The sequence below is a fragment of the Prosthecodimorpha hirschii genome, from assembly GCF_001305515.1.
Classification (GTDB): domain Bacteria; phylum Pseudomonadota; class Alphaproteobacteria; order Rhizobiales; family Ancalomicrobiaceae; genus Prosthecodimorpha; species Prosthecodimorpha hirschii.
Genome location: NZ_LJYW01000001.1, coordinates 1,781,915 through 1,838,154, shown reverse-complemented (window position 1 = coordinate 1,838,154; position 56,240 = coordinate 1,781,915). Strand labels below are relative to the sequence as shown.

At 68.7% G+C, this 56,240-nt stretch carries 51 protein-coding genes, 1 tRNA gene, 1 other RNA gene, 1 pseudogene and 1 riboswitch (2 of these 55 running past the window's edge); of the genes and pseudogenes, 33 read left to right on the top strand and 21 right to left on the bottom strand.

The window, feature by feature from the left end:
• Positions 1-869, bottom strand: the 5' portion of a protein-coding gene (locus ABB55_RS08010; protein ID WP_054358344.1) for a phosphoglycerate kinase. 325 nt of this gene lie to the left of the window's left edge; 869 of the gene's 1,194 nt are visible here — the first part of the coding sequence; it begins with the start codon at positions 867-869; its stop codon lies beyond the left edge, outside the window.
• A gap of 136 nt (positions 870-1,005) precedes the next feature.
• On the bottom strand, positions 1,006-2,013 hold the full coding sequence (gene gap / locus ABB55_RS08005) for a type I glyceraldehyde-3-phosphate dehydrogenase (protein ID WP_054358343.1): 1,008 nt from the start codon (positions 2,011-2,013) through the stop codon (positions 1,006-1,008).
• A gap of 311 nt (positions 2,014-2,324) precedes the next feature.
• On the opposite strand from gap, the gene ABB55_RS08000 reads away from it, so the two are divergent.
• From ABB55_RS08000 to ABB55_RS07985, 5 genes are all read left to right on the top strand, one after another.
• Positions 2,325-2,606 carry a DUF4164 domain-containing protein gene (locus ABB55_RS08000; protein ID WP_054358342.1) on the top strand — a complete coding sequence of 94 codons (282 nt, stop codon included), beginning with the start codon at positions 2,325-2,327 and terminating at the stop codon, positions 2,604-2,606.
• 151 nt (positions 2,607-2,757) lie between these two features.
• The gene (locus ABB55_RS07995) at positions 2,758-3,129 is read left to right on the top strand and encodes a cell division protein ZapA (protein ID WP_054358341.1); all 372 of its coding nucleotides are present in this window, start codon (positions 2,758-2,760) and stop codon (positions 3,127-3,129) included.
• Positions 3,130-3,199: 70 nt separating this feature from the next.
• A non-coding RNA gene (gene ssrS / locus ABB55_RS28810) (6S RNA) lies at positions 3,200-3,356 on the top strand.
• Positions 3,357-3,495: 139 nt separating this feature from the next.
• On the top strand, positions 3,496-4,083 hold the full coding sequence (locus ABB55_RS07990; RefSeq protein WP_054358340.1) for a 5-formyltetrahydrofolate cyclo-ligase: 588 nt from the start codon (positions 3,496-3,498) through the stop codon (positions 4,081-4,083).
• Positions 4,080-4,898 carry a TIGR00282 family metallophosphoesterase gene (locus ABB55_RS07985; RefSeq protein ID WP_054358339.1) on the top strand — a complete coding sequence of 273 codons (819 nt, stop codon included), beginning with the start codon at positions 4,080-4,082 and terminating at the stop codon, positions 4,896-4,898. Before ABB55_RS07990 ends, ABB55_RS07985 begins: the two co-directional genes overlap by 4 nt.
• Before the next feature lie 531 nt (positions 4,899-5,429).
• Here the strand turns inward: ABB55_RS07985 and ABB55_RS07980 are convergent.
• Positions 5,430-5,846 (bottom strand): hypothetical protein, encoded by a 417-nt coding sequence (locus ABB55_RS07980; RefSeq protein WP_054358338.1) that lies wholly within the window; start codon positions 5,844-5,846, stop codon positions 5,430-5,432.
• A gap of 177 nt (positions 5,847-6,023) precedes the next feature.
• Here ABB55_RS07980 and ABB55_RS07975 point away from each other — a divergent pair, with 177 nt between their 5' ends.
• Entirely contained in the window at positions 6,024-6,773 is a 750-nt protein-coding gene (locus tag ABB55_RS07975; protein ID WP_054358337.1) for a YebC/PmpR family DNA-binding transcriptional regulator, read from the top strand.
• A gap of 111 nt (positions 6,774-6,884) precedes the next feature.
• Here the strand turns inward: ABB55_RS07975 and ABB55_RS07970 are convergent, their stop codons facing one another.
• Both ABB55_RS07970 and ABB55_RS07965 read right to left on the bottom strand, forming a co-directional pair.
• The gene (locus ABB55_RS07970) at positions 6,885-7,703 is read right to left on the bottom strand and encodes a site-2 protease family protein (RefSeq protein WP_054358336.1); all 819 of its coding nucleotides are present in this window, start codon (positions 7,701-7,703) and stop codon (positions 6,885-6,887) included.
• Between the two features lie 82 nt (positions 7,704-7,785).
• Positions 7,786-8,559: a sulfite exporter TauE/SafE family protein gene (locus ABB55_RS07965; RefSeq protein WP_054358335.1), complete on the bottom strand. Its 774-nt coding sequence runs from the start codon at positions 8,557-8,559 to the stop codon at positions 7,786-7,788.
• 184 nt (positions 8,560-8,743) lie between these two features.
• On the opposite strand from ABB55_RS07965, the gene ruvC reads away from it, so the two are divergent.
• The 4 genes from ruvC (at position 8,744) to ABB55_RS07945 (ending at position 11,093) form a co-directional block, all read left to right on the top strand.
• The gene (ruvC, locus tag ABB55_RS07960) at positions 8,744-9,262 is read left to right on the top strand and encodes a crossover junction endodeoxyribonuclease RuvC (RefSeq protein WP_054358334.1); all 519 of its coding nucleotides are present in this window, start codon (positions 8,744-8,746) and stop codon (positions 9,260-9,262) included.
• Entirely contained in the window at positions 9,259-9,879 is a 621-nt protein-coding gene (gene ruvA, locus ABB55_RS07955; protein ID WP_054358333.1) for a Holliday junction branch migration protein RuvA, read from the top strand. Before ruvC ends, ruvA begins: the two co-directional genes overlap by 4 nt.
• A gap of 90 nt (positions 9,880-9,969) precedes the next feature.
• Entirely contained in the window at positions 9,970-10,464 is a 495-nt protein-coding gene (locus tag ABB55_RS07950; RefSeq protein WP_054358332.1) for a hypothetical protein, read from the top strand.
• Between the two features lie 20 nt (positions 10,465-10,484).
• Positions 10,485-11,093 carry a hypothetical protein gene (locus ABB55_RS07945; RefSeq protein ID WP_054358331.1) on the top strand — a complete coding sequence of 203 codons (609 nt, stop codon included), beginning with the start codon at positions 10,485-10,487 and terminating at the stop codon, positions 11,091-11,093.
• Here ABB55_RS07945 and ABB55_RS07940 read toward each other — a convergent pair.
• Positions 11,069-11,650: a Uma2 family endonuclease gene (locus ABB55_RS07940; protein ID WP_054358330.1), complete on the bottom strand. Its 582-nt coding sequence runs from the start codon at positions 11,648-11,650 to the stop codon at positions 11,069-11,071. The genes ABB55_RS07945 and ABB55_RS07940 overlap by 25 nt on opposite strands.
• Before the next feature lie 146 nt (positions 11,651-11,796).
• On the opposite strand from ABB55_RS07940, the gene ruvB reads away from it, so the two are divergent.
• The 7 genes from ruvB (at position 11,797) to pal (ending at position 18,083) form a co-directional block, all read left to right on the top strand.
• Positions 11,797-12,840: a Holliday junction branch migration DNA helicase RuvB gene (gene ruvB, locus ABB55_RS07935; protein WP_054358329.1), complete on the top strand. Its 1,044-nt coding sequence runs from the start codon at positions 11,797-11,799 to the stop codon at positions 12,838-12,840.
• A complete protein-coding gene (gene ybgC / locus ABB55_RS07930) occupies positions 12,837-13,301 on the top strand; it encodes a tol-pal system-associated acyl-CoA thioesterase (protein ID WP_054358328.1) in 465 nt (154 codons plus the stop codon). The genes ruvB and ybgC overlap by 4 nt, the downstream gene beginning before the upstream one ends.
• Before the next feature lie 365 nt (positions 13,302-13,666).
• Positions 13,667-14,389, top strand: a complete 723-nt coding sequence (gene tolQ, locus ABB55_RS07925) for a protein TolQ (RefSeq protein ID WP_083463448.1) — start codon at positions 13,667-13,669, stop codon at positions 14,387-14,389.
• A gap of 12 nt (positions 14,390-14,401) precedes the next feature.
• On the top strand, positions 14,402-14,857 hold the full coding sequence (gene tolR, locus ABB55_RS07920) for a protein TolR (RefSeq protein ID WP_054358327.1): 456 nt from the start codon (positions 14,402-14,404) through the stop codon (positions 14,855-14,857).
• A complete protein-coding gene (locus tag ABB55_RS30285; protein WP_054358326.1) occupies positions 14,854-15,927 on the top strand; it encodes a hypothetical protein in 1,074 nt (357 codons plus the stop codon). Before tolR ends, ABB55_RS30285 begins: the two co-directional genes overlap by 4 nt.
• Positions 15,928-15,997: 70 nt before the next feature.
• A complete protein-coding gene (gene tolB / locus ABB55_RS07910; protein ID WP_054358325.1) occupies positions 15,998-17,368 on the top strand; it encodes a Tol-Pal system beta propeller repeat protein TolB in 1,371 nt (456 codons plus the stop codon).
• Between the two features lie 205 nt (positions 17,369-17,573).
• On the top strand, positions 17,574-18,083 hold the full coding sequence (pal, locus tag ABB55_RS07905; RefSeq protein ID WP_054358324.1) for a peptidoglycan-associated lipoprotein Pal: 510 nt from the start codon (positions 17,574-17,576) through the stop codon (positions 18,081-18,083).
• Between the two features lie 110 nt (positions 18,084-18,193).
• Here the strand turns inward: pal and ABB55_RS07900 are convergent, their stop codons facing one another.
• The gene (locus tag ABB55_RS07900) at positions 18,194-18,739 is read right to left on the bottom strand and encodes a cytochrome b (protein ID WP_054358323.1); all 546 of its coding nucleotides are present in this window, start codon (positions 18,737-18,739) and stop codon (positions 18,194-18,196) included.
• Between the two features lie 294 nt (positions 18,740-19,033).
• Between ABB55_RS07900 and ybgF the strand changes: the two genes are divergently transcribed.
• The 3 genes from ybgF (at position 19,034) to ftsH (ending at position 23,682) form a co-directional block, all read left to right on the top strand.
• The gene (gene ybgF, locus ABB55_RS07895) at positions 19,034-20,224 is read left to right on the top strand and encodes a tol-pal system protein YbgF (RefSeq protein WP_054358322.1); all 1,191 of its coding nucleotides are present in this window, start codon (positions 19,034-19,036) and stop codon (positions 20,222-20,224) included.
• Entirely contained in the window at positions 20,211-21,677 is a 1,467-nt protein-coding gene (tilS, locus tag ABB55_RS07890; RefSeq protein WP_054358321.1) for a tRNA lysidine(34) synthetase TilS, read from the top strand. Before ybgF ends, tilS begins: the two co-directional genes overlap by 14 nt.
• Before the next feature lie 79 nt (positions 21,678-21,756).
• Positions 21,757-23,682 (top strand): ATP-dependent zinc metalloprotease FtsH, encoded by a 1,926-nt coding sequence (gene ftsH, locus ABB55_RS07885; RefSeq protein ID WP_054358320.1) that lies wholly within the window; start codon positions 21,757-21,759, stop codon positions 23,680-23,682.
• A gap of 68 nt (positions 23,683-23,750) precedes the next feature.
• Here the strand turns inward: ftsH and ABB55_RS07880 are convergent, their stop codons facing one another.
• Positions 23,751-24,233, bottom strand: coding sequence for a DUF2314 domain-containing protein (locus ABB55_RS07880; protein ID WP_054358319.1), 483 nt, complete (start codon positions 24,231-24,233; stop codon positions 23,751-23,753).
• Positions 24,234-24,515: 282 nt separating this feature from the next.
• Between ABB55_RS07880 and glmM the strand changes: the two genes are divergently transcribed.
• The 5 genes from glmM to serA all read left to right on the top strand — a co-directional run bounded on the left by glmM (position 24,516) and on the right by serA (position 31,090).
• Positions 24,516-25,862, top strand: a complete 1,347-nt coding sequence (gene glmM / locus ABB55_RS07875; RefSeq protein WP_054358318.1) for a phosphoglucosamine mutase — start codon at positions 24,516-24,518, stop codon at positions 25,860-25,862.
• A gap of 214 nt (positions 25,863-26,076) precedes the next feature.
• Positions 26,077-26,826 carry an outer membrane protein gene (locus ABB55_RS07870; protein WP_054358317.1) on the top strand — a complete coding sequence of 250 codons (750 nt, stop codon included), beginning with the start codon at positions 26,077-26,079 and terminating at the stop codon, positions 26,824-26,826.
• A gap of 180 nt (positions 26,827-27,006) precedes the next feature.
• Entirely contained in the window at positions 27,007-27,870 is an 864-nt protein-coding gene (locus ABB55_RS07865) for an outer membrane protein (protein ID WP_054358316.1), read from the top strand.
• Positions 27,871-28,100: 230 nt separating this feature from the next.
• The gene (locus ABB55_RS07860; protein ID WP_054358315.1) at positions 28,101-29,279 is read left to right on the top strand and encodes a phosphoserine transaminase; all 1,179 of its coding nucleotides are present in this window, start codon (positions 28,101-28,103) and stop codon (positions 29,277-29,279) included.
• A 224-nt stretch (positions 29,280-29,503) separates the two neighbouring features.
• The gene (serA, locus tag ABB55_RS07855; protein ID WP_054358314.1) at positions 29,504-31,090 is read left to right on the top strand and encodes a phosphoglycerate dehydrogenase; all 1,587 of its coding nucleotides are present in this window, start codon (positions 29,504-29,506) and stop codon (positions 31,088-31,090) included.
• Positions 31,091-31,135: 45 nt separating this feature from the next.
• On the opposite strand, the gene ABB55_RS07850 is transcribed toward serA, so the two are convergent.
• Both ABB55_RS07850 and ABB55_RS07845 read right to left on the bottom strand, forming a co-directional pair.
• A complete protein-coding gene (locus ABB55_RS07850) occupies positions 31,136-32,035 on the bottom strand; it encodes a DMT family transporter (RefSeq protein ID WP_054358313.1) in 900 nt (299 codons plus the stop codon).
• Positions 32,036-32,163: 128 nt separating this feature from the next.
• Positions 32,164-33,102, bottom strand: coding sequence for a GGDEF domain-containing response regulator (locus tag ABB55_RS07845; protein ID WP_054358312.1), 939 nt, complete (start codon positions 33,100-33,102; stop codon positions 32,164-32,166).
• 386 nt (positions 33,103-33,488) lie between these two features.
• Here ABB55_RS07845 and ABB55_RS07840 point away from each other — a divergent pair, with 386 nt between their 5' ends.
• The 4 genes from ABB55_RS07840 (at position 33,489) to ABB55_RS07825 (ending at position 39,544) form a co-directional block, all read left to right on the top strand.
• The gene (locus ABB55_RS07840) at positions 33,489-34,781 is read left to right on the top strand and encodes an adenylosuccinate synthase (RefSeq protein ID WP_054358311.1); all 1,293 of its coding nucleotides are present in this window, start codon (positions 33,489-33,491) and stop codon (positions 34,779-34,781) included.
• 222 nt (positions 34,782-35,003) lie between these two features.
• A complete protein-coding gene (locus ABB55_RS07835; RefSeq protein ID WP_054358310.1) occupies positions 35,004-37,181 on the top strand; it encodes a hypothetical protein in 2,178 nt (725 codons plus the stop codon).
• A 239-nt stretch (positions 37,182-37,420) separates the two neighbouring features.
• Positions 37,421-37,527: riboswitch (TPP riboswitch) on the top strand.
• Between the two features lie 47 nt (positions 37,528-37,574).
• Complete coding sequence (locus ABB55_RS07830) at positions 37,575-38,555, top strand: ABC transporter permease (protein ID WP_244471994.1); 981 nt, start codon at positions 37,575-37,577, stop codon at positions 38,553-38,555.
• Between the two features lie 35 nt (positions 38,556-38,590).
• The gene (locus ABB55_RS07825) at positions 38,591-39,544 is read left to right on the top strand and encodes an ABC transporter substrate-binding protein (RefSeq protein ID WP_054358309.1); all 954 of its coding nucleotides are present in this window, start codon (positions 38,591-38,593) and stop codon (positions 39,542-39,544) included.
• Positions 39,545-39,591: 47 nt separating this feature from the next.
• On the opposite strand, the gene lysA is transcribed toward ABB55_RS07825, so the two are convergent.
• Positions 39,592-40,908, bottom strand: coding sequence for a diaminopimelate decarboxylase (gene lysA, locus ABB55_RS07820; RefSeq protein WP_054358308.1), 1,317 nt, complete (start codon positions 40,906-40,908; stop codon positions 39,592-39,594).
• A gap of 195 nt (positions 40,909-41,103) precedes the next feature.
• On the opposite strand from lysA, the gene ABB55_RS07815 reads away from it, so the two are divergent.
• Positions 41,104-41,667 carry a hypothetical protein gene (locus ABB55_RS07815; RefSeq protein ID WP_054358307.1) on the top strand — a complete coding sequence of 188 codons (564 nt, stop codon included), beginning with the start codon at positions 41,104-41,106 and terminating at the stop codon, positions 41,665-41,667.
• 269 nt (positions 41,668-41,936) lie between these two features.
• On the opposite strand, the gene rpoH is transcribed toward ABB55_RS07815, so the two are convergent.
• Positions 41,937-42,821: an RNA polymerase sigma factor RpoH gene (gene rpoH / locus ABB55_RS07810; RefSeq protein ID WP_054358306.1), complete on the bottom strand. Its 885-nt coding sequence runs from the start codon at positions 42,819-42,821 to the stop codon at positions 41,937-41,939.
• A 283-nt stretch (positions 42,822-43,104) separates the two neighbouring features.
• Positions 43,105-44,103 (bottom strand): RluA family pseudouridine synthase, encoded by a 999-nt coding sequence (locus ABB55_RS07805; protein WP_054361906.1) that lies wholly within the window; start codon positions 44,101-44,103, stop codon positions 43,105-43,107.
• A 616-nt stretch (positions 44,104-44,719) separates the two neighbouring features.
• Here ABB55_RS07805 and ABB55_RS29615 point away from each other — a divergent pair.
• Positions 44,720-45,088, top strand: a complete 369-nt coding sequence (locus tag ABB55_RS29615; RefSeq protein WP_054358305.1) for a hypothetical protein — start codon at positions 44,720-44,722, stop codon at positions 45,086-45,088.
• A gap of 473 nt (positions 45,089-45,561) precedes the next feature.
• Positions 45,562-45,637: transfer RNA gene (locus tag ABB55_RS07795), tRNA-Glu, on the top strand.
• A gap of 239 nt (positions 45,638-45,876) precedes the next feature.
• On the opposite strand, the gene ABB55_RS07790 is transcribed toward ABB55_RS07795, so the two are convergent.
• Positions 45,877-46,188, bottom strand: a complete 312-nt coding sequence (locus ABB55_RS07790) for a 2Fe-2S iron-sulfur cluster-binding protein (RefSeq protein WP_054361905.1) — start codon at positions 46,186-46,188, stop codon at positions 45,877-45,879.
• Between the two features lie 226 nt (positions 46,189-46,414).
• Complete coding sequence (gene urtA / locus ABB55_RS07785) at positions 46,415-47,638, bottom strand: urea ABC transporter substrate-binding protein (RefSeq protein WP_054358304.1); 1,224 nt, start codon at positions 47,636-47,638, stop codon at positions 46,415-46,417.
• A 351-nt stretch (positions 47,639-47,989) separates the two neighbouring features.
• Here urtA and pdxR point away from each other — a divergent pair, with 351 nt between their 5' ends.
• Positions 47,990-50,674 (top strand): MocR-like pyridoxine biosynthesis transcription factor PdxR, encoded by a 2,685-nt coding sequence (pdxR, locus tag ABB55_RS07780; protein ID WP_160321191.1) that lies wholly within the window; start codon positions 47,990-47,992, stop codon positions 50,672-50,674.
• 158 nt (positions 50,675-50,832) lie between these two features.
• Here pdxR and ABB55_RS30845 read toward each other — a convergent pair.
• The 6 genes and pseudogenes from ABB55_RS30845 to ABB55_RS07755 all read right to left on the bottom strand — a co-directional run.
• Positions 50,833-51,015: pseudogene (locus tag ABB55_RS30845) on the bottom strand (IS256 family transposase); the annotation flags it as partial.
• Position 51,016: 1 nt separating this feature from the next.
• Positions 51,017-51,418, bottom strand: coding sequence for a hypothetical protein (locus tag ABB55_RS07775; RefSeq protein ID WP_152981966.1), 402 nt, complete (start codon positions 51,416-51,418; stop codon positions 51,017-51,019).
• A 32-nt stretch (positions 51,419-51,450) separates the two neighbouring features.
• Positions 51,451-53,880 carry a type II secretion system secretin GspD gene (gene gspD / locus ABB55_RS07770; RefSeq protein ID WP_054358301.1) on the bottom strand — a complete coding sequence of 810 codons (2,430 nt, stop codon included), beginning with the start codon at positions 53,878-53,880 and terminating at the stop codon, positions 51,451-51,453.
• A gap of 386 nt (positions 53,881-54,266) precedes the next feature.
• Complete coding sequence (locus tag ABB55_RS07765) at positions 54,267-54,644, bottom strand: type III secretion system chaperone family protein (RefSeq protein ID WP_054358300.1); 378 nt, start codon at positions 54,642-54,644, stop codon at positions 54,267-54,269.
• Positions 54,644-55,894, bottom strand: coding sequence for an HrpJ domain-containing protein (locus tag ABB55_RS07760; protein WP_054358299.1), 1,251 nt, complete (start codon positions 55,892-55,894; stop codon positions 54,644-54,646). Before ABB55_RS07760 ends, ABB55_RS07765 begins: the two co-directional genes overlap by 1 nt.
• A gap of 234 nt (positions 55,895-56,128) precedes the next feature.
• A protein-coding gene (locus tag ABB55_RS07755) for an EscF/YscF/HrpA family type III secretion system needle major subunit (RefSeq protein WP_083463442.1) crosses the window boundary here: on the bottom strand, positions 56,129-56,240 show its 3' end. Its footprint extends 206 nt past the window's final position; only the last 112 of its 318 coding nucleotides appear in the window; the start codon falls outside the window, past its right edge; the stop codon is at positions 56,129-56,131.

Sequence of the window (56,240 nt, the reverse complement as noted above, 5' to 3'; positions counted from 1 at the left end):
TCCGCCGGCACGGCGCCGACCGGCACGACCTCGTTGTCCGCGCCGGCCTTGAATTCGCGCGCCACGACGGCGTCGACCGGCAGCACGATGTCGCAGCGCGCGGCCTTGGCCTTGTCGAGGATGCGGCGTGCCGTCTCGGCGAGATCGTGCTCGCACAGCGACTTGCCGACGGCGATGCCCTGCGCGGCCAGGAAGGTGTTGGCCATGCCGCCGCCGATCACCAGGATGTCGACCTTGCCGACCAGATTCTCCAGGAGATCGATCTTGGAGGACACCTTGGCGCCGCCGACCACGGCCAGAACGGGACGTTCCGGGCTGCCCAGGGCCTTCTCCAGCGCCTCGATCTCACCCTGCATGCAGCGGCCCGCATAGGCCGGCAGCCGGTGCGCCAGACCCTCGGTCGAGGCATGGGCGCGATGCGCGGTGGCGAAGGCGTCGTTGACGTAGACATCGCCGAGCGCCGCCAGCGCCTCGACGAAGGCCGGATCGTTCTTCTCCTCGCCCTTGTGGAAGCGGGTGTTCTCCAGGAGCAGGATGTCGCCGTCCTTCAGCGCCGCGACCGCGTCCGCCGCGACCGGGCCGATGCAGTCGGCCGCGAAGGCGACCGGGCGGCCGACCCGCTCGGCGAGCGGCGCGACGATCTGGGCGAGCGAGAACTTCGCCTCCGGCCCGTCCTTCGGCCGTCCGAAATGGGCGAGCAGCACCACCCGCCCGCCCTTGTCGGCGATCTCGCGGATGGTCGGCACGACGGCGCGGATGCGCGTGTCGTCGGAGACGGCGCCGCCCTCCATGGGCACGTTGAGGTCGACGCGGACGAGAACGCACCTGGCCGAAAGCGAAGCGTCGTCGAGGGTCTTGAAGGCGTTCATGACTTGGCGAACCTGAGGCTGGTGAAAACGACCGCCGCCGCTTGCGCGGTCCCATCGGCCGCTCTCGCGGGAGCCGCGGCCTTCAAGCCTGCGCGCCGCTCGCTGGCCGCGCGCAGGCTTCGAGGTTCGGTACTGCTCAGATCAGCTTGCCCATCGCCACCGCGGTGTCGGACATGCGGTTCGAGAAGCCCCACTCGTTGTCGTACCAGGACATGACGCGCACCAGGGTGCCGTCCATGACCTTGGTCTGGTCCATGTGGAAGATGGACGAATGCGGGTCGTGGTTGAAGTCGATCGAGACGTTCGGGGCGTCGGTATAGCCCAGGACGCCCTTGAGCTTGCCGTCGGCGGCGGCGCGCACGGCTGCGTTGACCTCGGCGACCGTGACCGGGCGCTTGGCGACGAACTTGAGGTCGATGACCGACACGTTCGGGGTCGGCACGCGGACCGAGACGCCGTCGAGCTTGCCCTTCAGTTCCGGCAGCACCAGTCCGACCGCCTTGGCGGCGCCCGTCGAGGTCGGGATCATCGACATGGCGGCGGCGCGGGCCCGGTACAGGTCCTTGTGCATCGTGTCGAGGGTCGGCTGATCGCCGGTATAGGAGTGGATGGTCGTCATGAAGCCGTGCTCGATGCCGACCGCCTCGTTCAGCACCCAGGCGACCGGGGCGAGGCAGTTGGTCGTGCAGGAGGCATTCGAGACGACGACATGGTCGGCGGTCAGCTTGTCGTGATTGACGCCATAGACCACGGTCAGGTCGGCGCCGTCGGCCGGGGCCGAAACCAGCACGCGCTTGGCGCCGGCCGTCAGATGCGCCGAAGCCTTGTCCTTCGAGGTGAAGATGCCGGTGCATTCGAGCGCGATGTCGACGCCGAGATCCTTGTGCGGCAGGGTCGAGGGATCCTTGACCGCCGTCACCTTGATCGGGCCGCGGCCGACATCGATGATATCGCCGGAGACTTTCACTTCACCGGCGAACCGGCCATGCACGGAATCGTACCGGAAAAGATGAGCATTGGTCTCCACCGGGCCGAGATCGTTGACAGCAACGACCTCGATATCGGTGCGGCCGGATTCGACGATGGCGCGGAGAACGTTGCGACCGATGCGTCCGAACCCGTTGATGGCAACGCGAACTGCCATTTCTTTCTCTCCTGCTGCAAATTTCGGCCCGGTAACTGCCTGGGCGGCGAGGCTGCGGCACTGATAACAGGGGAAGGCCGCCTGTCAATGCGCATATCTCGATGGATGCCATCAGCAATCGTGAAGTAACCAGGGCGCGGCGCCGAACGGTGCGAACCGATCGGGCATTCTCGCGATTGACCCCGCGTTTCCATGACTAATAGAGTCACGCATGCGTCGGGCGGCGAGTCGAGCAGGATCGCCGGCGGACCCGCCGCACCGGAGCGGGGGCGCCACCGGACGGGTAGAGTGTCGTGGGACGTGATGACGTGATGGTCGAAGCCTCGCTCGTCGACGCGGCTTTGAAGCGGTTGGACATGTCGCTCGGCGCGCTCGAAGCGGCCGTCGAACGACGTCTCGAACATGAGCGTTCCGTGCTAGGCCTGGAGGACGAACTGTCCCGCACCGGCGAGGATCGGTCGCGCCTTGCCCAGGATCTGGACCAGGAACGGGCGCGCTCGGGGCGGCTCGAGGAGACCAACCGGGAGGTTTCGCGACGGCTGGTCGCCGCCATGGAGACGATCCGGTCCGTGCTCGAGGCCAATGGCGGATGAACCGAACCCTTCGGAACGAGGCCTGCAGGAACGGTCCGGCCGGCACCGGTTCGCCGGACCGCGACCGTAGCCGGTACGGAGCCGGCACGGCAGGGGGTGGCTTCGCCGCGGGCATCGATAGTCCGAGCGGGAACAAAATGGTCGGTGTGGCATGGCGCAGGTGAATGTCACGATCAGCGGCCGGGTCTACCGGATGGCCTGCGAGGACGGCCAGGAGGACCATCTGCAGGGCCTCGCGCACCGCCTCGACCAGACCATCTCGCACCTTCGCCAGACCTTCGGCGAGATCGGCGACCATCGGCTGACCGTGATGGCGGCGATCATGGCCATCGACGAACTGACCGAGACCCGGCGCAAGGCGCAGGCGCTCGAAGGCGAGAATCGCGCCCTGAAGGATGCCGGGGCGATCACCCGGGATCACCGCCACCGCATAGAAGGCGCGGTCGCGGAGCGCATCGACGGCGCGGCCCGGCGCATCGAGCAACTGGCCGCGGCACTGACGGCCACCAAGCCGGTCAATTGATCGGCGCCCAGGCGGCAAACCATCGATCGCCTCTGGCTTCGGCCGCCCGGCTCCCCTATATTCGCTGTCGACGAGGCTGCACGGTGCGACAGGATACTGAATCCCCGGGGCCTTAACGATCTTAACGGGAGCTGTCCCCGGTTGAACCCCTGGGTTCTTCCACACGGCGCCCACCTACTCTGTAGGTTCCCGGGATCGTTACATCCATCGGCTGCGGTGGCTTCGTCACTTCCCTTTCGCGTGCCGTCCGCGCCATTCGCCGCCGATGCGAAGCCGGGCCGCCTTCCCGCCGCCGCATTCGAGCCTGCCCGCCCTGTGACCACTTCGTCGAGGCCGCTCGCGGCGCCGTCCGATCCTGATGCCACCATGTCCGATGCCGCGCCGGCGTCGAAGGCCGACCTGCGCGCCGCCGCGCTCGCCCGCCGCGCCGCGGTCCCGGCCGAAGCGCGGGCCGCGGCCGCGGATCGGGTCGCCGCCCTCGTCGAGACGCTGGATCTGCCCGCCGGAGCGCTGGTGTCCGGCTTCCTGCCGATCCGTGGCGAGATCGACGCACAGCCGGCCATGGCGCGGCTGGCCGCGCGCGGGCATCGGCTCTGCCTGCCGGTCATCCTGGACGACCGGACCACCATGATCTTCCGCGCCTGGACGCCGGGCGACCCGCTCGAGCCGGCGCGCTTCGGCCTGTCCGTGCCGCCGGAGACCGCGCCGGTGGTCGATCCGGCCGTGATGCTGGTGCCGCTCGCCGCCTTCGACCGGCGCGGCTTCCGGATCGGCTACGGCAAGGGCCACTACGATCGCGCCATCGCCCGCATCGCCGCGGCCGGGCCGCTCCTGGAGATCGGCATCGCCTTCGCCTGCCAGGAGATCGAGCGGGTTCCCGACGAGCCCCACGACCGGCCGATGCGTGTCGTCCTGACCGAGGCCGGCCGGATCGATTGCGGAGCGGATCGATGAGGTTGATGTTTCTCGGCGACATCGTCGGCCGCTCGGGCCGCCAGGCGGTGATCCAGCGCCTGCCGGGCCTGGTCGAACGCTACCGGCTCGATTTCGTGGTCATCAACGGCGAGAATTCGGCCGGCGGCTTCGGCATCACCGAGGAGATCTGCCAGGACGTGCTCGATGCCGGCGCCGACGTGGTGACGCTCGGCAACCATTCCTGGGACCAGCGCGAGGCGCTGGTGTTCATCGAGCGGCAGCCGCGCCTGCTGCGCCCGGTCAACTATCCGGCTGGCACGCCGGGTCGCGGCGCCAATCTGTTCGTCGCCCGCAACGGCGCCCGCGTCCTGGTGATGAACGTCATGGGGCGCATCTACATGGATGCGCTCGACGATCCCTTCGCGGCGGTGGCCCGGCAGCTCGACGCCTGTCCGCTCGGCGAGCAGTGCGACGCCACCGTGATCGACATGCACGCCGAAGCCACAAGCGAGAAGCAGGCGCTCGGCCATTTCGTGGATGGCCGGGCGAGTCTCGTGGTCGGCACCCACACCCATGTCCCGACCGCCGACCACATGATCCTGCCCGGCGGCACCGCCTACATGTCGGATGCCGGCATGTGTGGCGACTACGACAGCGTGCTCGGCATGGACAAGGAGGAGCCCGTCCAGCGCTTCACCTCCAAGATCCCGCGCTCCCGTTTCGAACCCGCCAACGGCGAAGCCACGCTGTCCGGCCTCTGCGTCGAGATCGACGACATGACCGGCCTCGCCACCGACGTGGCCCCCCTCCGCCTCGGCGGCAAGCTGGCGCCGGCCGCGCCGGGGTTCTGGTGACGGCGAGGCCGTGGGGAATGGGCGGTCGGTGAGGGTGGTGCCTCCCGAAGGGCCGCATTCCCGGCCGCAGCGCAACGGAGAGCCGGGACCCACTCTGCTCACAACGCATTGATAGGGATTGGGTTTTCTGTGAGCGTAGCGGCAAGTTGCGCTGCGAGTAGGCCCCGGATCGGCGGCCCTGCGGGCCTTGTCCGGGGTTGCGGTTGTGGGATCGAAGGGTAACCCCGGATCTGGGGATGGATACGCCATCTCTCGACGTATTCCCGGCCGGAGCGCAGCGGAGAGCCGGGACCCACTCTGCTCGCAATGCATTGATAGATAACAAGTATTCTGTGAGCATAGCGGCAAGTTGCGATGCGAGTAGGCCCCGGATCGGCGGCCCTGCGGGCCTTGTCCGGGGATGCGGTTGTGAGAATGCGGAAGGGGTCACGACGAAAGGCGCCCGCGCGCGACTGCGAACTACCCGCTGCCCTTGTCCCCACTACCCACTACCCACTACCTACTACCCACTGCTCATTCCCCTCTCCCCAATCACCCTCCGATCCGCCGCTTGCCCCACCACGGCGCTCGGACTTTGGCGTCGCCCTCGGTCCACCAGAAACCGTCGAAGCGCTGCAGGTCTTCGGTGAAGGTGATGGCCAGCGAGCCCTGACCGAAGCGGTCTGTCCAGCGGCAGACAAGTGTGTTGCGCGCCGGGGTGCCGCAGGTGTCGAGACGGCCCTCGATGGTCTCGGCACCGGCTCGGAAGCGGTAGAGGCCGGTCAGGCCTTTCGGTCCGGCGGCGAATTCGGTCGTGCCGGCGACGAAGCTCTTGCCGGAAAAGAGTTCGCCTTCATAGGCATCGGGGACGAAGCGGGTCCATTCGATCTCTTCGGCCGAGATCGCCGACGGGCCGAAGAGGCAGCCGAGCATCAGGCCGATGAGAGGGCGGACAGGGTGCGACGGCATGGTTCGGCCGGCTCCTTCGCGGCTGCGGGAGGCACAGCATAGCGGCCCGTCTGGATTCTTGCAGCGGCGCGGCCTATAAGCCCAACCGCTTTCGATCGATCGCGGCGAGGCGGCGACCCGGACGTCCGGTCCGGGCGGAACGCCCCCGAATAGCGAAGTCACCTCAGCGAGGCGCGCATGGCCGGACATTCACAGTTCAAGAATATCATGCACCGGAAGGGCAAGCAGGACGCCGTCCGGTCGAAGCTCTTCTCGAAGCTCGCGCGCGAAATCACGGTCGCCGCCAAGGATGGCGTGCCGGACCCGACCATGAATTCCAAGCTCCGCCTCGCCATTCTGAATGCGCGCGCGGAGAACATGCCGAAGGACAATATCGAGCGCGCCATCAAGAAGGCGGCCGGCGCGGACGGCGCCAACTACGAGACGGTGCGCTACGAAGGCTACGGCCCGGCCGGCGTCGCCGTGATCGTCGAGACGCTGACCGACAACCGCAACCGCACCGGCGGCGCGGTCCGGGCGGCCTTCACCAAGCATGGCGGCGCGCTCGGCGAGACCGGTTCGGTCTCCTTCTCGTTCGATCATGTCGGCGAGATCGTCTATCCGGCCTCGGCGGGCACCGCCGACGGCATCCTGGACGCCGCCATCGAGGCCGGCGCCGACGATGTCGTGTCGGATGAAGAGACGCACGTCATCCTGTGCGGCTTCGAGGCGATCGGCGAGGTTTCCAAGACTCTGGAAGCCACGCTCGGCGCCGCCAAGTCGATCAAGGCGATCTGGAAGCCGCAGAATACGGTGCCGGTCGACGAAGAGAAGGCGCAGACGCTGATGAAGCTCGTCGACCAGCTCGAGGACGACGACGACGTGCAGAATGTCTACACCAATTTCGAAGTCTCCGACGAGATCATGGCCAAGCTCACCGCGGCTTGACGGGAGATCTGGAACGGTTCCGGCCGGCAATGCCGGCCGGGGCATGAACGGCACGGGACCACCGCGGCGGTCCGGCTCAAGGTTGCCGCGAACGGTCCGGGCGGCTCGGTTTCAAGCCGACGGAATGCGGTCGGACACGGTCCGGTCCTGGACGAAGCGCACGCTGCCGTCCAGAGCGCCGAGCCGCTTCCAGAAGCGGAAGCGGCCGAAACCTTCGTAGATGCGGAACGGCGGCACGCCGGCCGTCATGGTCATGGCGCCGGCCTTTTCGATGATCGCGCGCCCGAAATCCGGGATGGCGAGCAGTGCGACCAGCACGATCGCCGGCGCGACGAAGCGCCACGGATGGATGCGCTGCACGATCGAGTCGGGCAGGAACGGCTCGATGATGCCGTAGCCGTCGAAGCCCGGCACCGGCAGCAGATTGAACATGACCGAGGTCGCCTGCAGGAAGGCCAGCATGGCCAGCGCCGCCCAGAAGCGCGTGCCGCCGCCCCAGAGATCCAGCCCGAGCATGAAGGGCAGGGCGAGGACGACCAGCAGCGCCAGATTCATCAGCGGCCCGGCCGCGGCCGTGAAGGACAGCCACCACGCCGAACGGATGAAGCGGGTCTCGATATAGACCGCCGCGCCGGGCAGGCCGATGCCGCCGAGCGCGAGCACGACGACCGGCAACAGGATGCTGTTGACCGGATCGACATATTGGACCGGATCGAGATTGAGATAGCCCTTGTGGGCGACCGACCGGTCGCCGCCGTACCAGGCCGCAACGGCATGGCCGAATTCGTGCAGACAGACGCTCGCCACCCAGCCGGCCAGCACGAAGGTGAAGACGGCGAGATCGGATTGGATCAGGTCGAAGAAGCAGACCGTTGCCGAGACGCCGAGCACGACCAGGATGGTGATGAAATTCGGACTGATCCAGCCCATGCCGCCTCCGGACGCGGTGTCTGAACGCGTCAGCCTGTAGCAGCCCCGTTGCGGGATTGCCACCGCGCTCACGCTCAAGTCGTCAGCGCAGCCACGGATCGAGTGCCGGCAGGCTGCTGATCGCCGCCGCCGCCGCGACGAAGAGTGCGATCGGCCGATAGATGCCCTGGCCGCCACGCTGGAAGCCGGAGGTTCCGGCGAGCACGCCCGCCGTATAGGCGACGATCAGCGGCAGCGCGCTCAGGATCAGGCCCCCGGTGATGATGCCCTTGACGAAGAAGGCCGGGCCGATGGTGACGGTGGTCAGGCCGAAATAGGCGTTCAGGTTGCGCTTGACGGTCCCGGCATCGTCCGGCCCGCCGAGCCAGAACATGGCGATGAACGGGCCGCCGATGCCGATCAGCCCCGTGGTCAGCCCCGACAGCAGGCCGACCGAGCCGGTCATGCCCATGCCGGGGCGGCCGTGATAGCGCCAGCCGGACGCCATCGCGGCGACCGAGAGCAGGATGAAGACCGAGGTCGCCCAGCGCAGCGCGGTCGGGTCGAGCCCGGTCAGCAGCATCATGCCGACCGGCAGCCCGAGCAGGCATCCGAGCAGCAGCGGGCCGATATCGCGCCAGTTGCAGCCGCGCGTCGAGCCGGCCGCATAGTGCAGCGTGATCGGCACGTCGATGGTCCAGATCAGCCCGACCGCCGCCGCCGGGCCGACCACCGTGGCGGCCACCGGCACGAACACCATGCCGGCGCCGAAGCCGGCGAAGCCGCGCACCAGCCCGGCCAGGACCGCGATGGCGAGAAGAAGCGCGGCATCGTGACCGTCGGCGACGCGCAGCCAGGAGATGAGGATGTCGGACATGAAACGATCGGCTTGATCCGGCCCGAAGCAGGCCGGCGACGGACCCTAGCCCGCGGCCCGATGGCACGCCACCGTCTTGCCTGCATGATGGCCGACCGGAGGACGCACGGCACGGTCCGCGGCCGGGTCGGACCGCCAGCCAGCCTCTGGCGGCCGGTCGGCGGTCCGGCTACCACTCTCGGTCATGGCAGAGATCATCCGAATCATCGGCATCGACCCCGGCTTGCAGCGCACCGGCTGGGGCATCATCGACATGGCCGGCAACCGGCTGTCCTTCGTCGCCGCCGGCGTGATCCGGTCGAGCGCCGACGAGGGTCTCGCCGATCGGCTGGTCGAACTGCATGACGGGCTGGTCGCGGTGATCGGCAGCCACGCGCCCGACGAGGCGGCGGTGGAGCAGACCTTCGTCAACGTCAACCCGACATCGACGCTGAAGCTCGGCCAGGCGCGCGGCATCGCCATGCTGGTGCCCGCCAAGGCCGGCCTGCGCGTCGCCGAATATGCGCCGAATGCGATCAAGAAGGCGATCGTCGGCGCCGGCCATGCGGAGAAGCGGCAGATCCACCACATGGTCCGCATCCTGCTGCCCAAGGCCGTCTTCGAGGGCGACGATCCGGCCGACGCTCTGGCCATCGCCATCTGCCATGCCCACCACCGGCCGTCCCTGCAGACGGCCCTGCGCCTCGCCGGGAGGGCGTCATGATCGGCCGGCTCAAGGGCGTCGTCGACGGCATCGGCGAGGACACGGTGATCCTCGACGTGCACGGCGTCGGCTATGTCTGCCATTGCTCCGCGCGCACGCTGCAGACCCTGCCGCCGGTCGGCGAGGCCGCGGTATTGACCATCGAGACCTATGTCCGCGAGGACATGATCCGCCTGTTCGGCTTCGTCTCCGAGGAGGAGCGCGACTGGTTCCGCCTGCTCGGCACGGTGCAGGGCGTCGGCGTCAAGGTCGCGCTCGCCATCCTGTCGGTCCTGAAGCCGGTCGAACTGGCCACCGCCATCGCGCTCAAGGATGCGGCGGCCCTGGCGCGGGCCAACGGCGTCGGCAAGAAGCTCGCCGAGCGCATCTGCCAGGAGCTGAAGGACAAGGCACCGGCCTTCGGGGCGACCGATCCCGGCATGCCGCATCCGGCCGGTCCGGACGCATCCGCCCGGACCGCGCCGAAGCCGATGGCCGATGCGGTCTCGGCGCTGGTCAATCTCGGCTATCCGAGCCTGCAGGCGACGGCCGCGGTGGCGGCGGCATCGCGCAATCTCGGCGAGACGGCGACGACCGAACAGCTGATCCGCGTCGGCCTGCGCGAACTGGCGAAATAGCGGCGCCGCGGCACGGGTGCCGTCACGATCCGGCCGCCTTTTCGTCGGCTGATGGTTCCAGGGCGCGCGGGACAACCCGTCGGGGGCAGCATGGACGAACCGAACAGGGATGCGCGCGGCCGTTTCGCGCGGCTGACGACCGGCCTCGTCTACATGGCCGTCGGCCCTCTGGTCGGCGCCTGCTGGTTCCTGGCGCTCGCCATGCTGCTCGACCCGACGATCCTTCGGATGATCACGACGTCCTTCAGCGGCGAGATCGCGGTCCTGATGCTGGTGGCGAGCTATCTCTATGGCGCGGCCCCGGCCTTCGCGGCCGGTGCCCTGCTGTGGCGGCCGACCCGGGAGCCGGGCTTTCTGGAATGCCTCTGGATCGGCGCCGTCTCGTCCATGCTCTGGGCCGGCTCGCTCGGCCTGTTCGGGTTCGGCACCCTGCTTGGGCTGACCGCCAGCCCGTCGGCGATCCCGGTCTTCCTGATGGTCGGTTCCTGCGGCGCGGTCTCGGCCGTCGTCACCGCGGCGATCCTGCGCCGTTGGCGGGCCAGCCGCGCGGCGGTCCCGGTCGCGGGCGGCCACACGGGCGTCTGAGGGAGCGGGGCGGGACCGGCATGCGCAAACTCTCCGAAATTCTCGGCGTCACCGTCCTCTTCGCGCTGGCCGGTCCGGGGATCGGTGCGATCCTGGCCCTGGCGACTGTTGTCGGGCTCTGGCTCGTCCGGGGCGCTCCCGCAGCTGATTTCGAAACGGTCGCTGCCGTGCCGGTGATCGTCGTGATGACCGCCTATCGGATCTGGCTGGTCCCGGCCATGGCGACGGGCCTCGTCGTCGGCATCGCCCGCGCCGCCGGGGCAGGGCGCCGCCCTGTGCGGATCGCCGCCGCCGGGCTCGGCGCCGTGATCGGGGCCGGCACGTCGCCCGCCCTGTTCGGCATCGGCCAGCCGCTTCTGGTGGTTCCGTTCGCGATCGGCGGCGGCCTGGCCGGATGGCTGGCCGGGCGGATCGTGGCGCCGCGTGCACCGTCTTCGGCCGAAGCGGCTGCCGCACGCCGCAACGCCGCCATCGAGGCGTTGCGTTATCTCGACCATGACCGGACCGCGATCGCCGCGGCCGTCGATGCGGCCATCGGAGAGGCGGGTCCGGAGGCGACCCAGGACGATCTCGTCCGGCGCGCCGCCGAGCGTCTTGCGGCCGCTCAGCCGGCGAGCACGTCCTCGTAGACCGCGGCGAGCGGCATGCGGAAATCGAGCGCGGCGAGCGCGAACTCCGCGGCCGGGTCGTCGACGACCGTCGTGGTCCACTCGGTGCCCTGGCGCGTCTTGATCTCGACCAGGACGCGGTCGCGATGGACCAGGACGTAATGCTGCAGGCTCGGGATCTGGCGGTAGCCGTCCCACTTGTCGTAGCGGTCGCGCGGTTCGGTCCCGGGGGAGAGGACTTCGATCACCACCATGGGGTCGGGAACGGAGGCCGAGGCTGGTTCCATCGGGCCGCAGCGGACCATCACGTCCGGCAGGACGGCGAAATCCAGTTCGCGCCGCTTCAGGAAGAAGGTCTCCTGGAACACCCGGCAGGGGCGACCGGTCGCCTTGATGTGACTGCGCAGGGCGACCATCAGGTTCTGCGCGATGATGTGATGCTCCCAGCGCGCGCCGACCATGCCGCGGATGACCCGGCCGCCGATCAGCTCCCAGCGCTCGTTGTCCGGCTTGTCGAGCAGCAGCTCCTCGAAGTCGTCGAAGCTCATGGTCTCGTATTTGGGGATCGCGCTCGCCATCGCCCAGGCTCCGGTTCAGGTCCGTACCCGATGATACGCGATGGAATGGCGGCGGCCAAACGGTAGAGTGGCGCCAGACACGATTCGTTCCGCCGCGCGAGCCTTCGCGCAGCCGATGCCCGGAACCCGCCAGGACGCCCGATCCGATGACCACGCCCAAACGCCTCGTCTCCGGGGAGAAGCGCGAAGAGGACGTCGATGCCTCGCTGCGCCCGCAGACGCTCGGCGATTTCGTCGGCCAGGCGCAGGCGCGCGAGAACATGAAGGTGTTCATCGAGGCCGCCAAGGCGCGGCGCGAGGCGCTCGACCATGTCCTCTTCGTCGGCCCGCCCGGCCTCGGCAAGACGACGCTGGCGCAGATCGTCTCGCGCGAGCTGGGCGTCAATTTCCGCGCGACGTCCGGGCCGGTGATCGCCAAGGCCGGCGACCTGGCCGCGCTCCTGACCAATCTCGAAGAGCGCGACGTGCTGTTCATCGACGAGATCCACCGGCTCAACCCGGCGGTCGAGGAAATCCTCTATCCGGCCATGGAGGACTACCAGCTCGACCTGATCATCGGCGAAGGCCCGGCGGCGCGCTCGGTCCGGATCGATCTCGCCCGCTTCACGCTGGTCGGGGCGACTACCCGGCTGGGTCTCCTGACCACGCCGCTGCGCGACCGCTTCGGTATCCCGATCCGGCTCAATTTCTACACCGTCGACGAGTTGGAACTGATCGTCACCCGCGGCGCCCGGCTGATGGGCATCGGCATTACCCCGGAGGGCGCCAACGAGGTCGCCCGGCGCTCGCGCGGCACGCCGCGCATCGCCGGCCGGCTGCTGCGCCGGGTGCGCGACTTCACGGTCGTCGGCGGCAAGGACCGCATCGACCGCCAGTCCGCCGACAGCGCGCTGCGCCGGCTGGAGGTCGACGAGGCCGGGCTCGACCAGCTCGACCGGCGCTATCTGACCGTGATCGCGGTCTCCTTCTCGGGCGGGCCGGTCGGCATCGAGACCATTGCGGCGGCCCTGTCGGAACCGCGCGACGCGATCGAGGAGATCGTCGAGCCCTATCTGATCCAGCAGGGCTTCGTCATGCGCACGCCGCGCGGCCGCGTGCTGACCGCCGCCGCCTTCCGGCATATGGGACTGCCCGTGCCGTCGAGCCGGCCGGACCAGATGCCGCTCTTCACGGCGGGCGACGACGAATGAGCGCCGGACACCCCGATCACGCGCTCGCCGGGCGCATCGAGCAGGGCATCCACCGGCTCGACCTGCGCATCTACTGGGAGGATACCGACGCCGGCGGGATCGTCTATCACGCCGGCTATGTCCGCTTCATGGAACGCGGCCGGACGGATTTCCTGCGCCTGGCCGGCATCCGCCAGTCTGAGCTCGCCGCCGGCCCGGACGGCATCCTGTTCGCGGTCCGGCACATGGAACTCGATTTCCTGAAGCCCGCCCGGCTCGACGACCTCTTGCAGGTGACGACCGCCGTCGAGGAGATCGCCGGCGCGCGCCTGGTCATGCGTCAGGCGGTCCACCGCGGCGGCGAAACGCTGGTCGCCGCGCGGGTGACGGTTGCGGCGATTTCGCCGGAGGGCCGGCCCCGGCGCATTCCGATGCCGATCCGGGCGGCACTCGGCAGCGGGACCGCCGCCGCGGCGGATTGAGCACCGCGCCGTCCGGGTCGTCACGCCCGTCCCATCCCCGGCTGTTCGTCTGCCGCATGGCCGCCACGCCTTGTTGCATTGCGGTAGCGTAATGGTTCCTTAACCTTGACAAGGTCTTGCTGGGATCCACGAAACTGGCCGGGTCGTCGTTTGGCCATATTCGGCAGGCAGGAAGGCGGACAGATCAGGATTGCAATGCCCAGGGGCGGGCACGATCCGGTTCTCCCGCACTCGAACGCCTCCCGACCATTCGCGCCGGGATCGCTCACCACCGGGTCGCCCTTCGGGCGGGCCCGGGGATGGTGGCGCACAGACCGAGGCGGGGCGACAGCCCGCTGCGGCGGCGGCAGAGGAGACGGAACGAGATGGATCCCGCAAACGTCACGCAGGTCGCGCTTACGGCGCCGAGTGCCGCGACGATGTCTCTCCTGACCCTGTTCATCAACGCCCATCTGGTCGTGAAGATCGTCATGATCGGGCTGATCTCGGCCTCGATCTGGTGCTGGGCGATCGTGATCGACAAGGTCATCCTCTACACCCGCACGCGCAAGCAGATGGATCATTTCGAACAGGTCTTCTGGTCCGGCCAGAGCCTGGAAGACCTGTACCGGACGCTCTCCAACCGGACCAATTTCGGCATGCCGGCCCTGTTCGTGGCGGCCATGCGCGAATGGAAGCGGAGCCACGAGGGCGGCCGCGCCGCGATCGGCTCCCTGGAGACGCGCATCGACAAGGTCATGGACGTGACCATCGCGCGCGAACTGGAGCGGCTGCAGTCGAAGCTTCTGGTGCTCGCGACGATCGGCTCGGCCTCGCCCTTCATCGGCCTGTTCGGCACGGTCTGGGGCATCATGACGGCCTTCCAGGGCATCGCGGCGTCCAAGAACACCTCGCTGGCGGTCGTCGCGCCGGGCATCGCGGAGGCGCTGTTCGCGACCGCGATCGGCCTCGTCGCGGCCATCCCGGCGGTCATCGCCTACAACAAGCTGTCCTCGGATTCGAGCGCGCTCGGCGCCCGGCTGGAGACCTTCGCGGACGAATTCTCGGCGATCCTGTCGCGGCAGATCGACGAGCGGCAGGCGGCCTGAGGGGGATCCGACATGGGCATGGCTGTCGGGGGTGGCGAGAGTTCGGGCGGGCGCCGGCGTCGGCGCAGCTCCAAGCACGCCATCATGAATGAGATCAACATGACGCCGTTCATCGACGTCATGCTGGTGCTGCTGATCATCTTCATGGTCGCCGCGCCGCTGATGACCACGGGCGTGCCGATCGACCTGCCCGAATCCAAGGCCAAGCCGCTCGAGGGGCTGACCCAGCCGATTACCATTTCGGTCGACGCCAAGGGCAAGCTGTTCCTGCAGGACAAGGAACTGAAGATCGAGGATCTGATCCCGACCCTGCAGGCGATGGCCAAGAACGGCGCCGACGAGCGCATCTATGTGCGCGGCGACAAGGCGGCCGATTATGGCGCGGTGATCCGCGTCATGGGGCGCCTGAACCAGGCCGGCTTCAAGAAGATCGGCCTCGTCTCCACCGAGGAGGTTGCGGCGCGGTGAAGCTCGGGCTGCCGGCATCGATCGCGCTGCATTCGGCGCTTCTGGCCTGGGCGATCCTGTCGCTTCCCGGCTCGAAGACCGATTCCGTCACGGTGGTCGATGCGCTTCCGGTCGAGTTCGTGCCGATTGCCGAGGCGACGCAACTGCGCCTCGGCCAGAAGACCGCCAAGCCCGCCCAGGAGATCGTCCCGAAGGAGACCGTCAAGGCGCTCAAGGACACGACCGGCGAGCGTGCCGGCACCAGCAAGGCCGAGGAACTGCCGCCTCCGCCGCCGCCGGAGAAGAAGCAGGTCGCCGCCGTCAGCAAGGACGACCAGAAGCCGACCCCGCCGCGCCCGCCCGAGCACAAGCCCGAGCCGCCGAAGCCCGAGCCGAAGCCGGAACCGAAGCCCGTCGCCAAACCCGAGCCGAAGCCTGACGAGCCCAAGCCGGAGAAGCCGCGCGAGGCCGAGAAGGCGCGCGACAACGGCGAAGGCAAGCCGCCCGAGGTCAAGGAGCCGCCGAAGGACCAGAAGGCGCTCGACAAGATCCTGGAGAAGGCCGAGAAGAAACCCGAGCCGAAGCCAGAGGCGAAGCCCGTCGCCAAGCCGGTCGCCAAGCCGGAGCCGACCCGCACGGCCAGCGTCGCGACGCCGACGACCGCCTCGGACTCCAAGTCCTCGTTCAATGCCCGCGACATCTCGCAGATTCTGAGCCGCACGCCGACCGGGACCGCGGCCTCGACCGCGCCGCGCACCGCCTCGCTCGGCAGCGTGACCGGTCAGAACAGTGCCATCAAGATGACCCAGACCGAGGTCGACGCCTTGATCGGGCAGATCAAGAAGTGCTGGAATCCGCCGATCGGCTCTGCCGAAGCCAATATTCGGGTGGTCATGCGCTTCTCGCTCAATCAGGATGGCACGGTTAACGGACGACCCTCGGTGGTCAGCGGTCCGGCCCATGCGCTGGGCCCCGGCCTCGGTCGCAGCGCCGAGCGTGCGATCCTGCAGTGCGGCCCGTACCGGCTGCCTGCCGAGAAATTCCAGACCTGGTCCGACATCGAAGCCACTTTCGATCCGAAGGACCTATGACCAGCACCGCTCAAGGCCGACGGCGTTTCGGGTCCGGCCGAGACGCGTGGCCAAGACGACGAGGAAGACCATGACGACCTTGTTCCGGCGCCTGGCCGGATTTTCGGGCCGCGATCGGGCCATCCGTGGGATGGTGGCGGCGCTTGCCGCTCTGACGACGGTCGTCCTGGCGACTGCCGCAGCGGTCGCGCCTGCCGCCGCCCAGTTGAAGATCACCATCACCCCCGGCCAGCCGTTCACGCCGATGCCGATCGCGGTGCCGGGCTTCTCGGGCGATCCCCAGCTTGGCGCCGAGGTCTCGCGCATCGTCGCGCAGGACCTGAAGACCTCCGGCTATTTCGCCCCGGTCGATCCCGCCGCCTATCTCGACAAGGTGGTCGGCGCCGGCGAGATGCCGAACTGGAACAACTGGCGCCCGCTCAACGTGCAGGCCCTGGTCGCCGGGACGGTCTCCGACCAGGGCGGCCAGATCGTCGCCCAGGTCCGGGTCTGGGACGTGGCGACCGGCCAGCAGCTGGTCGGCCAGCAGTTCGCCACCTCGCGCGACAATATCCGCCGCCTCGCCCATATCGTCGCCGACGCCGCCTATTCGCAGCTGACCGGCTTCAAGGGCATGTTCGACAGCCGCGTCGCCTTCGTCGACGAGACGGGCCCGAAGAATGCCCGCGTCAAGCGTCTGGCCATCATGGATTGGGACGGGCAGGGCGTGCGCTACCTGACCCGCGGCCAGGAACTGGTGCTGACGCCGCGCTTCTCGCCGACCTCGCAGCAGGTCGCCTACATGTCCTACGGCCAGGGCGACCCCAAGGTCTTCATCCTCAACGTCAATAACGGTGCGCGCCAGCTGGTCGGCGACTTCCCGTCGATGACCTTCTCGCCGCGCTTCTCGCCCGACGGCGGGCGGCTGCTCTTCTCCCTGCAGAAGGAGGGCGACGCCAACATCTACGTGATGGATCTGGCCAGCCGGCAGGTGCGCCCGATGACCCAGGGCGCGGCGATCGACACCTCGCCGTCCTACTCGCCGGACGGATCGCAGATCGTGTTCGAGTCCGATCGCGGCGGCTCGCAGCAGCTCTATGTGATGGGCGCCGACGGCGCCAATCCGCGCCGAATCAGCTTCGGATCGGGTCGCTATTCGACGCCGGTCTGGTCGCCCGACCCGGACAACAACTACATCGCCTTCACCAAGCAGGACGGCGGGTCGTTCAAGATCGGGGTGATGCGTCCGGACGGCTCGGGCGAGCGCATCCTCACCGAGGGCTACCACAACGAAGGGCCGACCTGGTCGCCGAACGGCCGCTACGTCATGTTCTTCCGCGAATCGGGCGGCCCTTCCGGCGGCCCCGGGCTCTGGCTCGCCGATGTGACCGGCAACGTGCTGACGCAGATTCGGACGCCGGCCTTCGCGTCGGATCCGGCCTGGTCGTCGCTGCTCAAGTGATGCCCTGATGCAACAGTAAAGCGCCGGCACCGGAGTGCCGCCGGCGCGACACCTTTCGACCACACTCGGGGTCGACACAGAAATCCAGCAATTCAGCCGGTCCTGAAGCGCAGTAAACGTTTCGTTCACCATGCTTCTGTACCGCACCTTAACCAAGCCGCATTAGGGATACTAAAGAGTATCCATTCGAAGGAGCAAGCCGACCATGTCTCTCGTGCTGCGTCATGGGCGCGTCGTGAAGTTCGCCGCCGCGCTCGCGGCCACCCTGGCGCTCGGCGCCTGCGCCAGCCAGACGCCCTCGGAGATGGGGGCCGGTGGCGGCCTCGGCGGCGCTGGCGCCGCCACTCCGGGCAGCCAGCAGGATTTCGTCGTCAATGTCGGCGATCGCGTGTTCTTCACGATGGATTCGTCCGATCTGACCCCGGAAGCCCGCGGCACGCTCGACCGGCAATCCGCCTGGCTCGCCCGCTATGCCCGCTACACCGTCACGGTCGAAGGCCATGCCGACGAGCGCGGCACCCGCGAATACAACATTGCGCTCGGCGCCCGCCGCGCCGCCGCAGCCCGCGACTACCTGATCTCGCGCGGCGTGCCGCCGACCCGTCTCAAGACCATCTCCTACGGCAAGGAACGCCCGGTCGCGGTCTGCGACGCGGACACCTGCTGGAACCAGAACCGCCGCGCCGTGACGGTGCTGAACGGCGCCGGTTCCTGACCGAATCCCGCTGCCCGACGGCAGCCTGATACGAAGACGCGAATCGGCGGCCGCGAGGCCGCCGATCTGTTTTGGTCGGTTGATTCGGTCTGCTGATTCGGTCGGGGCCTTCAGCGCGCCGGCACCAGCATCCGCCGGATCAGGCCGTCGCGGTCGACGATGGCATGCTTCAGCGCGCCGAGCACATGCAGGCCGACCAGCACCAGGATCGCCTTCGAGGCGATGGCATGGACGACCTCGAGGCCCTCGTGCAGCCAATCGATCTTGGGCATCGGGCTCGGGATCGAGGCGATGTCGAACAGGTTGATCGGCCGTCCGCCGGCCCAGATCGACAGCGGCCCGGTCACGATCAAGACCGCGATCAGGGCCAGCAACGCGGCCTGGACGAAGACCGCGACGCGGTCGAGCGCCGGGCTCTTCGAGGCGACATGCGGCACCGGGCTGGCGAGGCGCCAGAGGATGCGGGCGGCCAGGAAGGCGAAGCCGATCACGCCGAGCCCGACATGCAGGTTGCGGGCGGCGATGAAATCCGGCCCCTTCGGAATATCCTCGAGACGATTGCCGAGAATGAAAAGCGCGATCACCAGCGCGGCGCCGATCCAATGCAGGGCGATCGACAGGCTGCCGTAGCCGGCGGTGGAATCCTTGACGGACATGGGTCTGTTCCCCGTTTCGAAATGCGTCCGCACCTTGAGCCTTGCCGCATGGCAGCAGGGATACCGGCACGTTACGGAATGGTAATCTTTGCGGCCGCCGCCCTGTGGCCGCCCTGCAACCCTCCCGCTTCCGCTTCAAATCAGTCAAACTTTGGCCGAATGCCTCGCGCCATGGTATCCGCGAGTTTCCGGAGGTGGCCGCCCGCCGGGCGGCAGGCGACCTCCGTGGACCGGGGCTTCTCCTCAATGGCAGGTATCGTCGTACCCACAGCGCCCCCTCCCGGCTTGCCCGGGTTGGTCTCGCGCATCTTCGGCGCCGGCGGGCGCCTCCTCGTCGGCGCCGTCCTGGCGCTCGGGCTGGCCGGTCCGGCCGCCGCGCAGAACCTGTTCGGTCTGGGCGGTGACAATGGCGCCGACATGGCCCAGCGGCGCCAGGCCGAACTCAATCTGAAGATCCAGCAGCTCGAAGGCCAGATCCGCAATCTGAACGGCCAGCTCGAGCAGATGGGCTTCCAGGTCCGCCAGTTGCAGGACGGCATGACCCGCATGCAGAAGGACTTCGAGTACCGCCTGCAGGAGATCGAGAACGGACAGGGCGGTCAGCAGCCGCAGCGCCGGCCGCAGCCGGGCCAGAAGAAGACCGAACTGGCCCCGCCGGCCGGTGCCGTCTACGCCGACGACGGGGCGGTGCCGGCCCCGCCGGCTCCGATCGGCGCTGCTCCGGGGCGCGCCGCCCAAGCCGGCGGCTATCCGGCCGCGCAGGGCGGGGTCTATCCGGCAGCGCCGGTCTACGGCAATGCGCCGGCCGGCCCGGTGCCGCGGCCCGGCCCGGGGGCGCCGCCCGCGCCGCTCGGGCAAACGTCCTCCAGCGGCGATCCGATCGGCGGCGTGATCGGCGGACAGGGGCCGCTCGATCTCGGCGCCCGCAACGGTGCCGCGGGGGCCAATGGCGGCGTCATCTATGCGCCGGCCCCGCAGGCGGTCCTCCAGGACAGCGACGCCCCTCCGGGCGTCAATCTGGGGCCGCCGCCGCCCCAGCCGCGGACCGCCGCCGTCACCACCGTCAATCCGCGCCTGCGCGGCGCCGAGCCGGGCGGCATGGCCAGTCCGGCCGACGAATATGACGCCGCCTACGGTTACATCCTGAACGGCGAGTACGAACTGGCGGAAACCAGCTTCCGCACCTTCCTCGCCAACCACCCGACCGACAAGCGGTCCGGCAGCGCGCTCTATTGGCTCGGCGAGAGCCTGCTGGCGCGCAACATGTTCCGCGAAGCCGGCGACGCCTTCCTGAAGAGCTACACGCAGTATCCCGACGGCCGCAACGCGCCCGACAGCCTGCTCAAGCTCGGCATCGCGCTGCAGGGCTACGGCGAGCGCAAGGCCGCCTGCACCAGCTACGACGAACTCCTGACCAAATATCCCAAGGCCTCCAAGCCGATCCGCGACCGCGCCCAGGCCGAGAAGATCCGTGCCAAGTGCTGACGGTCCGCTCGGCCGGACCGAAGCGGATCGGCTGTTCGCCCCGCTTGCCGGTTTTCGCCGACTGGCCGTCGCCGTCTCGGGCGGTGCCGATTCGACCGCGCTGGCGCTCCTCCTTGCGGAGTGGAGTGCGCGCCGTCCTGGCGCCGAGCCGCCCGTCGTCCTGACCGTCGACCACGGCCTGCGCGCAGACTCCGGCATCGAAGCGCTCGCCGTCCTGCGTCTCGCCGACCGTCTCTCCCTTCCGGCCCGTTCGCTCGTCTGGCGCGGCGACAAGCCCGCCGCCAACCTGCAGGACGCCGCCCGCCGGGCGCGCTATCGCCTTCTTCTCGCCGCCGCCCTCCGGGCCGGCTGCGACGGCCTCGTCACCGCCCACACGCTCGACGACCAGGCCGAGACGCTGCTGCTCAATCTCGCTCGCGGCAGCGGGGTCCACGGTCTCGCCGCGATGCCCCCGATCCGCCGGCTCGGACCCGTCGCCCTGCTGAGACCCTTCCTGACCGTCCCGAAGCGGCGCCTGGTGGCGACGCTCGAAACGCGCGGGCTGGACTGGATCGAGGACCCGTCGAATCGGAGCGAGCGCTTCGCCCGCGTGCGGATGCGCAGCCTCCTGGCATCGGCCGGAGCCTTCGGCCTGTCGCCGGAGCGCCTCGCCCTGACCGCCGAACACATGGCGGCAGCCGCCGGCGCGCTCGATGCGGCGACCGCGGCCGTGCTGGCCGAGGCGCTGATCCATCCCGGCGGCTTCGCGCGGATCGCGCGGGCCGCGCTCGCATCGGCGCCGGACATCATCCGCCTGCGTGCGCTCGGCAGCCTCGTCCGTCACGCCGGGGGTGCCGGTCCCGGACCGCGCGCCGAGCGACTGCAGGCGCTCGGCGCGTCGATCGCCGCGGGCGGAGCGCTGACCCGGCGCACGCTCGGCGGGGCGCTGATCCGGCCGGACGGCGACGATCTCTGGTTCCTGCGCGAAACCGGCCGCTCCGATCGGAGCCCGATGCCGCTCGTGCCGACGGGCGCCGTCCTCTGGGACGGTCGTTTCGCGGTCGGGGCGCCCGACGGCGCAGCGCTTCCCCTGACCGTCGGCGATCTCGGCCGTGCGGACGCCAAACGGATCGTGGCCGCGCGGGGCCTCGACCTGCCGGCTTTCGCGCTGGACGCCGTCCCGGCGATCCGGCGCGGCGAAACCCTCGTCGGCGTGCCCGCCGTCGGGATGGCGGAGGCCGCGGACGTGGCGGTCGTCGCGCTGCCGGCGGGCCTTTCGGAGCTTGTCGCGGCCGCCCCGACCGATCCGGATTCGGCCGCCATTCTCGCCGCCGTCCTGGCCGATCCGGCAGGTTCCCGCCGCCGTTTGGACCCGTTTGAGGCCGCCGTGGAACCGAACGTAACGATTCCGTCATCGGATCGGACATCCGAAGTCCGGTCGACTTGGCTTTCGCCGGTCCACGACCTATTTTAGGTCTCGGAACGCGGGAGCCATGGGCAGTCGGCACAGGCCGGCTGCGATCCTGTGTTGCCCGTTTTTGTGGGAAATCCTGATGAACGCCAATTTCCGGAACTTCGCACTGTGGGTCGTGATCGGTCTCCTGCTGATCGCGTTGTTCCAGCTGTTCCAGGCTCCAGGCAAATCGGGCGACCAGACCGATATCGCCTTCTCGCAATTCCTCGACGAGGTCGAGAACGGGCGCGTCAAGGACGTGACCATCGTCGACCAGCAGATCTCCGGCAACCTGACCAGCGGCGGCCGCTTCCAGACCTACGCGCCGAAGGACTCGCAATATGTCGAGCTGCTCCGGCGCAAGGAGGTGATCATCAAGGCGCGGCCGGCGGGCGAGAATTTCAGCCTGCTCAACGTGCTGATGACCTGGTTCCCGATGCTGCTGATCGTCGCCGCCTGGCTGTTCATCATGCGCCAGATGCAGGGATCCGGCGGCAAGGCGATGGGCTTCGGCAAGTCCAAGGCCAAGCTTTTGACCGAGGCCCACGGTCGCGTCACCTTCGACGACGTGGCCGGCATCGACGAGGCCAAGGAGGATCTCCAAGAGATCGTCGAGTTCCTGCGCGACCCGCAAAAGTTCCAGCGCCTCGGCGGCCGCATCCCGCGCGGCGTGCTGCTGGTCGGCCCGCCCGGCACCGGCAAGACGCTGACCGCCCGCGCCGTCGCCGGCGAGGCCAACGTGCCCTTCTTCACCATCTCGGGCTCCGACTTCGTGGAAATGTTCGTCGGCGTCGGCGCCAGCCGCGTCCGCGACATGTTCGAGCAGGCCAAGAAGAACGCGCCCTGCATCATCTTCATCGACGAAATCGACGCGGTCGGCCGCCATCGCGGCGCCGGCCTCGGCGGCGGCAATGACGAGCGCGAGCAGACCCTCAACCAGTTGCTCGTCGAGATGGACGGCTTCGAGCCGAACGAGGGCATCATCATCATCGCGGCCACCAACCGGCCCGACGTGCTCGATCCCGCGCTGCTGCGTCCCGGCCGCTTCGACCGCCAGATCGTCGTCTCCAACCCGGACGTGATCGGGCGCGAGAAGATCCTGAAGGTGCATGTGCGCAAGGTGCCGCTCGCCCCGGATGTCGATCTGAAGGTGATCGCCCGCGGCACGCCCGGCTTCTCGGGCGCCGACCTGATGAACCTCGTCAACGAGGCGGCGCTTCTGGCGGCCCGGCGCTCCAAGCGCATCGTCACCATGGCCGAGTTCGAGGACGCCAAGGACAAGATCATGATGGGTGCGGAGCGCCGCTCCTCCGTCATGACGCAGGAGGAGAAGGAACTGACCGCCTATCACGAGGCCGGTCATGCCATCCTGGCGCTGAACGTGCCGTCCGCCGATCCCCTGCACAAGGCGACCATCATTCCGCGCGGCCGCGCCCTCGGCATGGTGATGCAGCTGCCTGAGGGCGATCGCTATTCGATGCGCTACAAGTTCATGACCTCGCGTCTGGCCATCATGATGGGCGGCCGCGTCGCCGAGGAGATCACCTTCGGCAAGGAGAACATCACCTCCGGCGCCCAGTCGGACATCGAGCAGGCGACCAAGCTGGCGCGGGCCATGGTGACCCGCTGGGGCTTCTCCGACGAGCTCGGCACGGTCGCCTATGGCGAGAACCAGGAAGAGGTGTTCCTCGGCTATTCGATGGGCCAGCGCCAGAACATTTCCGAGGCGACGTCGCAGACGATCGACCGCGAGGTCCGTCGCCTGATCGATCAGGCCTATACGGATGCACGGCGCATCCTGACCGAGAAGCACGACGCCTTCGTCGCGGTCGCCAAGGGCCTGCTCGAATACGAGACCCTGTCGGGCGACGAGATCAAGGAACTGATCAACGGCAACCCGCCGCACCGTGATTCCGGCGACAAGCAGTCCAGCCAGCGGTCCTCCGCCGTGCCCAGCGCCGGCGGCGCCAAGCGCGAGACCAAGGCCGGCGAGCCGGAAGGCGGCGTCGCCCCGCAGCCGAGCTGACGGGCGTCCGTCAGGCCCTCATGATCGCGCCCGCCTCCCCGGAGGCGGGCGTTTTCGTTTCGGCCACGTCAGTCGCAGGCGAAGCCGGCCGCCTTCAGTTCGGCGATGCCGGCGGCGCCCTTCTGGCGGCCGATCAGCACGCAAACCGAATAGCCGCCGGCCATGCGGCCGTTCTTCTCATAGATCCAGTCGACGATTTCCGAGCGCTTGACCTCGATCGTCTGGCCGGGCGTGAAGCCCTTCACGATCGCGGGCGTGTTGCCCAGCGACCCGGCCACCGTGTCGGCGCCTTTCAGCGTCAGCCCGTTGATCCAGACCCATTCGGTCACACCGCCTTGTCGCAAGGGGACCTTGACCGCGTGTCCGCCGGTGCCGGGGGCTGGCGGGATCGCCGTCTTGAGGAATTCGGACAGGCTCGCCTGCGCCTTGCCGGCGGCAACGGCGAGTTCCCGATCGTTTTGCGGCGCCTTGACGATGTTGTCGGCCTGGGCGGGTGTGCCGGTCAGGCATAGGCCGAGCGCCAGGACGGCGCCGGCGTGTCGAAGTGACATTCTGCATCCTCCGGTTCGGTCCGCCACTGTACCATCGGACTCGCGGTCGGGAAGGGATGCCGCAAATTTGGCGCGGGCCTTTTGAACCCTGTGTGAATGCGTGGCACCTTGCCGCCCTCGGTCTCGGCGACTCGGTGGGAACTGCTGCCCGTCGCCCGTCCGGCGACGGGTCTGGCCTGCCGGCCGGTTGATGGGGTATCGAAGCGGTCGACAACGCCGCGGCCCGGTCGAGGGCCACGTCGCCGACAGGGCGGGCCACGGCTAACGAAGAGCGACGCGATCATGACGAAAAAATACTTCGGCACCGACGGCATCCGGGGGACCGCCAACCGCTGGCCGATCACGCCGGAGGTCGCCATGAAGGTGGCGATGAGCGTCGGCATCGCGTTCCGGCGCGGCGGGCACCGCCATCGGGTCGTGATCGGCAAGGACACCCGGCTGTCCGGCTACATGATCGAGACCGCCATGGTGGCCGGCTTCACGGCCGTCGGCGTCGACGTGTTCATGACCGGGCCGATCCCGACGCCAGCGGTCGCCATGCTGACGCGCTCGCTGCGCTGCGATTTCGGCGTGATGATCTCGGCCTCGCACAATCCCTTCGCCGACAACGGCATCAAGCTGTTCGGACCGGACGGCTACAAGCTCTCCGACGAGATCGAGGCCGAGATCGAACGGATGATCGATGTCGATCTCAGCGACCGTCTGGCCGGCTCGTTCGATCTCGGCCGCGCCAAGCGCATCGACGGCGTCGCCGACCGCTATATCGAATTCGCCAAGCGCACCCTGCCGCGCAACATGTCGCTCGACGGGCTTCGGGTGGTGATCGATTGCGGCAACGGCGCCGCCTACAAGGTCGCCCCCGAGGCGCTGTGGGAACTCGGGGCCGACGTGGTCCGCCTCGGCGTCGAGCCGGACGGGCTCAACATCAACCGCGACTGCGGCTCGACCGCGCCCGACCTGTGCGCCCGCAAGGTGCACGAGACCCGCGCCGATATCGGCATCTGCCTGGATGGCGACGCCGACCGGGTGATCGTGATCGACGAAAAGGGCAGGGTGGTCGACGGCGACCAGCTGATGGCGGTCGTCGCCGGCTCCTTCCATGACGACGGGCGTCTGTCGCAGCCCGGCATCGTCGCCACCGTGATGTCCAATCTCGGTCTCGAACGGCATCTCGCCGGGCTCGGTCTGATGCTGGAACGCACCAAGGTCGGCGACCGCTACGTGGTCGAGTGCATGCGCGAGCGCGGCTACAATGTCGGCGGCGAGCAGTCCGGCCATATCGTCCTGTCCGACTATACCACCACCGGCGACGGCCTGGTCGCGGCGCTGCAGGTGATGGCGGTGGTCAAGCGGCTCGGCAAGCCGGTCTCCGAGGTCTGCCACCGCTTCGATCCGGTGCCGCAGTTCCTGAAGAACATCCGCATCCGGGGCGGCCGTCCGCTCGAGGACGACAAGGTCAAGGCGACCATCGCCGACGCCCTGAAGCGGCTCGGCAACCAGGGCCGCCTGGTGATCCGTCCGTCCGGCACCGAACCCCTCATCCGGGTCATGGGCGAGGGCGACGACGAGGTCCTGGTGCGGGGCATCGTCGACGATCTGGTCGACGTGATCGGCCGCGCCGCGGCCTGACCGGACATTCGGAACCGTAAAATTCCGGTGCAGGCGCGCCGACCGGCGCGCCGATACAGCCGTCGCGCCGGTCTTTCCTCCGGAAAGACTTTGTTAAGGTTACGAATCGTGGTTAAGCGTTAAGGTTAAACCTGCTTTAACGTTTACCAAGCATGATCCTTCCCAGTCGACGAGGCTGCCCACCGAAGAGGGCGCCCGATCAGGGGACCGGACCATGCGTCAGTATGCTCGTATCGCCGCCGTCATCGCGCTCGGTCTCGTGGCCCAGCCGGTCGTCGCTGCCGATTACGGCTACCAGCCGACCATCAACGCCCCCTCGATGATCCCGCCGGAAGAGATCGGCACCGGCTGGTATCTGCGCGGCGACGTGGCCGTGAACCGGACAACGCGGATCGACGCCAACTGGCGCGACGATCGCTTCACCACCATGAAGGCGGCCGATTCGCGCGTCTTCGGCGGCGGCATCGGCTACAAATACAATGGCTGGCTGCGCGGCGATCTGACCGCCGATCATCTGGACCCGTTCACCGTCCGCGGCCGTGCCAAGTGCCGCAATGCCGGCTGCCTGCCGGGCGACGTGTCGTCCGAGCAGACGACCATGAACGCCTGGCTGATGATGGCCAACGGCTATCTCGACTTCGGCAACTGGGCCGGCATCACGCCCTATGTCGGCGGCGGCGTCGGCATGGCCTACATCTCGACCGGCAAGCATCTCAGCTACAACCCGGGCGACAAGATCGCCGACGACAGCTTCGGGGCGAGCCAGCGCTGGTCGCTCGCCGCCTCGGCCATGGCCGGCGCCAGCTACGATCTCGGCAACGGCTTCCAGCTCGACGCCGGCTACAAATATCTCTGGATCGACAAGGCGGAGACCGGAACATCCGGCAACGTCAAGGGTCAGGTCCAGTATCGCGACATCACCAGTCACCAGGTTCGCGTCGGCCTCCGGTATTTCGTCTATTGACCATAGTCGATGGCGGCGGATCGGATGCCCTGTCAGCGAAATAATTGTATCCAGTTGACGAAATCAAGGACATAAGACTGTCCATTAGGCTTCGATTAACCAGGGTATTGCACAATGCATCGAGTGTATAGTGCCTCAGGATCATCGGGCCGAGGCTCAGAGCCATCGAGGGTTGGGATCATGTCCAGGTTCGTTTGCGCAATTCTGGCGGGGGCGGCGATAGCCGGGGCGATCACGCAGGCCGCCGCCGCCGACCTCACCGTGCCCTATGTCGCGCCGATCATCGAACAGATCGCGGTGCCGGGCGGCTGGTATCTGCGCGGCGACATCGGCATCGGGATCGAGCGCGGCCGGTTCAAGGAGAACGAGTTCGACAAGCCGCCGGCGGGCTATCGCGGGCGCTGGATCCGCCAGTCGATCGACGACGGCGCCTCGTTCGGCATCGGCATCGGCTATCAGTTCAATCCGTGGCTGCGCGGCGATCTGACCGCCGAGTACCGCACCGCGGTGACCGTGCGCGGCATCGGACAGCAGACCGGATCGTTCAACAACATCAACGGCACGGCCTATGCGAACATGAGCGGCTCGCTCAGTTCGACCGTCATCCTCGCCAATGCCTATGCGGATCTCGGCACCTACTGGGGCATCACGCCCTATGTCGGCGGCGGTCTCGGCATGGCCTACAACCGGATGACCGGCTTCACGCAGACCAACACGATTCCGAGCCCGAACGGTCCGGTTCCGGTGCTCGCCAAGTATAACGATGCCGGCACGGCCTCGTTCGCCTGGGCGCTGCATGCCGGCGCCAGCTACGACATTTCGGATCGCCTGAAGCTCGATCTCAGCTACCGCTATCTCGATTTCGGCTCCGCCTCGACGGGCGCGCTCTACGGCCTCGACAATGCCGGCGGCAAGCCGAAATTCGGCGACAAGTACCGCTCGACGGATCTGTCCTCGAACGACTTCCGGCTCGGCTTCCGCTACCTGCTCGGCGGGCCGACGGCGGCAGCGCCGATGCCGATGCCGGTCATCGCCAAGAACTGAGCGATTTCAATCTGGTGTGACGCGAGGCGCGGGCCGGTCCCGCGCCTCGTCGCGTTCGTGCGGCCGGTGGCGACCCGGCCGCCGCGCCGTCGTCGTGAGGGCCGCCGCGACATCGGACCAATCGTCGACCCCGGTAAACTTCGGAGATTGCATTCCCGTCCCGCCTCCTGTACTGCGGACGGCGGGAGACCCCTCCCCACCGAGGGGCGCCCATCTGAGAGGATGGATACATGACCGCGATACTGCGTCCGGGCGCCAAGCCCGCGAACCCCCATTTTTCGTCCGGCCCCTGTGCCAAGCGTCCCGGCTGGTCCGTGGCCGCTCTGACCGACGCGCTCGTCGGTCGCTCGCACCGCTCCAAGCCGGGCAAGGCCAAGCTCCAGCAGGCCATCGACCTCACCCGCGAAGTGCTCGGCGTTCCGGCCGACTACAAGATCGGCATCGTCCCGGCGTCCGACACCGGCGCCGTCGAGATGGCCATGTGGTCGATGCTCGGCGCGCGCGGCGTCGACATGATCGCCTGGGAGAGCTTCGGCGAGGGCTGGATCACCGACGTTCAGAAGCAGCTGAAGCTCGCCGACGCGCGCATCTTCACGGCGCCTTACGGCGAACTGCCCGATCTCGCCGCCGTCGACACGAAGACCCGCGACGTGGTCTTCACCTGGAACGGCACCACCTCCGGCGTGCGCGTCGCCAATGCCGACTGGATCGCCGCCGACCGCGAGGGCGTGGTGATCTGCGACGCCACCTCGGCCGCCTTCGCGCAGGATCTCGACTGGGCCAAGCTCGATGTCGTCACCTTCTCCTGGCAGAAGGTGCTCGGCGGCGAGGCGGCCCACGGCATGATCGTGCTGTCGCCGCGCGCCGTCGCCCGGCTGGAAAGCTACAAGCCGGCCTGGCCGCTGCCGAAGATCTTCCGCATGACCAAGGGCGGCAAGCTGATCGACGGCATCTTCATCGGCGAGACCATCAACACCCCGTCCATGCTGGCGGTCGAGGACTATCTCGACGCGCTTCTGTGGGCGAAGTCGGTCGGCAGCCTGAAGGGCCTGATCGCCCGGGCCGACGCCAATGCGGCCGTGATCGCCGACTGGGTCGCCGGATCGTCCTGGGCCGCCCATCTCGCCAAGGTGCCGGAGACCCGCTCGAACACCTCCGTCTGCCTGGTCATCGCCGATCCGGACGTGACCGCACGCGGTCCCGACGCGGTGGCGGCGGTCGCCAAGCAGATCGTCTCGATGCTCGAGAAGGAGAAGGTCGGCTTCGACTTCGGCGCCTATCGCGACGCCCCCGCCGGCCTGCGCATCTGGTGCGGCGCGACCGTCGAGGCGGCCGACCTCAAGGCCTTCACCGCATGGCTCGACTGGGCCTTCGCGGAAGCCAAGGCGGCGCTCACCAAGGCGGCCTGACGACCGTTCCGGTCCGTGGGCCGGCCGATCGCGCCGGCCCCAAAGTCCAAAATTCCTTCTTCCAAGACGGCCAAGCGCCGTCGCCGCTGTTCGGCCCGGGACCCGCCCGAGCCTTCGCCGGCTGCATCGGGTGGAGCGATGCGCCTGCGAACGCTTGAGACGCGACCCCCCTGACGGACGATGCGGACGGCGGCCCGCCCCCATCCCGCTTCGAGGACTGCCCCATGGCCCCCCGCGTTCTGATCTCCGATTCGCTGTCGCCCACCGCCGTCCAGATCTTCAAGGACCGCGGCCTGGAGGTCGACTACCAGCCCAATCTCGGCAAGGACAAGGACAAGCTCGCCGAGATCATCGGCAACTATGACGGCCTCGCCATCCGCTCGGCCACCAAGGTGACCGCCAAGCTCCTGGAGAAGGCGCCCCGCCTGAAGGTGGTCGGCCGCGCCGGCATCGGCGTCGACAATGTCGACATCCCGGCCGCCACCGCCCGCGGCGTGATCGTCATGAACACGCCCTTCGGCAACTCGATCACCACCGCCGAGCATGCCGTCGCGCTGATGTTCGCCACCGCCCGCGACATTCCCGCCGCCGACGCCTCGACCCAGGCCGGCAAGTGGGAGAAGAACCGCTTCATGGGCGTCGAGATCACCGGCAAGACGCTCGGCATCATCGGCTGCGGCAATATCGGCTCGATCGTCGCCGACCGCGGCATCGGCCTGCGGATGCGCGTCATCGCCTTCGATCCCTTCCTGACGCCTGAGCGGGCGATGGAACTGGGCGTCGAGAAGGTCGATCTCGACGAACTGCTGCGCCGCGCCGACTTCATCACCCTGCACACGCCGCTGACCGACAAGACCCGCAACATCCTGTCGGCCGAGAACATCGCCAAGACCCGCAAGGGCGTGCGCATCATCAACTGCGCCCGCGGCGGCCTGGTCGACGAGGCGGCCCTGCGTGCCGCACTCGACAGCGGCCATGTCGCCGGCGCGGGCTTCGACGTGTTCGTCGAGGAGCCGGCCACCGCCAATCCGCTGTTCGGCCACCCGAACGTGGTCTGCACGCCGCATCTCGGCGCCTCCACCACCGAAGCCCAGGAGAACGTCGCCCTCCAGGTCGCCGAGCAGATGTCGGACTACCTGACCAAGGGCGCCGTGCAGAACGCCCTCAACATGCCGTCGATCTCGGCCGAGGAGGCGCCCAAGCTGACGCCCTTCGTCAAGCTCGCCGAACTGCTCGGCTCCTTCGCCGGCCAGCTGACCGAGACCGGCCTCGTCGGCGTGCGCCTCGAATATGAGGGCGAGGTCGCCAAGATGAACACCCGCGCGCTGACCGCCGCGGCGCTGGCCGGCCTGATGAAGCCGCTGATGGACAGCGTCAACATGGTCTCCGCACCGGCCGTCGCCAAGGATCGCGGCATCGCCGTCGAGGAGGTCCGCCGCGACGACCAGCGCACCTTCGACAGCCTGCTGCGCCTGACCATCAAGACCGAGCGCCAGGAGCGTGCGGTCGCCGGCACCGTCTTCTCCGACGGCAAGCCGCGCATCGTCGAGATCAAGGGCATTCAGATGGATGCCGAGTTCCAGCCCTCGATGCTCTACGTCACCAACAAGGACAAGCCGGGCTTCATCGGCAATCTCGGCACGGTGCTCGGCAAGGCCGAGATCAACATCGCGACCTTCGCGGTCGGCCGCACCGCGCCGGGCGAGGATGCCATCGCGCTGATCGGCGTCGACGGCGTTCCGGGAGACGACGTGATCGCGGCGGTCGGCAAGCTGCCGAACGTGCTCCAGGTCAAGCCGCTGCGCTTCTGATCCTCGGCACCATCTTCGAACCGCCAACGCGGCGCGGATTTCCGGTCAGGTCGACCGGAACCGCGCCGCGATCGCTTTCAGGAGCCGGCCGTCGATGGTCAGGAGCCCGAGGGCGATCAGCCCCATGCCGGCGAAATGCTGCGGCGCCAGCCGTTCGCCGAGCACGAGCCAGCCGAGCAGGATCGCGCTCGGTGGGATCAGCAGCGTGACCAGCATCGCCGAGGTCGCGCCGGCAATGACGACGATCCGGAAGAAGATCAGATAGGCGAGCGCCGTCGACAGGACGGCCAGCGCGGCGACGCAGACAAGCGCGGTGGTGCCCGGCATCGGCAGCGTCCAGGGCTGGTCGGCGAAGAGCGACAAGGGCAGCAGGATCACGGTCGAGGCGGTCAACTGGCCGGTCGCCGTCTCCAGCGGCGGGCTGCCGCGGAAGCGCCGGCTCCAGACGCTCGAGAAACCGTAGCTGACCGCGGCGCCCAGGCAGGCGAGCTCGGCCAGGAATTCGGTCCCGGCAAAGTCGATCTTGCCCGGCCCGACCAGCACGGCGACGCCCAGGATGCCGACCAGGACGCCGGCGAACTTGGCGGGCGTCGCCTTCTCGTCGGTCATCCAGTGGGTCAGCAGCACCGCGAAGATGGGCGTGGTGGCGTTGAGGATCGAGGCGAGACCCGCCGCAATGGTCTTCTGACCCCAGACGATCAGGACGAAGGGGATGACGTTGTTGAGGAGCCCCATCCCGACATAGTCGAACAGGCGGCGGCGATCGAAGGCGAGGCGCCCGCCGGTCGCCGAGAGAATCGCCAGCAGCACCAGGGCGGCCAGCCCGACCCGGGCGAGCACCAGCGTGGTCGGCGGGATTTCGCCGACGGCGAGACGGTTGAACAGGAAGGTTCCGCCCCAAAGGACGGACAGGGTCACGAGAAGGCCCCAGGCGCGCAGCGGCATCGGTTCGGTCCGGTTGATGGCGGGTGCGGACCTGATAGGCCGATCCGGCGGTGCCGGCGACCCGAAAACACCGCGCCATGGGCCGGGCGAGCGCCGATGCCGGAGATGCACGATCCCCGTGCCGGCCGTCAGGCCAGGACGGTGACCTCGGTCTTGATCATCGGAGCGGTCACCTGCGGCAGGGGGACGACCTGCTCGCCGTCCGCGGCGACGATCCGATTGCGGCCCGCGCGCTTGGCCATGTAGAGCGCCGCATCGGCACGGCGGAGCGCCGTATCGACGGTTTCGTCGGGTTGCAGGATCGCGGTGCCGACCGAAATCGTGACCGGGATGGCCGACAGACTGGTCTGAACCGGGGTGTCGCCGACCGCACGGCGCAGGCCGTCGGCGATCTCCCAGATCCGCGACGGCCGGCCTTCGCGCACGACCAGGGCATATTCCTCGCCGCCGATCCGCCCGACCACGGCATCGGCCAGATTGATCCGCTCGGCCACGGCCGCAATCACCTGATCGCCGGCATCGTGGCCATGCGTGTCGTTGATGCGCTTGAACCAGTCGATATCGGCGATCAGGACGGCGACCGGCTGATCGCCGCGCCGCTCGGCAAGCGTCTCCGCGCTTTCGAAGAAGGCGCGGCGGTTGAGCAGGCCCGTCAGGGTATCGCGCGTCGCCAGGCGCACCAATTGGCGCTGCGTCATCGCGAAGCGTTCGGCCGCGCGCAGGCGCGCGAACAGCTCTTCCGGGTTGGGCGGCTTGCCGATGAAATCGTCCGCGCCGCTGTCGAGCGCCTCGGCGAGACGCTCGTGGGCGGCGAGCGACGACATGGCCAGGATGTAGAGCTGCTGCTCGCGCTTGGTCATCACCCGGCATTCCCAGCACAGTTCGAAACCGGACATGCCGGACAGTTCGAGGCTGGTGATCAGCACGTCGACCGAGGGATCCTCGACCAGCTTGGCGAGGGCCTCCTCGCCGGTGGTGAAGCCGAAGGCGACGTGACCGTGGTCGGTCAGGAGCTTGATCATGATCTTCAGGACGACGCGGCTGGCGTCTGCGACAACGATGCGCATGCGCTTCCCTCCCGCAGGAGCCCGAAAGCCCCGCCCGCGGCCGCCGGTCCGCGCCGACGCCATTCTTTCGGAACCCTACTGGCGAACCGATAATGAAGTTTTACGGCGAACGCTGCGTCAGCTTCGGAAACGTGCATTCGTGTGCCGCACCGCATGCCTCCGGCGCGCATCGGGGTCGCGCCGCTGCCACAATGGGTCTATAGTCCGCCACCGTCGCTCCGTCCGGGGCGGCTGGATACCGCGCCGGGGACGGGTGACGTTCCCCATTCAGAGCTGCGCGGTTCCGGGGCGTTCACGCCAATGGTCGCGATTGGAGCCCGGCACCTTCCGGCAAGGGAGGCGGCGATGGTTCATGCGATTGGAGCACGGGGGCAGGGAAGCGCAGGATGGCCAATGTAGTCGTGGTTGGGTCGCAGTGGGGTGACGAAGGCAAGGGTAAGATCGTCGATTGGCTGAGCGAACGCGCCGATGTGGTCGTCCGCTTCCAGGGCGGTCACAATGCCGGCCACACCCTGGTGATCGACGGGACGTCCTACAAGCTCTCGCTGCTGCCCTCCGGCGTGGTGCGGTCGGGCAAGCTCGCGGTGATCGGCAACGGCGTGGTGCTCGATCCGCATGCGCTTCTGTCCGAGATCGAGAAGCTGCGCGGCCAGGGCGTCGTCGTCGGGCCGGACAATCTGCGCATCGCCGAGAACACGACGCTGATTCTCTCGCTGCATCGCGAACTGGATCAGAAGCGCGAAAGCTCGAATCCCGGCAACCGGATCGGCACGACCGGCCGCGGCATCGGCCCGGCCTATGAGGACAAGGTCGGCCGGCGGGCGATCCGCCTGACCGATCTCGCCGACCTGCCCAGCCTGCCGGGCAAGATCGACCGCCTGCTGACGCACCACAACGCGCTGCGTCGCGGCCTCGGCCAGCCCGAGATCGCCGCCGAGACTTTGATCGAAGAACTGTCTTCGGTCGCCGACAAGGTGCTGCCCTTCATGGATACGGTCTGGCGGCTGCTCGATCAGCGCCGCCGCGCGGGCGACCGCATTCTGTTCGAGGGCGCCCAGGGGGCTCTGCTCGACATCGACCACGGCACCTATCCGTTCGTGACCTCGTCCAATACCGTGGCGGGCCAGGCCTCGACCGGCTCGGGCCTCGGACCGGGCGCGGTCGGTTACGTGCTCGGCATCACCAAGGCCTATACGACCCGCGTCGGAGAGGGACCGTTCCCGACCGAGCAGACCGGCGAGGTTGGCGAGTTCCTCGGCACGCGCGGGCACGAGTTCGGCACCGTGACCGGGCGCAAGCGGCGCTGCGGCTGGTTCGATGCGGTGCTGGTCCGGCAGACCATCCAGGTTTCGGGCATTCGCGGCATCGCGCTGACCAAGCTCGACGTGCTCGATGGCCTTCAAGAGATCAAGATTTGCGTGAAGTATCGTCTCGACGGCCAGGAGATCGACTATCTCCCGGCCGGTCAGGCGGCGCAGATGCGGGTCGAGCCGATCTACGAGACGCTCGAAGGATGGGGCGAGTCGACGCGCGGCGCGCGCAGTTGGGCCGATCTGCCGGCTCAGGCCGTCAAGTATGTGCGTTATATCGAGGAACTGATCGGGGCGCCGGTCGCAATGTTGTCGACGAGCCCCGAACGGGAGGATACCATTCTTGTCCAGGACCCGTTCCAGGACTGACGCAGTGGGGAACAGCTGGAGGTTGACCGAAAGATCGGCATCCGAAGGCTGGCGGCGCGGCTTTCTGGACGACCTTCGGGCGGCGCGCGGGCGTCTCCCGCGGGGACTGGAGAGGCGGGCGGGTGATTCGGGCGTTGACGCGCCTGGATGCGGGACGAATGGTCAGGTCCGGTATCGGTCGCGGCGGCTCAATCCGCGTGGCCGGTGCCTCAGAGGCTGGTGATGGCGGATTATCATGCGATCCTCAAACGGGCGATCGGTGCCCTCCCGGAACCGACCGGCGAGGCGCGCCGCGCGGTCTATGAGAAGGCTCGCGCGGCGCTCGTCACGCAGCTGAAGTCCTTCGATCCGCCGCTCAGCGCCTCCGAAATCACCCAACAGCGTCTGCAGCTTGAGGATGCCATCCGCCGTGTCGAGGGCGAGGCCGCCAAGGGCATTCTGGCGCAATCGCTGAATCGTGCCGTGACCGGGGCGACGGCACCGACCGGCCTGACATCGAGTCGACCGGCGCCGCCGACCGCGCGTCCGGCAGCACCGACCCCGCGCCCGGCTGCGCCGACCGCCCGCACGCTCGCCGGTCCGACGGAGGGCCGCGACCGTCAGGCGCCGGAACCGCGGCCCGAAACGCGCCCGGAACCGCCTGCCGCGCCGACCACCGCGACGCCGGCGCGACCCGCGCCGCCGCGTCCGCCGGTGCCCGGTCCGATCGCGGCCCGACCGGCACCGACGCCCCCGACCAGCAGCGCTCCCGCCCGGACCGCTACCACCGCGCCCGGCCCCTCGGCTGCACCGGCGACCGGCGCGCCGACGCCGGCTGCGACCGCGCCGACGGCCGGCCCCGCCGTGCGTCCGTCCCGCCCGACCATCACCCGCACGCCCGAACCGGTCGGTCGCGGGTCCATGGCGGAGCCGATCGAGACAACGAGACCGGCGCCGACCGGGTTCACGCGAGCGCCGAGCCGGGCTGCATCCGTTGAAACCGAGCCGACCTCGTCGCGCTCGCGGTTCGATGCGGCCGTCGTGCCGCCGCCGCCGCCCGCGGACCTGCACGAGGACGACCGCCCGGCGCCAACACCGCCGACCGGTGGCATCGAGCGGAAGCGTTTGAGCCTCAAGGAGATCGCACGTCCCGTCGTGTCGATCCCGGCACGAACCGCGCCACCCGCTGCCCCGCCGCCCCCGCCGGAGGAGCACGAGGCGGCGATCACCGATGCCGACATGGTCGGCTATGCGGTCGACGGCGCGGCGTCACCCGCCGCCCCGGCGCCGGACCCCGATCCCGTCGAGCCCGACTATCCCGAGGAAGCCGCGGCGCCGGCCGTGCCTGAGGTGACCCCCGAGCCGGCCCCGACGGGCCGGACGAAGGGCCGCAAGGGCCGCCGTGCCGATCCCGACCCGCTGCTTGAGCCGGAAAAGCCGAAACGGATGCCGCTGATCGTCGGCCTGTCGGTCGCCGCTCTGGTGGTTGCGGTCGGCACCGTGGCGCTGTGGACCAAGCGCGATCAGGTCGCGGCCTATTTCGGAACGGAGCGGTTGTCCGGCGGTACCGGCCAGCGTCCGTCCAGCGAGAAGACGCTGACCCCGAAGGTGACCGATCGTCTGGCCCCGGAGGACGGCACCAATCCGGGCCGCACGGCCGCCAATGCCCAGAACGGCGTCAAGGTCGTCACCACCCAGCCGATCACCGCGACGCCGTCGGTCCAGTCGACGACGGGCGCCACCGGACAGCCGGCCGGCGCGGGCCAGCCGGCGGCCGGCGGAAGCGATGCCGGCGGACGCCAGACGGTTGCGGCTGCGCCGAGCGGCGGCACGGCCGTCGTCCCCGGCGGCGGCGCGGCGAACGTTCCGCCGATCGCCCAGAAGGCGCAGCTCCTGGAGGAGGGGGCCGGCGGTTCGACCCAGAACCAGATCAGTTCCGGCCGGGTGATCTGGCAGACGGTGCGCGAGAGCCCCGGCGCCGGCAAGCCCGCGGTCACGATGATCAAGGCGCGGGTCGAAGTGCCGGATCGCGGCCTGGTTCTGAACCTGTCGATTCAGCCCAACTCGGACAATTCGTTTCCGGCCAGCCATCTGATCGAGCTGAAATTCGAGGTGCCGGCGGATTTCGACAACAAGGGCGTCTCCAACGTCCCCGGCCTGATCCTGAAGCAGACCGAGACGGCGCGCGGCGATCCGCTGGTCGGGGCGGCGGCGCGCATCTCGGCCGGGTTCTTCTGGATCGCGCTGTCGGCGCCGGAGGCGGAGAAGCAGCGCAATCTGGGCCTGCTCAAGGAGCGCGGCTGGATCGATATCCCGATCCTGTTCGACAACGGCAAGCGCGGCATCCTGACCTTGGAAAAGAGCGGCGCCGGAGACCGGGTCGTGGCCGATGCCCTCACCGCCTGGGCGCAGGGCGGCTAATCCGCCACGGCATGTTTCCGTTGCCAGCCGGAGCCGGTCCTTTTCGGTCAGATCGTTTCGATCTGACCGGGACAGGCTCTGGACAGTACCGTCCGCGACCGTTCGCCCGCACTGATGGGCGGCGTCGGCGGACGGTTTTCGCCGCTCGCCAAGTCTTCAGCCGGCGTCGGCCGAAAGCGCCGTTCCGACAGTCGGTCGCGCGACGGGGCTTGTCCCCGGGGCGATTCCGGGTCATGGTATGCCAGTCCGAGGGGTGCTCCTGTGGGAGCTGAGATGGCGCTGCGGCGTCGGACCCTTTGAACCTGATCCGGGTCATGCCGGCGAAGGGACGGGATCAACCGGCTTTCGCAGACAAGAATCTCCCGGATCTCCCGCGTCAGGAGCAGGAGATCCATGGTTGTTTTCATCGCAGAGCGGCCGCCCGCCGCTCCGGGCTTCACGACCGAACCGGCCCGCCCGGTCGCCGAGACGCCGCTTGCCATCGCGAGCCTGGCGGCTGCGAGCCCCGCCGCCGCTGCGATGCCCGCCGCCGCGATCCCCTCCGCCGGCCCCCCCGTCGCGCTACCTGCCGGCCCGGCCGCATCACTCAACCCGCCGCCATCCCGGCCGCGCCGGGCGTCGGGGCGGCGCTTCGTGCTCGATCTCGCGCTCGTGCTGGTCGCCCTGGTGGCGGTCTGGTGGAGCGTGGTGCTGGTGCTGGCGCCCGAGCCCTTCCTGCTGCCGGGCCCGGACCGGGTCGTCCTGGCACTGATCCGGCGCTGGGGCGATTTGTGGCCGAACGCCCTGGTCACGCTGACCGAGATCCTGATCGGCCTCGTCACCGGCATCGTCGCCGGCGTCGCCACGGCGCTGTTCATGGGCTATGTGCCGGCGGCCAGCCGCGTGGTGACGCCCTTCGTGGTCGTGCTGCAGTCGATGCCGGTCTTCGCCATCGCGCCGGTGCTGGTCTTGTGGTTCGGCTTCGGCCTCGCCTCCAAGATCGTGATGGCGACGGTGATCATCTTCTTCCCCGTCGCCTCGGCCTTCCATGACGGCATCGAGCGGACCGACCCGGGCCTACTCGATCTCGCCCGTCTCTACGGCGCCGGCCGGGCCCGCACGCTGGCCCTGATCCAGGTCCCGGCCGCGCTGCCGGCGCTGGTCACCGGCCTGCGCATGGCCGCCGCTGTCGCGCCGATCGGCGCGATCGTCGGCGAATGGGTCGGCGCCTCGTCGGGCCTCGGCCTGATCATGATGCATGCCAATGCCCGCATGCAGACCGACGTGATGTTCGCCGCGCTCGCACTGGTCGTCGCCATGGCGGTGATCCTGCGCCTGGCGGCCGATCTCCTTGCCGACCGTCTCCTGCCCTGGCTGGACGAGACGGACCGCTGATCCTCCCGCTCTCTCCCGAACGGAGTCTCCCAACGATGCCCCGCATTCTCGCGTCGCTCGCCCTGGCCGCCGCGCTCGGCCTTGCCGCCCTGCCGGCCGCCGCCGCCGACAAGCTCTCGGTGGCGCTCGACTGGTTCGTCAATCCCGACCACGCCCCGCTGGTCGTCGCCCGCGACAAGGGCTTCTTCGCCAAGGCCGGGCTGGATGTGGAGCTGATCGCGCCGGCCGATCCGGCCGCCCCGCCGCGCCTGGTCGCCGCCGGCCAGGCCGATATCGCCATCTCGTACCAGCCGAGCCTGCACATGGCGGTGGCCGAGAACCTGCCGCTGGTGCGCTTCGGCACGCTGGTCGAGACCCCGCTCAACACGGTCATCGTGCTGGCCGACGGGCCGGTGAAGACGCTGAAGGACCTGAAGGGCCGCAAGGTCGGCTATTCGGTCTCCGGCTTCGAGGATGCCGTGCTCGGAGCCATGCTGGAGAGCGTCGGCCTGTCGCTCAAGGATGTCGAACTGATCAACGTCAACTTCGCCCTGACGGCGGCACTCAGCGCCGGCCAGGTCGATGCCGTGGTCGGCGGCTACCGCAATTTCGAGCTGACCGAACTGGATCTGGCCGGCAAGAAGGGCCGCGCCTTCTTCCCCGAGGAGGCCGGCGTGCCGCCCTATGACGAGCTGATCTACGTCGCCCGCCGCGACCGGGCCGCCGATCCGAAGCTCGGCCGTTTTGTCGAGGCCGTCGAGGCGGCGACGCTGTGGCTGACCAACAATCCGGACGAGGCCTGGGCGGTGTTCCGCAAGGCCGACCCGAAGCTCGACGACGACCTGAACCGGCGCGCCTTCTTCGACACGCTGGCCCGTTTCGCCAAGCGCCCGGCCGCGCTCGACGCCAACCGCTACACCCGCTTCGCCGCCTTCCTGAAGGCCAAGAAGCTGATCGACACCATCCCGCCGCTCGACAGCTACGCGGTCGTGCCGAAAATGCCGAACTGACGACGCGGAGCGCGGGGAGGGGCGGGGCGTAATGCCGCCCCCCGCGGTCAGGCCGACGCGTCCGGGGTCTTCGGGGCGGCGATGAAATCCGGCACGCTGTCCCAGCCGATCTGCTCGGCGATTTCGACCCGGCGGCGGACCACGGCGAAGCGGTCGCCGTCGACCATCACCTCCGGGATCAGCGCGCGGCCGTTATAGGTCGACGACATGGTCGCCCCATAAGCGCCGGCGGTTGCCAGCACGACCAGATCGCCGGCCGCGAGCGGGGCGAGCTTCAGCCGCCGCGCGAAGGTGTCGGAGGATTCGCAGATCGGACCGACCACGTCATATTCGACCGGCACGGCGCCGGCCGCCGGCGCGCGCACCGGTACGATGTCGTGATGGGCCTCGTACATGGCCGGCCGGACCAGGTCGTTCATGGCCGCGTCGAGCACGGCGAACTGCATGTGGCCGGCATCCTTGACGAAGGCGACGCGGCTGACCAGCACGCCGGCATCGGCGACCAGCGAGCGGCCGGGCTCGACGGCGAGCGCATAGCCCTTGCCGGCGACGGTCTCGCGGATCGCCCCGGCCAGGTCGGCGAAGGAGAATTCCAGCTCGTTCTCGTAGGGAATACCGAAGCCGCCGCCGAGATCGAGCCGGGTCAGCGGCACGCCGCGCGCCTTCAGCGTGTCGGCGGCGGCCAGCAGCGTCCGGTAGGCGGCGAGGAACGGGCCGGCGGACATGATCTGCGAGCCGATATGGATCGCCAGCCCGACCACGCGGACATGCGCGAGCGCCTTCAACTCGTTGTCGAGCCGGGCCAGCCGGTCGACATCGATGCCGAACTTGTTGTCCTTCTTGCCGGTCGTGATCTTGGCATGGGTCTCGGCATCGACATCCGGGTTGATGCGCAGGGCGACCTCGGCGACGATCCCGCGCGCGGCCGCGAGCGTCTCGACCAGATGCAGTTCCTCGAAGGATTCCACGTTGATCTGGTGGATGCCGGCGGCGAGCGCCGCATCGATCTCGCCGGCCGTCTTGCCGACGCCGGAGAAGACCACATGGCCGGGCGGAATGCCGGCGGCCAGCGCCCGGGCCAGTTCGCCGCCCGACACGATGTCGGCACCGATGCCCTCGGCGGCGAAGAGCGCCAGCACCGCCTGATTGCCGTTGGCCTTCATGGCGAAATGGATGTCGACGCCGAGCGGGCCGAGCGCCGCCTTGAGCGCGCGGGCGCGCTCGCGCAGCCGGCCGGCCGAATAGCAATAGAAGGGCGTGCCGACCGCTTCCGCGATCCGGGCGAGGGCGACACCTTCGACGCAGAGTTCGCCGTCCCGATAGGCGAAGGCGGAGGCGGGCAGGCGGCGGGTGGCGTCGGGCATGGAGGTCTCGCAAACGGCAGGGAGGCGCATTCATAGCGGCGACCGGCCGTCACCGGAAGCCCGCTTGGCCGCCTTCCGCTCTGCACCGGCGCGGGTTTCGGTCGGCCGGATCGGCAGCTGTCCCAATTTGGCATCGTCTGTGCATTGACCTGTCCATCCCCGCCCGACGGACGGGCAGCGAGAAGGCGAAACATCATGGCAGACACGATCGTCAGCGGGTCGGTCCGGCGCACAGTGGCGGATTTGCTGAGCCGCAAGAGCACCAAGAGCGCGGGAAGCAACGAAGCCGGCGTCGATGCCTCGACGCTCGGGGCGAAGTCGGCCCGGCAATTCGTGCCGACCGGCAGTTCGGGCACCAGCAACGCGCTCGGTGCGCTCCTCAGCGCCGCCGAACAGCGCACCAAGTCGACCAGCGGGACCGATACGGCCGACAGCGCCACGGACACGGCCCGCAAGAGCCTGAAGAGCTACATCTCCGAACTTGCCGCGGCGACCGCGACCTCGACGACCGACGAGACGCAGAAGTCGGATGAGATCCTGCAGAAGCTGCAGGCCTTTTTCGATGCCGCCGTGTCGGGCGAGAAGCCGGACGGCAACCTCTTCAAGCTCCTCGGCAAATACACCAAGGCGGTATCCGACGAGGCCGGCGCGGCCTTGACCGGCACCACCAACGCGGCGGCCGATGCGGCCGGCGCCTATCTCTCGGCCTCCAAGGCCTCGAAATCCGCGCTCGGGGCCACGCTCGGCGTGACGGCCTGACCGGCTGGCGCCAAACCTAGTGGTTTGATCGAGACGGATGGTACCCATCCGTCTCGTGAATCCAAACCACTAACTCTTTGACCACTAGGGGCGCTCGTCCACGCCAGGCCGCCGCGCAGGGATCGGCAGGTCGTGTGCCGAACCGGCGCCGGTGGCGAAGCCCGGATCCGGCGTCGCGTCCGGCAATCTTGCGGCAACGGCAGGCGACAAGAAAAAGGGGCCGGATCCGATCCGGATCCAGCCCCGATCGACACCGATCGCCGGTCGCGTCAGCGGGCCATCATGCTCACTGCGCCGGCCTTGACGGCCTCCTGGACCTTTTCGAAGGCCCGCACTTCGATCTGCCGGACGCGTTCGCGGCTGACGCCGAACTCCGTCGACAGATCCTCGAGCGTGACCGGATCCTCGGCCAGACGGCGCGCCTCGAAGATGCGCCGCTCGCGATCGTTCAGGACCGAAAGCGCGTTCTTCAGAAGCGATTTGCGGCTGTCGAGCTCCTGATCCTCGGCCATCCGGGTCTCGGCATTGGCGCTCTCGTCGACGAGCCAGTCCTGCCACTCGGAGGCGTCCTCGTCGGCGCGCAGCGGCGCGTTCAGCGAGGCGTCGCCGCCGAGACGGCGGTTCATCGAGATGACCTCCTCCTCGGAGACGCCGAGCTTGACGGCGATATGGGTCACCTGCTCGGGCTTCAGGTCGCCTTCCTCAAGCGCCTGGATCTGGCCCTTGATCTTGCGCAGGTTGAAGAACAGCCGCTTCTGGTTTGCGGTCGTGCCCATCTTCACGAGCGACCACGAGCGCAGGATATACTCTTGAATGGCGGCCTTGATCCACCACATGGCGTAGGTGGCGAGGCGGAAGCCCTTCTCGGGCTCGAACCGCTTCACCGCCTGCATGAGGCCGACATTGCCCTCCGAGATGACCTCGGAGATCGGCAGGCCGTAGCCGCGGTAGCCCATCGCGATCTTCGCCACCAGGCGCAGATGCGACGTGACCAGCCGTTCGGCCGCGGACGGATCGGCATGTTCGTGATAGCGCTTGGCGAGCATGTACTCTTCCTGCGGTTCCAGCATCGGGAACCGCCGGATCTCGTTGAGGTAGCGCGAGAGGCCACCTTCGAGAGCGGCAAGCGGTGCAAGGGACTGCGTGCGGGCCATGGAAGCGCCCTTTCCTCCGTTGGATGCCGGACCGAGACGTGTCGGAGGGAACCCCCGCACAGGCATCTTCGTTCCAGCCGCCGGGTTCGCCCGGCGCGACACCCGATCCCCGACCATCGGCGGATCAGGCCGACGCCCTCATCGGCGCGTCATGAGTGAGTATACGTGGCTTTGCGGCGAGAAGGCGACTCGCTTCGGGTCACGGATCGTCACATTGTTTTGAATTATTGAACTAAGGTGCCGCGGCCGGGATTCAAGGGGTGGGGGGCGCAAAATCGCGCGCTCAGCCGATGCTGCGCAGCGCCTCGATCAGGCTCGCCATGTCGGCGGGCGGGTCGCTCTCGAAGCGCCGCGTGCGGCCGGTTTTCGGGTGTTCGAAGGCCAGCAGGCGCGCGTGGAGCGCCTGTCGGCCGAGGGCCTCGAGGGCTGCGGCGGCCTGTGGCGCCAACCGGTGCAGTTTCTCCACCTTGGTCCGGAAGCCGGTGCCGTAGGTCGGATCGCCGAGCAGCGGATGGCCGAGGCGGGTCATGTGCACGCGGATTTGATGGGTCCGCCCGGTCTCAAGCCGGCATTCGACCAGGCTCGCGACCGGATCCTGCGCCGGCCCGTAGGTCTCCAGCACCTCGTAGTGGGTGATCGCCTCGCGACCATGGGCGCCATGGACCACCGCCATGGTCTCGCGGTCGCGCGGGTTGCGCCCGATCGGCAGGTCGACGGTGCCCGAACGCTGGCGCGGCACGCCCCAGACCACCGCCAGATAGGCGCGCTCCAGCGGTCCGGTCCGGCCGTGATCGGCGAACTGCGCGGCCAGGCTGCGATGCGCGCGGTCGGTCTTGGCGACCACCATCAGGCCGGAGGTCTCCTTGTCCAGCCGGTGCACGATGCCGGGCCGCGCCACGCCGCCGATCCCGGACAGCGAGGCGCCGCAATGGGCGATCAGCGCGTTGACCAGCGTGCCGGAGGCATGACCGGCGGCCGGATGCACGACCAGCCCGGCCGGCTTGTCGAGCACCACCACCTCGGCATCCTCGTGGACGATGGCGAGCGGGATCGGCTCCGGGCCCGGCGCGGCCGGAGCGGTCGCCGGCAGGTCGATCGCGACGGCTGCGCCGGCCGCGATCTTGGCGGACGGGTCGGTCACGGTCCGGCCGCCGACCGCGACGCGGCCATCCAGGACCAGGGCCTTGATGCGGCTGCGCGACAGGTCGTCGCCGGCGAGGCGCCGGGCCAGCGCGGCGTCGAGCCGTTCGGTCGCGGCGTCGGCTTCGATGACCAGTTCGATCCGCCGCGCGCTCCCTGGCGTCACGGCCGGATCGCCGACCGCAAGGGCTTCGTCGTCTTCGTCGATCGTGTCGCCGCCGGCCGGCAGGACGGGCTCCCGCGGGCCCGCTGCAGCCCCGCTCGCCCCAGGGCCGGGCGTGAAGGAGGCGGCTGCCACACCCGCCGGCGCCCCGGGGACCGGCGACGCCGCTGCGTCGGCTTTCGTCGCGGGCAGCCGGGACTTCGGACGGGCTGCTACGGCTCCGGGCGCCACGATGCCGGGCGCGAAGGAGGTCACGGTCGCCCCCGCCGGCCCACCGGGGACCGGCGACGCCGCCGCGTCGGCCTTCGTCGCTGTCATCGGAGATTGTCGACTGGCCGCTGCGGCCCCGGTCCGTTCAGGGCTGGGCGGGCCGGATGCTGCGGCCGCACCCGCAGGCGCCCCGGGGCTCTGCCGGTGCGTATCGGCCGCCGTGGCGGCGTCGATCTCTTGCCGCGCGCCGGCGTCATCGGCCTCGACGCGGTCGGCCGGGCCGGGTAGGGAAGGGGGGCGTTGCGCGTCCGTCTTGCCGGTCGCCAGCCGGCGGCCGCCATCCGGTGCCGTTGCCCTCGTGCCCGAGTTCCGTCGCGAAGACGCCATGACCCATCCCATTCTCGACGACGACGACAAGGACCCGCCGCTCGATCCGGCGCAGCTGCGCCTGCAGGCGAAGTTCCGCAAGCTCCTGGCGGTCGGCTACGCGACGCTGGCGCTCGGCATCGTGGCGGTGTTCGCCGCCGTGCTGTACCGCTCGACATACAAGACCGCCGCCCCGCCGTCGACCGCGTTCGAGCGTCCGCTCGACGCCGCGCTGCCGTTGCCCGAAGGCGCCCGCGTCACCGGGACCACCCTCGACGGCGACCGCCTCGCCGTGACGCTCGAAACCCCGACCGGCGCCGCCATCCTGGTCGTCGACCTCGCCACCCTGAAGCCGATCCGCCGCCTGGACCTGCCCCGCCCGCGCTGAGCCGGCGAAGCCGGACGGGCAGGGCGCGCGGCTCCGGGCGGCTGGACCCGCCACCCGGATCTGCACGGCAGGCGCTAAGCCGGCGAAGCCGGACGGGCAGGGTTTGCGGTTCCCGGCGGCTGGACCCGCCGCCCGGATCTGCACGGCAGGCGCTGAGCCGGCGAAGCCGAAAGGGCAGGGTGTGCGGTCCCGAGCAGCTGGACCCGCCGCCCGGATCTGTACGGCAGGCGCTAAGCCGGCGAAGCCGAAAAGGCAGGGTGTGCGGTTCCGAGCAGCTGGACCCGCCGCCTGGATCTGTACGGCAGGCGCTGAGCCGGCGAAGCCGGTTGGGGCCGGCGAAGCCGGTTGGAGCCCGCCCGCCGTATTTTCGCCCGGCCGCCGGGACAATCGCACCCGGCCCACGCTTTCCACTTGCCAGCCGCCCCGCGGCTGGCTATACCGACCCCCGTCCAGGCGGCCTTGCCGCCGCAGCTGCTCCCATCGTCTAGTGGCCCAGGACGTCGCCCTCTCACGGCGAAAACAGGGGTTCGAGTCCCCTTGGGAGCGCCACTTTCGCCAAATTGCCGTTGATCTTGCTCGGCTTTTAGTCGCTCGTCCCAAACCCGTGCGCGGATTGCGGCGAACAGTGGCGGTCGGCGGCGCGTCGGACCGTGCATCACGGACTTGGATTCGAAGGCTGGGTCTCGACAAGCGCGCTTCCGCGCTGTCCGCTCTGTCCCGGCGTTGGCTGAACGAGCCGGGAGGGTATTCCGGCAGGTCTGCGGTTCTCCTCTGCAGACCTTTCCGTTTCACCCCTGCTCGGCCGGAATGGCGAGGGTCACCTCCGTGTCGGCATCGAGGCGGATTTGGCACGAGAGGCGGCTGTTCGGGCGTCTTTCGCCGGTCAGAGCGTCGAGCATTGCGCATTCTGCCGCGCTCGGCTCGCCGCAATCGCCTGACAGGCGATAGACATGGCAGGTGCCGCAGGCCAGCGAGCCGCCGCATTCGGCGTCGATGCCCGGAACGGACTGGGTGACGGCTGCCAGCATGGCGGTCGAGCCGGCTTCGGCCTGAACGGTGACGACCCTTCCGTCCGCCAGAATGAAAGTCACGTTCGGCATGGCAGCAGGCTCCGAAGGGGCGCGGGCCGCGCCGGCGCGGCCGCGGGCGGCATCGATCGTGAGTGCGAGGGCGGGGCGGCATGCGGCCGGCGGCCGGGCTTCGGTGGGGGGAAGCACCCGCCCGCCGCCGACCGGCGGCGAATGCTCCTGACGCATCGCTGCGTCGGCGTCGTTCCTGGCAGCGGGCCGTGGGGCCGGCCGCCAGGAACGGCATTGCCCGATCCCGTCACTGGCGGTTGGCATTTTCCGGCAGGTGCGGGCTCCAGGGCTTCGGCGCGATGGGCGCGCTGCGGAAGACGATGTCGAACTGCCCCTTGGCGTTGACCTCGCCGATCAGCACCGGCTTGGTCACGTGATGGTTGGCGTTCATGGTGACCGTGTTGCCGCCCGGCGAGACGACGCTTTCGCCGACGATGGCCTTGCTGACGGCCGCAACATCCGTCGAACCGGACTTCTTCACCGCCTGGGCCCAGAGGTTGAACAGGATATAGGCCGATTCGACCGGATCGTTGGTGACCTGCCTCGGATCCTTCTTGTAGGCCCGCCACCGGGCGATGAACTCCTTGTTCTGCGTCGTGTCGATCGATTGGAAATAGCTCCAGGCGGCGAGGTGGCCGACCAGTTGCGACGTATCCAGGCCTTTCAGCTCCTCCTCGCCGACCGAGAAGGCGATGACCGGAATGTCGGTCGCCTTGACGCCCTGGTTGGACAGTTCCTTGTAGAACGGCACGTTGGCATCGCCGTTGACGGTCGAGATGACCGCGGTCTTCTTGCCAGAGGATCCGAACTTGCGGATGGCGGCAACCTCCGTCTGCCAGTCGGAGAAGCCGAACGGCGTATAGTTCTCGCGGATGTCCTCGTCGGCGACCCCCTTGGACTTGAGGAAGGCGCGGATGATCTTGTTGGACGTGCGCGGATAGACGTAGTCGGTGCCTTCGAGAATGAAGCGGGTGTGGCTGCCGCCGTCCTTGGACATGAGGTATTCGACCGCCGGGATCGCCTTGTTGTCCGGCACGGACGAGCCGTAGAAGATGTTCTTCGACGTTTCCTCGCCCTCATATTCGAGCGGATAGAAGAGCAGCCCGTTCAGCTCTTCGAACACCGGCAGTACGGACTTGCGGCTGACCGAGGTCCAGCATCCGAAGACGGCGACCACCTTCTGCCGCTCGACCAGGTCGCGCGCCTTCTCGGCGAAGAGAGGCCAGTTGGAGGCCGGATCGACCACGATCGGCTCGATCTTCTTGCCGAGAAGGCCGCCCTTGGCGTTGATCTCCTCGACCTGCCAAAGGATCAGATCCTTGAGGATCGTCTCCGAGATCGCCATCGTCCCGGAGAGCGAATGGAGGACGCCGATCTTGATCGTCTCCTCGGCGAGGGCGGGACCGGACAGGGTCGTCGCCAGGGTCAGCGCGGCAAGGCTCTTGCCGAAAGTGCGGCGTGTCAGGGTCATATCTCACTCCTTCTGACCATCACCGAGGCCTCGGCCATCCATGACGGCCGCCCGGCTCCCGGTTGCCTGAACGATGGGCGGGAAGTGCCCGTCGCATCAGAGCCGACCGCGGAGGATCGCAGGCGTCCAGATCGGACCCGGCGTCGTGGGCCCGGGGACGCCGTCCTTGGCTAAGGCTTGGTCATATCGCTCGCCGGCAATACGGATTTGGCGCGTCAAGCGGCAGCCGCGGCGGCACAGGGCGGGTCATGGTGCCAGTCGCCGACAAAGCATGGGTGCCAACGGACCGCCCCCTGGACCGGCCGCGGGCAAACTGGTCCCATGGCGGCCATCACCCACCGGATCATGGCCATGGAGCGACGTCCCATTCCCGCGCCGTCCGCCGCCGAGGGCCTGCGGGGATATGCGGCCCAGGTGACGGTCCTGCTCGATCGGACGGTCGCGGAAACGCTCGCGCTGCAGATCGTCGCGCAGATCAGAACCGGTATCCAGGACGGCCGCATCGCCGTCGGCTCGCGCCTGCCCTCGTCCCGGCGCCTTGCCGATCAGCTGCAGGTCGCCCGCAACACGGTGGTGCGTGCCTACGAGCAGTTGCACGACGACGGCCTGGTCAGCATCCGGCCGGCCGCCGGGATCTTCGTTCTCGCCCCCCAGGCGAGAGCCGTCCTGTCGCCGGCCCTTCCGGCGACGAGGATCGAAACGCCCATGGTGGAGCGGGTGCGGCCGCGGGTGCCGCAGCGGGTGCAGCGGCTGAGCGACGCCCAGAGCAGCCGGCTCAGCTTCGATTTCTATCCCGGCCGGCTGGCCGAGGCCCTGTTCCCGGTCAAGACCTGGCGGCGGCTGATGCAGAGTGCCGTCTCCGGCGGGCTTCGGCGGGGCATGACGCGCTATGGCGATCCGGCGGGCCTGTCCGCCTTGCGTGCGGCGATCGCCAACCATCTCGGCGCCTGGCGCGGCATCGCGACCGATCCGGGCCAGGTGGTGATCGTCTCCGGCGCCCAGGAGGGGCTCTCCATCGCGGCCCGGCTCTTCATCGCGCCCGAAACGCCGGTCGTGGTGGAAAATCCCTGCTACCAGGGGGCCACCTTCGCGTTCGAGGCGGCGGGCGCGGTGGTGCATCGCGTGCCGGTCGACGAGGACGGACTGATCACGGCCCGCTTGCCCGACGTCGGGGCCGCGCTCGCCTATGTCACGCCGGGCCATCAGTTTCCGACCGGCGCCACGCTCTCCATGGCACGCCGTGAGAGCCTCATCGCCTGGGCGCGCCGGCGGGGCACCTACATCGTCGAGGACGATTACGACAGCGACTTTCAGTATGACGGGTCACCGCTGCCGCCCATCGCCGCGATGGCGCCGGACTGCACCATCCATATCGGCACCTTTTCGAAATCGCTCGGTCCGGGTCTGCGGCTCGGCTACCTGGTGGTGCCGCCGGCCTTGGCGGATGCGGCCGTGGCCGTGAAGGGGCTCCTCGACAACGGCAACAGCTGGTTCGACCAGCATGTCCTGGCGGAGTTCATCCGCTCGGGCAGTTTCGTCTCGCATCTGCTGCGGGCCCGCGGGCACTATCGCGAGGCGCGCGACACGACCGTCGCGGCGCTGCGGCGCCATTTTGGCGATGTCGACCTGGCCGGAACCGGCGCGGGCTTGCACATCTGCTGGCAGCTGCCGCCCGGCGTGCCCCCTGCGGCGACCCTCGAAGCCATGGCGCGCAAGGCGCGGCTCGGCGTCTATTCGCTGGCATCGGCCGGCGCCTACGATGGGCTCGACACCGCGCTGGCTCGCCGGGGGATCATCCTCGGCTATGCGGCGATGGCACCCCGGCAGATCGAGCAGGGCATCGCCCGCCTGTCCGACCTGGTCGACGACAAGCTCGACGGCAGCCCGGGCTTTCTGTCGGAACTGCTGGTCTCCGAGCCCCTGTCCCAGGTTCCCCGCAGCGAACCGGCCCCCCGCAATCGCCACAAGCCGGCCCTACGCGCCGCCCCGCCGGCTCGGGCAGTGTCGGCCCCGAACGCGCTGTCCGAGGATCCCATGCAGATCGTCCGTGGTATTTATCGCTATCCCATCAAGGGCATGAGCGCCCAACCGGTGAACGGCATCATGCTCGAGGCGGGCAGGCCCTTTCCGTTCGACCGCATCTTCGCGCTGGCCCGGCCGAATGTCCCGATCGATCGCTACGATCCGAAATGGGCCAAGAAGGGCCTGTTCGTCATGCTGATGATCGACGAGGCCCTGGCCGAAGTGCGCACCGAGTTGGACCCGGACAGTCTGGTGTTCCGCGCGTGGTCGCAGCGCGAGGCCGTGTTCTGCGCCGATCTGCGGACTGACGAGGGACGCCGCGACCTCGAACGCTTCGTCCGGGGCCTCGTGCCGACGCTGGGCGACGCGCCGCATCTGGTGCAGAGCCGGCAGGGCCATTTCATGGACAAGCCCGACAACGTGATCTCCCTGATCAATCTGGCGACGCTGCGTCAGCTGGAGGAGCTTTGGGGCCGGCCGCTCGACCCCTTGCGCTTCCGTGCCAATTTCTATGTGGACGGCCTCCGTCCCTGGCAGGAATTCGACCTGGTCGGCAGCGACATCCGCCTCGGCGATGCCGTGTTCCGTGTCGACCGGCGCAACGGGCGATGCGGCGCCACCAATGTCAACCCGCAGACGGGCAAGCGCGACATGGACATTCCCGGCGCCCTGCGCGCCCGGTTCGGCCACAAGGATCTCGGCGTCTATCTGGTGACCCAGAGGGGCGGCAAGGTGGTGGTGGGCGATCCGCTCGCAGTGCCCGGCCCGGGTGGCAGCGCCGCTCCGGCCGAAGCCGCCGCCGTCCTCACGCCCGGTCCCGCACCCGCGGGACGCTTCATCTGCCGCGGCTGCTACTATATCCACGACGGAGTTGCGGGCGCCGGCGTCCCCTTTGCGGAGCTCGACGCCGCATGGCGCTGCCCGGATTGCGGCAGTGAGAAGAGCGCGTTCCGGCCTTATGTCCCCGCCGGCTTCGAGCCCGAAGGGACGGGCTCCAGCCGCCGCCGCGGTTGAGACCCCCGGCGCATCCGTTGGGGGGGCCGGCTCATCGGCCCAACTTCCGGACCCGCCTCCATGGCCTCGAGGGACGATCGCGAAGGGACCATCGCGATCGTATTCCCGGGCGTGGTGGCGGTGGCGCGGGCCGCGCTGTTCGGCGCGGGCCTTGCTGATCAGGATGCCGCGGCAGGCATGCCGATGAGGGCATCATTGCCGGGCGGGGCGACGGCTTCCAGCGTCATGGACCGGGCGCGCTGGGCCGCCCAATCATCATTCGGCTCCCGCAACAATGCGCCGACGCGGCGGACGATGGCGTCTTCGTTGGGGAAGATGCCGGGCGCGACCTCGGTGCGGCGGTCAGCGCGACATGCAGGGATTGGTGGCCCGATACTCGATCACGCGGGTGAGGAGGCGATCACTCTGGGCGGCGCGGATGCCCATCATGGTGATCTTCATCTCTTCGAAGAAGCGATGGAATGGTAGGATTGCTTGTTCGAGGCGGCGTTGCGGCAGACCGTTGCAGCCCGTGACCATGGCGGTGACCAGCACGGTGGCCGGCTCGCAACTGGTCTTCACGAGCGCCGCGTAGCGCTGATCGAGGCACTGCACATATGCATCCATTGCGGCCTCGGCCTCGTCCGCACGGGCTGAGACAGTGCCGACCGATACCAGCAAAGCCGCGGCGGCCAGGCATCGGGCGGTTGTCCGCCACGACTTCGTGGGGCCGGCCCATCGATCATCGGACACGGAGCGACGCATCTCGGGCCTCCGCTCGGCCGGCCGCGCTTGCGTCAGCGCGGCATGTTCTTCGGATAGAGAGTCTTGTGCAGCATGCGCGTGATGTTGTCGATTTCGGAAGTCCGGCGCACCACGCGCGGCGTGATCATCACCAGCATCTCGACCCGGCCGACGGTGTCGGACGTCTGTTTGAACAGTTCGCCCAGATAGGGAACGTTCTTCAGAACCGGGACGCCGGATTCGGTCTTGTCGTGCCGTTCCTGGATCAGGCCGCCGAGCAGGGCGGTATGACCGGATTGGACCAGGATGTCCGACTTCATCTGGCGGTTGGAGATGACCGGGGTGACGTTGCCGTTGAGCGTCGTATCCTGCGGCTTCGAAACCGATTGGTTGATCGCCAGCAGCACGCCGTTGTTGGAGCGGACTTTCGGCGTCACCTCCAGGATGATGCCGGTATCCTTGACTTCGATCTGCTGGGTGACCGTGACGTTGCCGACATTGTTCGACTGCTGCGTCCGCGTCGCAAACGGGATCTGGTCGCCGATCTGCAGCCGGGCGGAAGAGCCGTCGACGACCGTCAGGTAGGGCGAAGACAGAACCTTGACGTTGGTCACGCCCTGCAGGGCGGTCATCACCACGCCGATATCGGATTGCCCGATGGTCGCCGTCGCGGTCGCGACGCCGCCGGAGCCGCCCGGATCGCGGGCGGTCGGGTCTGCGGAGGCGCGGATGTTGATGCCCGCCGCCTGCAGGAACCACTGAACGCCGTATTGCAGCTGGTGGTTGATGGTCACTTCGAGGACGGTCGCCTCGATCACCACCTGGGCCTGCGGCACGTCGAGGGCGCGGACGACCTCCTTGACGCGCTTGAACATGGTGTAGTTCGAGTTGATCAGGAGCGTATTGTTGCGCGTGTCGGCCGCGATGCGGATGGCCTCCGTGCCGCCGACGACCACGCTGCCCTGACCGGACGCGGGCCGGCCGGCGCCGTTGCCGCCCCCGCCGTTGCCGCCGTTGGAATCGGGCTGGTCGAAGCCGTTGCCGCGTCGGCCGCCGCCACCACCACCCCCGCCGCCGCCCATGGCGAAGCCGGGGGGCGTGACGTTGTTGCCGTCTTCGTCGAATTCCGGCGACGACTGCTGGACGCGCGGGGCCATGGCGGCGGCAGCGGAGCCTTGGCCCTGCCCCTGTCCACCACCGCCGCCGCGGTTCGAACCGTCCTGAACCTTGGAGCCCTGCCGATTGCCGCCCTGGCCGCTGCCGGCCAGGATCGCGATCAGCTGCTGCGCCACCTGATCGGCGGAGAGATATTCGAGCGGGATGATGCGCAGGCTGACTTCGTCCGAAAGGTCGCGATCGAGTTCGGCGATCAGGCGGCGTACGCCTTCCATCATGCGGGCATCGCGGGTGCCGACCAGAAGCGACTGCTGGTTCTCCAGCGGAACGATCGTGATCTGGTCGACCTGGCTGGTCGTGCGGGTGCGATAGAATTCAATCAGCTTGGCCGCGACCACCTCTGGTGCGGACTGGCGCAATTGGATGATGGCGACCCGATCGTCGCCGAGGCCGTTGGCGCCGAGCGTGCCGATCAACTCCTCCAGCTTCTGCAGATCCTGGGACGGACCGCGCAGCAGCAGGGAATCCGGCGAGCTCGTCGCCTCGATCTGCACGTAGTCGGGCAGCAGCGGGCGGATAAACTGGACATATTCCGGGGCGGAGCCGCGGCGCAGCCGCACCACGCGCGTCGTCGTGTCGCCGATCCGGCTGGCCGCCGTGGCTGCCTCGAAGGCCGCCATCTGGTCGCCGCGGCCGATCTGGAACACGCCGTTGGAGAGCCGCATGACCAGCCCGTCGCGGGCCAGGATGTCGCGCACGATCTGCAGCACCTGCGCCTTGGGCACGGGCTGCTCGGTCCTGAAGGTGACGCTGCCGCCGAGGCCTTGCGGCGCCACATAGTTGACGCCGAGCGCACCGCCCAGCATCTGCTTCAGGAAGAAGTCGAGCGTCGCATTCTCGAAGGACACCGTGACGCGGTCGTCCGGGTTCTGCAGGTTGGAGCCGGCCTTGCGCAGATCGAGCAGGTCGTTCTGGATGCCGGCGTCCGATTGGGCTGCCGCCAATTCGACCCGGACGCTGCCCATATAGCCGACGATCGGGCGATACTTGTCGCTGCGCCGGGCATTGACCACGCTGGTGTCGATGATCGGTCCGCGCCGGGCGGCTTCGCCCGTATAGAGCTTCGGGTTGTCGTCGCCGCCGAACAGGGTCGTGCGCTGATTGAGGGCAGACAGGAAGCCGCCGTTGCAGGCGCCGTCGTCAACCCGTTCGACACCCTCGGTATGACCGACCGCGCAGGCATCGCCGCGAATGCTGGAACAGCCGGGCAGCGCCAGTGCGACGACGGCGAGAAGGCCCCAGGACGCCTTGGAAGGCCGGCCCGGAGCGTGGCTCCATTCGCCCGCCGCTTCGGCAAGCCGCGACAACAGGGATCGAAGTCTGCCTCCCGCGGTCCGGCCGGCTGCAGAAGACGCAATGGGTCGACCGGATTCCTCCCGCTCGGGAGCGAATGCCGTATCGGTCCGGGCCGCGCCGTCCCCGACCCTGTCGGTCGGGACCCGAATCGGTCCGGCGCGCCTCAATTCCACACCCCATCCCGACATTCGGTCCAGGCCTCACCCCGATTCACGTATTCGATACTAACAGATCGCACCTGCCCTTCTACGGCAGGCTACGGATTGCATACTAGATTTCGGGCAGCCATTGCCCGAACGACACACGGTCGCGCAATCGACGGGAGCACGGCACGGGAAAGGGCACGTCTGGCCTCCGGAGGTGGTCGATCAAGTCGTTGATCGGACGAACGAAACCATCAGCCGAAGGCGCTGCGCAGATCGAGCAGGCGGCGCAGCCATTGGTCGAGTGTCGGAAGGTCGAGATGGCGCTGATCGAGGTTGACAGCCGCCACGAAGCTGCCGTCCGGGGCCATCCCGGTATGAAGGTACCGTCCGGTCGCCGGATCATGGGTTGCGGCCGCAAGCAGTTGCCGGGGACCGGAGGCGTCGCGGCGCTCCGGCATCCAGGCAAGGCTCATGACCACCCGGTCGTCCGAGGCGGGCGTGATCGACAAGGTGCCGGATCGGGCGAAGCGAAAGGCGTAGCTGCCGTCTGCGGAGGCCCGCGCCGGCAAGCCCATGGCGCCCGCGAAGGTCTCGACCGTGACGAGGGCTGCGCTGGAAAGGCTGGCCATCAGTTGCTGCGCTCCTGGTCACGCTTGCGCTTGTCGCGGACATCCTTGTCCCGGTCCTTCTCCTCCATCTCCTCCTCGTAGGCGGCTTCCTCTTCCGCGACGAGATTGTTGAGAAGGGTTCCCAGGGTGCTGACCTGCTGGAGCCGTGCCTGCATCGACGGCATCAGGTCGTCCGGCAACTGGGCATGAAGGAGCTTCAGCCCGTTGGCGAAAACGACCTGCGTCTGCGGGCCGGCCTTTTCGTAGCTGCCGAGCAGGCCCCGCGCGTCGGTCAGGCTGGTCGCCATCTTCGCCGCGAAATTCAGAAGCTTGCTGGTGGTTTCCTCGGGCGAGCCGATGCCCCGGCCCGCGGCCGGCAACATGCGCTCGGTCTTGTCGACCAGTTCCCGGCTCGACTCGAACACCGTCTGCAGCTTCTTGAGCTTGGAGATCTCGGTCAGCAGGCCATGCAGGAAGGTCGGATCCGAGGACGGGCCGGTCATGTTCATGTCGCGGCCGGCAATCTCCCGGAAGACCTCGCAAATCTCGGCGAACTTCTTCGAGATGTCGAACTTGGCGATCTGGTCGAACAATTGCCCCATATTGCCGGATTCGCGCAGCATCTGGCGGTAGGTGTCGCGCACCTTGCCGGGATCCGTCTCCAGCGTCGCCGCCTCGCGCTCGGCGATCTCGGCGGCCGCAAAGCCGGCGCGCACGTCGCGGCCGAGGTCGCCGCGTTCGAAATCGCCGCGCGCCTCCTCCAGGAGCGCCATGAAGGATTCGCCGACATCGGTGGTGCCGAAATATTCCAGCGCCATGTCGAGGGCGGCGTATTGGTGCGTCACGTCGCCGTCGAACTTCTGCAGCGCGGCGAGGATGTCCTCCTTGGAAACCGACCCGCCGCCTCCGCCGCCGGCCTCGCCCAGGAGATCCTCGAAGGTCTGCAACTGGTCGATCAGGGCCTTGAGCGCGTCCTCGCGCGGCATGTTGGGCAGCTTGTCGTAATAGTCGGCGATGCGCGCGAGGGCCTCCAGATTGGCGCCGCGCCCCTGCCGGACTTCGCGCTGGCCGAGCGACTTCTTGTCGGCGCGATGGGCCACCGACATGCCGATCTCCTCGGCGGCATCGGAAAGCTTCGAGGCCTCGTCGGTGGTCGCGACCCGCTCGCCGCGATACTCTCCGCGCACCTCGCGCATGACTTCGACGCCGACCGGCGAGATCACGTTCTCGGTGGCGATCGTCTGTCTGATGGATTCGAGGGGACCGGCCACCAGAACCTTCTCCGCTGTCTCGGACGGGTGTTCGGGTCAAAATAGCCAGATCAGGCAAGTGCAGTGTGACGGACGTCACAGTGCCGGATCGCTGGCTGTCAGCCCGCCGATAGGTTCCCGCACAGAACAAGGCCCGCCGGCACAGCCGACGGGCCTGACATTCTCATGACAGTCGACGCAATCACTTGAGAGCCGGCACGATGTGCCGGCCGCGTGACGGCCCCGGTGACAACGTCACGCGACGTTGCGGGCGATCGACTTCAGCGTATCGGAGACGCTCTTGAGCACGTTGGTGCGCAGGTTCGAGATCGCCGACCAGGTGTTCATGGCCATCTGCATGGAGAAC

Excerpts from the sequence above, each read along its gene's own strand:
- ABB55_RS07775 (WP_152981966.1), bottom strand. The coding sequence starts at position 51,418 with ATGCGTCGCTCCGTGTCCGATGATCGATGGGCCGGCCCCACGAAGTCG.
- ABB55_RS07965 (WP_054358335.1), bottom strand. The coding sequence starts at position 8,559 with ATGTCCGACATCCTCATCTCCTGGCTGCGCGTCGCCGACGGTCACGAT.
- urtA (WP_054358304.1), bottom strand. The coding sequence starts at position 47,638 with ATGACCCTGACACGCCGCACTTTCGGCAAGAGCCTTGCCGCGCTGACC.
- ABB55_RS07900 (WP_054358323.1), bottom strand. The coding sequence starts at position 18,739 with ATGTCCGTCAAGGATTCCACCGCCGGCTACGGCAGCCTGTCGATCGCC.
- ABB55_RS07845 (WP_054358312.1), bottom strand. The coding sequence starts at position 33,102 with ATGCGCATCGTTGTCGCAGACGCCAGCCGCGTCGTCCTGAAGATCATG.
- ABB55_RS07950 (WP_054358332.1), top strand. The coding sequence starts at position 9,970 with ATGGACGAACCGAACAGGGATGCGCGCGGCCGTTTCGCGCGGCTGACG.
- ruvA (WP_054358333.1), top strand. The coding sequence starts at position 9,259 with ATGATCGGCCGGCTCAAGGGCGTCGTCGACGGCATCGGCGAGGACACG.
- ABB55_RS07990 (WP_054358340.1), top strand. The coding sequence starts at position 3,496 with ATGTCCGATGCCGCGCCGGCGTCGAAGGCCGACCTGCGCGCCGCCGCG.
- ABB55_RS29615 (WP_054358305.1), top strand. The coding sequence starts at position 44,720 with ATGACCCATCCCATTCTCGACGACGACGACAAGGACCCGCCGCTCGAT.
- ruvC (WP_054358334.1), top strand. The coding sequence starts at position 8,744 with ATGGCAGAGATCATCCGAATCATCGGCATCGACCCCGGCTTGCAGCGC.
- ABB55_RS07830 (WP_244471994.1), top strand. The coding sequence starts at position 37,575 with ATGGTTGTTTTCATCGCAGAGCGGCCGCCCGCCGCTCCGGGCTTCACG.
- ABB55_RS07815 (WP_054358307.1), top strand. The coding sequence starts at position 41,104 with ATGGCAGACACGATCGTCAGCGGGTCGGTCCGGCGCACAGTGGCGGAT.
- pdxR (WP_160321191.1), top strand. The coding sequence starts at position 47,990 with ATGGAGCGACGTCCCATTCCCGCGCCGTCCGCCGCCGAGGGCCTGCGG.
- tolQ (WP_083463448.1), top strand. The coding sequence starts at position 13,667 with ATGGATCCCGCAAACGTCACGCAGGTCGCGCTTACGGCGCCGAGTGCC.
- ABB55_RS07985 (WP_054358339.1), top strand. The coding sequence starts at position 4,080 with ATGAGGTTGATGTTTCTCGGCGACATCGTCGGCCGCTCGGGCCGCCAG.
- pal (WP_054358324.1), top strand. The coding sequence starts at position 17,574 with ATGTCTCTCGTGCTGCGTCATGGGCGCGTCGTGAAGTTCGCCGCCGCG.
- ABB55_RS07825 (WP_054358309.1), top strand. The coding sequence starts at position 38,591 with ATGCCCCGCATTCTCGCGTCGCTCGCCCTGGCCGCCGCGCTCGGCCTT.
- ABB55_RS07970 (WP_054358336.1), bottom strand. The coding sequence starts at position 7,703 with ATGGGCTGGATCAGTCCGAATTTCATCACCATCCTGGTCGTGCTCGGC.
- ABB55_RS07840 (WP_054358311.1), top strand. The coding sequence starts at position 33,489 with ATGGCCAATGTAGTCGTGGTTGGGTCGCAGTGGGGTGACGAAGGCAAG.
- ABB55_RS07790 (WP_054361905.1), bottom strand. The coding sequence starts at position 46,188 with ATGCCGAACGTGACTTTCATTCTGGCGGACGGAAGGGTCGTCACCGTT.
- ABB55_RS07870 (WP_054358317.1), top strand. The coding sequence starts at position 26,077 with ATGCGTCAGTATGCTCGTATCGCCGCCGTCATCGCGCTCGGTCTCGTG.
- ABB55_RS07860 (WP_054358315.1), top strand. The coding sequence starts at position 28,101 with ATGACCGCGATACTGCGTCCGGGCGCCAAGCCCGCGAACCCCCATTTT.
- ABB55_RS07850 (WP_054358313.1), bottom strand. The coding sequence starts at position 32,035 with ATGCCGCTGCGCGCCTGGGGCCTTCTCGTGACCCTGTCCGTCCTTTGG.
- ABB55_RS07865 (WP_054358316.1), top strand. The coding sequence starts at position 27,007 with ATGTCCAGGTTCGTTTGCGCAATTCTGGCGGGGGCGGCGATAGCCGGG.
- serA (WP_054358314.1), top strand. The coding sequence starts at position 29,504 with ATGGCCCCCCGCGTTCTGATCTCCGATTCGCTGTCGCCCACCGCCGTC.
- ABB55_RS07975 (WP_054358337.1), top strand. The coding sequence starts at position 6,024 with ATGGCCGGACATTCACAGTTCAAGAATATCATGCACCGGAAGGGCAAG.
- ABB55_RS07995 (WP_054358341.1), top strand. The coding sequence starts at position 2,758 with ATGGCGCAGGTGAATGTCACGATCAGCGGCCGGGTCTACCGGATGGCC.
- tolB (WP_054358325.1), top strand. The coding sequence starts at position 15,998 with ATGACGACCTTGTTCCGGCGCCTGGCCGGATTTTCGGGCCGCGATCGG.
- ABB55_RS08000 (WP_054358342.1), top strand. The coding sequence starts at position 2,325 with ATGGTCGAAGCCTCGCTCGTCGACGCGGCTTTGAAGCGGTTGGACATG.
- ABB55_RS07765 (WP_054358300.1), bottom strand. The coding sequence starts at position 54,644 with ATGGCCAGCCTTTCCAGCGCAGCCCTCGTCACGGTCGAGACCTTCGCG.
- ABB55_RS07880 (WP_054358319.1), bottom strand. The coding sequence starts at position 24,233 with ATGTCACTTCGACACGCCGGCGCCGTCCTGGCGCTCGGCCTATGCCTG.
- glmM (WP_054358318.1), top strand. The coding sequence starts at position 24,516 with ATGACGAAAAAATACTTCGGCACCGACGGCATCCGGGGGACCGCCAAC.
- ABB55_RS07980 (WP_054358338.1), bottom strand. The coding sequence starts at position 5,846 with ATGCCGTCGCACCCTGTCCGCCCTCTCATCGGCCTGATGCTCGGCTGC.
- ybgC (WP_054358328.1), top strand. The coding sequence starts at position 12,837 with ATGAGCGCCGGACACCCCGATCACGCGCTCGCCGGGCGCATCGAGCAG.
- ruvB (WP_054358329.1), top strand. The coding sequence starts at position 11,797 with ATGACCACGCCCAAACGCCTCGTCTCCGGGGAGAAGCGCGAAGAGGAC.
- tolR (WP_054358327.1), top strand. The coding sequence starts at position 14,402 with ATGGGCATGGCTGTCGGGGGTGGCGAGAGTTCGGGCGGGCGCCGGCGT.
- ABB55_RS07945 (WP_054358331.1), top strand. The coding sequence starts at position 10,485 with ATGCGCAAACTCTCCGAAATTCTCGGCGTCACCGTCCTCTTCGCGCTG.
- ABB55_RS07835 (WP_054358310.1), top strand. The coding sequence starts at position 35,004 with ATGGCGGATTATCATGCGATCCTCAAACGGGCGATCGGTGCCCTCCCG.
- ABB55_RS07940 (WP_054358330.1), bottom strand. The coding sequence starts at position 11,650 with ATGGCGAGCGCGATCCCCAAATACGAGACCATGAGCTTCGACGACTTC.
- gap (WP_054358343.1), bottom strand. The coding sequence starts at position 2,013 with ATGGCAGTTCGCGTTGCCATCAACGGGTTCGGACGCATCGGTCGCAAC.
- rpoH (WP_054358306.1), bottom strand. The coding sequence starts at position 42,821 with ATGGCCCGCACGCAGTCCCTTGCACCGCTTGCCGCTCTCGAAGGTGGC.
- ftsH (WP_054358320.1), top strand. The coding sequence starts at position 21,757 with ATGAACGCCAATTTCCGGAACTTCGCACTGTGGGTCGTGATCGGTCTC.
- lysA (WP_054358308.1), bottom strand. The coding sequence starts at position 40,908 with ATGCCCGACGCCACCCGCCGCCTGCCCGCCTCCGCCTTCGCCTATCGG.